Origin of the sequence: Coprococcus eutactus, assembly GCF_025149915.1 — a bacterium.
Classification (GTDB): domain Bacteria; phylum Bacillota; class Clostridia; order Lachnospirales; family Lachnospiraceae; genus Coprococcus; species Coprococcus eutactus.
Genome location: NZ_CP102278.1, coordinates 2,080,172 through 2,137,842 on the forward strand (window position 1 = coordinate 2,080,172; position 57,671 = coordinate 2,137,842).

A 57,671-nucleotide genomic window follows, 5' to 3' on the forward strand; every position below is an offset into this window, starting at 1 on the left:
CTGCCCGTCATACTCTTGAAGTGATGAATTGTATGACATGTTCTCTTCCTGTATCTGATTGTCGATCTCCTTGACAGCCGCTGTTCCGCCACCACTGTCTATCACAAACAGTAGATCTCCCTTCTTGACCTTCTGTCCCTTCTTGACATTTATAGATGCAAATCTTCCATCACATGGAGCTGCATAACTTACGCTGTTTAGATCCTCTGCCGTAAATGACTGAGCCTTCGCTGTCTTGGTGTATGAGTCAAGTGCAACTGTATACTCAATGTAGCTTGACGGCATGATCGTATCCGATGCATAGTACACAAGATCTCCTTCCTTGAGGCCGCTTACTATCTCTGTGTAATTTGCATCGCTTGCACCTACCTCCACGTCACGACGTTCCTTGTCGCTTGTGTCAGTCTTGATATACACGAAGCTCTGCCCATTCTCTTCATATATTGAGTCGTTTCCAACTGTAAGTACATTCTTCGCCTCCGATGTACTGAAATAAAGGGAAACTGAATTTCCAACTTTCAGTATCTTTTCAGGGTTCTTTACTCCCTTCAGCTGGAATCTTGTATATGGAAGACTAGACATACTCTGTGCAACCGCTATCTCCTGGTTGGTGAACTTGTATGGCTCTATGTCATACTTCTTTCCATCTACAACAGTGTACATATTCTTGTAAATACTGTATGTATCTTTCTTATATGACTCGCCTGTTATCTCAATATATGGCTGATTGTAATCGGACACGACAACAACATTCTCTCCGCCGTTCACAGTCTTATCTTCACCCTTTGCAGACTTGGCGTAGGTGACATATCCGGCGTGATCTGCCTTTAAGGTTCCATTCTTCTTCAGCTTATCCTGTTCTTCCTGCGCCTGTATTTTCTTCTTCTGTTCATAATCATACACAAGGTTATCATATCTGTGGTTCTCCTCGTTGACCGCCTTCTCAACTCTGGCTGCATCAGCGCCCTCCTTGTCATTGATCTCCTCGCAGGCTTTTATCTTCCAGTCAATCTCCGCTTGCTTCTCCTGATAGATCTTCTCCTTTATATCGTGGCTGTACTTCTGTACATCATCCGACTCGCTGGCATCAGCTGATGTATCGTCAATTCCATCGCCAGTAAGTCCACTGTCTCCCCCCGATGTATCTGTGGTGTTGTCTCCCCCTGATGCATCTGAACTGTCCCCTGTTTCAGCAAGAACAGTACCTTTTTTCACCTCATCCCCCACATTCACATATACCTTTGAAAGTGTGGCTGAAGTCTCATAATAGTAGCTGTAATCTGTTGGAACTATCGTTCCTGTCTTTATGACCTTGCGGCCTATATCTCCGTATGTTACCGGACGGTATGCTTCATTTGTACTCACAGGCTCCATCAGTTCCGGCACCTTTTCACTTTTCTCCTTGCCGCATCCCGTCATAGTCATCGCAAACACAGCAGCCATGCACATACACATAACTCTCTTATGAAACACCGTTCTCATATTCTTCACATGTATACCACTCTTAAGATTCTGCTTTCTCAATTTACCACCACCTGCTCTCCGGCTTTAAGCCCTGACTTTACGATCGTCTTATCATCAACAGTATCACCCACTGTGACTTCCACGGCACTTCTGTTGCCGTCCTCATCCACCACGTATGCGTACTTCTTTTCATCTGAGCCGTCAAATACAGCCTTTTTATTTACATATATGACGTTCTTTACCACTGGCTTCTCTATGACCATCTTCAGTGTATCTGCCTCCGTGATGCCTGCCATATCGCTGACAGGCTGGAATGTCACCTTCTGCATCTCCTCGCCGGTTGCCTTGCTCTTGTACTTTTCGCACTTTATCAGTTTCAGTGAAAATGTCGCTTCCTGAAAATCAGCCTCGTAAACTTCTCCCTCTTTGAACTCGTAGTTGTCATTTGTCTCCGCAACATAATCAGATGATCCTGAATCGACAGTTATAAGTGTCTGTCCAGCAGTTACATATCCGTACTGAATATCAGAATCTATATATGTGACAGTTCCCGCCTTTGTGGCTATGACCTGATAGTCCTTCATACGCTCATTCTGCTCTTTTATGTACGTATCAGCCACGTCCATATCTTCCTTTGCCGCCGATATATCGCCCGAATAATCTACACTGCTGTCTATCTCTGCAAGCCTTGTATAGTGATCTATAAGCAGAAGATCCTGCTCCTTCTGTTCTGTGTACTGTTCAATGGTCTTCTTGATCTCAGTAGCCTGAAACTGTATCATCACATCACCCTTGGCTACTTTATCACCTTCCTTCACCTTGACTTCCTCTATCTTGTAGTCGGACTGCTGTATCGAATAATCTTTGCTGCTGTATCCGTCCGGCTTCAGATCAAGTGTCAGTGAGGACTGTATATCACCGCTCTGAACCTTCTCAGTGTTGAACTGCATCTTACTGTATGGTTCTATATTTATCTTCGCATCTCCTGCCTGACCATCGCCACTGCCGCTGCACGCTGTGAACGATACAGACAGCACACCAGCCAGAGCCACCGCAAATATCCTTTTGCCAAATGTAGCCTTTGCCACTCTTCATACCTCCTGTTTTGGAAAATTATATGACATCAATCTGTTAAGTTTTATCTATATTCCAGCATTGTATCTCACTTCTAATACCTTTAATGATTTTACCCCCGGGGCGTTCATATATCAAGAAATTACGTGGGAGTTAATATTAGTTAAAATACAACACATGCACTATAAATATAAATGATAAATTTTTTTCAGGGAATATTATTCTACACGATTTCAAACAATGTTCACACAAAAGACAAAAAAATAAAGTCTCTGACCAAAATCTTCAATCAGGACTTTAAAATAAAAAGATGCGGGAGATGGGACTTGAACCCACACGCCGTTTCCAGCACTAGATCCTTAGTCTAGCCTGTCTGCCAATTCCAGCACTCCCGCATGTTATATATGATGTTGATAAACTATAACTCACTGCCATCCGAATCAAACGCCATCTCACGCTTTCAAAGAAAAGATGCGGGAGATGGGACTTGAACCCACACGCCGTTTCCAGCACTAGATCCTTAGTCTAGCCTGTCTGCCAATTCCAGCACTCCCGCATGTTTCATATGATGTTGACAATGCGTTTGTCACCAACGAATAAGATAATACCATCCCAGAACTATAAAGTCAACATCTTTTTTCAAATTATTTGTCCTTATTTTTTGAATTTTCTAGAATATCTGACTTCACGCGAAACTGAACTATGTCCATAATAAAAATAAAGCTTCACGACCTAGCTTGTCCAAGTCACGAAACTTTATTTTTGAATACGGCAAGACCGCCTCCAATATCAGATCTTGATCATGTTTGTGAGTTTCCTGTCCACATCCTTCATCAGATGTTCTTTGAATGCAGTGTAATATTCATGTGTGAACTGCGTATACAGAAACTTATTCCACAGATTGCTGCAATATGTACTGTCAAAATCATAGTATGAATCCGTGTACACCAGACCATTACTAAATCTTGTCACGTCAAGATATGGTTCCTTACCCGCATAGTTGAGCCTCATTACAAGGTTCTTCTGCTCGCTGCAGCAAGCAAATGTCTCAAGGAACATCTTCATCTGATCCTTTGTTATTCTCTCTACGAACATATGTGCCTCCTATTTAAGCATTTACTCTCTGTTGACCCACACTTTACCCTTTTCCTACGAATTATCTAATCCCCCTGTGTAATTCGTTCTGTAAAATGTGCCTAATTTTACATGTGCTATTATAGCATATCTACCATGATTATAAAACCCTAAATCATTCGTCATACATCGTCTGCACACAAAAAGGATCAGGTAAACTGCTCCTGATCCTTCTTAATTAATATACTGCATCAATAATCTATGCTAATACACCATGCATTTTACTAGCCGCATATGTTCGTCTATATTATGATAACTGTGCCTTTGCAACCTCAACAAGCTTTGCAAATCCCTCAGCATCGCTGATAGCCATCTCTGAGAGCATCTTTCTGTTGATGTCAACACCTGCCAGCTTAAGACCGTGCATAAGCTTGCTGTATGAGATATCGTTCATTCTTGCTGCTGCGTTGATACGAGCGATCCAAAGCTGTCTGAACTGTCTCTTTCTCTGCTTTCTGCCAGCGTATGAAGATGTGAGTGCTCTCATAACTGACTGCTTTGCTACTCTATACTGCTTGCTTCTTGCTCCTCTGTAGCCCTTTGCAAGCTTTAATACCTTATTATGCTTCTGCTTTGCGTTCATTCCGCCTTTAACTCTTGCCATTGGTTTTCTTCCTCCTGATCTATTAGATATAAGGTAATATCTTCTTCATTACCTTCTCGTTTGTTGCGTCTGTCATTGTAGCCTTTCTAAGATTTCTCTTTCTCTTAGTGGTCTTCTTTGTTAAGATATGACTCTTATAAGCTTTAGATCTCTTTAAACCGCCGTTAGCTGTTTTCTTGAAACGCTTAGCTGCTGCTCTTTTTGTCTTTAATTTAGCCATTTTACTCTACTTCCTCCTTGAATTATATGTCTATAATAATTTAACGCTTTTGTGTTAAAAACATTATCATGCTTCTGCCCTCAAACTTTGCAGGCTTATCAACCACAGCTATCTCTGCAAGCTTCTCTGCAAAATTGTCGAGGATAACTTTGGACTGCTCCACATGTGCAAGCTCTCTTCCTCTGAATCTCAAAGTAACCTTAACCTTGTCTCCATGCTCAAGGAACTTTCTCGCCTGATTGATCTTAGTGTTAAGATCATTCGAATCAATGTTTGGTGAAAGTCTTACCTCTTTAACTTCCATTGTCTTCTGCTTTTTCTTAGCCTCTTTTTCTTTTCTAGCCTGCTCGTAGCGGTACTTTCCGTAATCTACGATCTTACATACTGGTGGCTGAGCTTTAGGGGCTATCTTGACAAGATCAAGTCCTGCATCCTGTGCCATCTTGAATGCATCTCTGGATGACATGATTCCTATAAGCTGACCATCTTCCCCGATGAGTCGTACCTCTCTGTCTCTAATCTGTTCGTTGATCATTAAATCGCTAATGACTCTCTACCTCCACATTTTTAAAATTTCGTATTACAAGCTGCTATTGTAAGCCACTCTCATAACATAAGAAAAGTGGATAGAACAAACCATCCACTTTCTTAATAAAAAGCATATTCAAAATACAGGCTGAGCCTGGAAATTCCTCTAAGCTAATTTATTTACCCGAGACATGAAATATAATCCTGAATTATAATCCTAAATTACAACCTTTGATCCTAAAGATCTGTCATGCTGAGGTGAGAGCGGATACTCTGCTTCTATGTTCACTGTTTTACACAGCAATGGTAGAATACCATATCTGCAGTGCTATGTCAATATTTTTTTATTTACATAAAGAGCTTTACATGAAGAGTCATTCCTCACTCTGTCTGTGAGTCTTCTTCATCCTCGTGGGACTCTATCGGTATGAATACCCTTGTATTCTCAGCTTCGCCATCTATCTCCTGGCCTGCCTGGGCTTTCTTCACAAAATACATCTGAGAATCAAGTCTGGTTTTTCCCCTGAGATCCTGTTTCACATATGAACCGTCAGGCTGCATAATATGTGCTTTGAGGGTGTCTGCCAGCTGTATCTGGAGTATCTCCTTCACCTTTGTCTTGAGTCCCGGATCCTCGACCGGGAAAGTGATCTCCACTCTCTTGTCAAGGTTTCTAGGCATCCAGTCAGCACTTCCCATGTATATATCCTCAAATCCGTCATTGTAGAAATAGAATATTCTTGAGTGTTCAAGATAATTTCCCACGATCGACCTGACTGAAATATTCTCAGAAAGGCCCGGGACTCCTGCCTTGATACAACATATTCCTCTGACTATCAGATCTATCTTCACACCTGCCTTTGACGCATCATAGAGCGCGTTCATGATAACCGGATCACACAGACTGTTCATCTTGGCAACTATCCTTGCCTTCTTGCCCTGTCTTGCATTCTCCGCCTCACGTCCTATCAGCATGAGGAATTTGTCCTTCAGCCATATCGGTGCAACCGCAAGCTTATTCCACTTCTTCGGCTCTGAGTATCCTGACAGCATGTTAAACACCGCAGTGGCATCCTCTCCTATGGCATCACTGCATGTTAGAAGGCCCATATCAGTGTAGAGCTTTGCCGTCTGGTCATTGTAGTTTCCTGTTCCAAGGTGAACATATCTCCTGATTCCATCCTCCTCACGTCTCACAACGAGGGCAATCTTGGAATGCGTCTTCAGGCCGACCAGACCATATATTACGTGACAGCCAGCCTGCTCAAGTTTCTTTGCCCATGCAATATTGTTTTCCTCATCAAACCTGGCCTTAAGTTCTACAAGAACCGTTACCTGCTTGCCGTTTTCTGCCGCCTGGGCAAGTGCTGCTATTATAGGTGAATTGCCGCTGACACGGTAGAGTGTCTGTTTTATCGCCAGAACATCTGGGTCATTTGCCGCTTGTCTGATAAATTCTATGACAGGTGTAAACTCATAATATGGATGGAACAGCAGTATGTCCCCCTTCCTTATCCTGTCAAATATATGGCTGTAATCACCCATCCCCGGCACCGGCTGAGGCTTGTACTTTGGATACTTGAGATGTTCAAATCCTTCTATGCCATTTACCTTCATGAGGAACGTGAGATCAAGAGGTCCATTTATCTTATACACAACTTCATCATCTACTCCGAGATGATTCTTGAGTTCCTTCAGGAGCTTCTTGTCCATAGCCTCATCCACCTCGAGACGGATGACCTCGCCCCACTGTCTCTGCTTAAGCTGCTTTTCAATCTCCTTTAAAAGATCTGCTGTCTCCTCCTCGTCTATGGAGAAGTCTGCATTTCTCATGATCCTGTACGGATATGCGCACACTATATCATAGCTCAAGAACAATTTGTCAAGGTTCTTCTCGATAACCTCCTCGAGAAGTATGATCTCGGTGACATCCTTCTCCTCCGATGGCAGTTTCACTATCCTAGGCAGCACTGACGGCACCTGAACCGTGGCTATATCGGTTACATCTTTCTTCTTATCATATATAAGCGCACCGATGTTCAGCGATTTGTTTCGCACAAGCGGAAATGGTCTGGATGAGTCGACCGCCATAGGTGTGAGGACCGGATACACATCCTTCTCAAAATATTTGTCCACATACTTCGCCTGCTTCGGCGTGAGATCCTCGTAATGTCTTACAAGCTTCAATCCATTCTGTGCGAGCTGAGGGATGAGTGATCTGTTAAGCGTCTGATACTGGTTCTTCATGAATTCCTTTGTGCTCACATGAAGCGCATCCAGCTGCTCCTGAGGAGTCATACCCGCAATATCCTTCTTGGTGTATCCCGCATGTACCATATCTGTCAGAGATGCAATCCTGACCATAAAGAATTCATCCAGATTGGATGCTGTAATGCTGAGAAACTTTATCCTCTCAAACAACGGTATAGTCTTGTCTTTCGCTTCGGAAAGACATCTCTTGTCAAATTCCAGCCAGCTGAGCTCTCTGTTATAAAAAATCGGATTCTTATCTGCCATATATTACAGCCCCCTTTTCTGCTTAAGCACAGGTTTCACGCCAAATACCTTTCTGAAAAGCTCTGTCTTTGTCCTGAATACCCCGGCCTCAAGTGTTATGTCATTCAGCGTATCGACCGTCATGGTGAGTACGCTGTCCTTACAATTAAACTTCATATTCTCTATCTTCTGTCTGTGGCTCTTGTCCAGCACATCCGCGATCCTCAGTATGGATGTGAGCTTCGCCACCTTCATATAATCCGCAGTCATCAGCGATACCTGTGCCTTGGTCTGAGATGGAAGATAATACTCATTGAACTTTACGATATTTGCTATCTCCTCCCTCTCCTTATGTGACAGTCCAAGTATCTCAGTGGACATGATTATATGATATGACATCATTGTTCCCTCGTTCATATTCACAAACTTACCGCAACTGTGGAGCATGGCAGCTATCTGGAGCTGCAACCTCTCCCGCTTTCCAAGTCCGTGTATGACCTTGAACGAGTCAAATATATCAAGGGCATTCTGCATTACGTTCTGTGTATGTCTTCTGTTGACCTTGTACTTCTTTGCTATACTGTTAGCGGACGCAATGATATCCTCGTCAAAGTCCTTATCTATAAGCAGTGTTCCATGCTTATCCATGTAATCAGCAACTATACCGTCACAGAAGGTTACATCAGGGGTTATTATATCCTCCGCCCTTGAATTGTCCAGAAATGACTGGTATATGATCGCCATAGGCAGCATGAGCGTTGCCCTCTCATACGGAACCCCATACTTTTCAGAGAGGATCTCCGGAGTAGTCTCAACAACCTTATGGTAGAGAACTCTGAACTGATCTCTTGTGATCTTGTCCACAATCTTCAGCTCAGGCCCGACCTTCTTCAGGTTCGCAATTCCATCACCGATCGCTATGATGCTCTTTATATCCTTGTCGTTTATAAAGAGATTCCTGAACTCCTCTATGAAATTCGACACGAACTCTTCCATGATATTCTCAAGGGCAACCGTATCGGCACCATATTTTGCAAGATAATCCCTGATTCTCACTGCTCCTATCGGAAGATTCTGTGTCTGTATGAGATTCTGCTTGTCAAATATGGATATCTGGAGACTTCCCGCACCGATATCGAGCAGGGCTCTGTTCTTGGTCTCCTCCTGTCCAAATCTGTACTTTGCAGCGCAGGCCTTGTAATTCATAAACCTCTGTTCCGAATTGCTGAGCACCGTAACGTCGATGCCTGTGTGCTGTTTTATCCTCTCAAGAACCATGACTGAGTTCTCCGCCTCACGCACGGCAGAAGATGCATACGCCTTATAATCACGCACATCATACTCTTTCATCTTTCTGCGGAACTTGTTCAGTATCTCGCACACCTTCACTGTTGATTTCTCTGTGATCTTGCCACTGTTGTATGTATCGCTTCCGAGTTCAACTGTACTGTTGACATAATCGATCTCCTTCGCCCCTTTTTTCGGAGTTATCTCATATATCTTCATTGACAACTCGTTGGATCCCACATCAATGGCAGCAAATATTTTATTTGCCATTTTCCCCACCTCCTGTTAAATAATATATCAATACGTTCCTATGATCTTAAAATCCATTGAATCCTTTGCTATTCTTTCAAGTGCATCTATCGCAGCCGCATCCATCAGACTTCCCTCAAGAGTTATAAAGAATGAATATTCCCATTTTCTGCCCCTGAGAGGTCTCGACTCTATGCTTGTCATGTTGAGTCCGTCATGCTTTATATGTCCAAGTATGCTGTATAGTGTTCCACTCTCATGCGGCAACGAAAAGCATATGGATATATTCTTCGACGTCTTCACATATTCTTTTCTCTTCGAGAGTATGATGAATCTGGTCGTATTGTTCTCATTGTTGACTATGTCATCCCTGAGTATCTTAAGTCCATATATATCCGCTGCCAGCGCGCTGGCTATCGCCGCCTGTGATCTGTCCCCGTCATCCCTCACCTTCACTGCACCGACCGCAGTGTTGGCAACGGGGCACTGGGTGTACCCGCAAGCCTCTAGGAACTCACTACACTGCATAAGTCCCTGTGGATGGGAGTACACAGTCTTTATATCTGATATCTCTGCATCCGGAAGTCCCATCAGCATATGGGCAACCTTGACCTCATCGCCTCCGACTATGGTAAGACCGCTGCTGCCGACCATATCATATATTCCATTTACAAATCCGGCTGAAGAATTCTCTATAGGCAGAACTCCGTAGTCTGCATCCCCATCCTTCACAGCTTTCACAACACCATCAAACTTTGCCACATTTATATTTTTGATATCCTTGCCAAAATAATCATGCATCGCCTGATGACTGTACGCTCCGGGAACCCCCTGATACACGACAACCGTATCACCATCCACCTTCAACTTGTCAACGAGGTGAAATTCTCGTACTATATCCGAGCTGCTGTGATCCGCCAGCATTTGCCTATCCTCATCGCCTATCTCTTTTATCAACTGATTCTTTCTGTCTATCAGTTTCTGTATCTGATCCTCAAGATCATTTATCTCTTCCAAAGTGCCCATGTATATACCTTTCCATCAACTCCAGTCTGCTTTTCAACTGTTTTTGTCAAGTTTACTTGCCAGTTCATCAACAGTGCTGCCGAGCAGCGGATGCCTCTTGTAGCCCGCTATCGCCGACAGGGGTTGCAACACAAATGCCCTTTTGTGCATCTCTGCATGAGGTATGTGCAGATCTTCGCTGTCATACACTAGATCATCAAAAAGCAGTATATCTATATCCAGGGTTCTAGGTCCCCAGTGTATTATCCGCTTTCTTCCCGCATCCTTCTCTATTGCATTGACAAGATTAAGCAGCTCCTCCGGCTCCCTGAGAGTCTCTATCTCAAGACATCCATTCAGGAAATCGTCCTGTTCAACCCCGCCATATGGCTCTGTCTCTATAAAATCCGACACCTTAGTTACCTTAGTGTATCTGTCCTTGTTGAGTTCATCTATCGCCATATCGAGGTATGATTCTCTATCTCCCATATTGGAACCAAGTCCCAGATATGCGACATGCTTTTTCCTGCTTATAGACACCGATACATTGTCGACATGTACCAAAACAGGTGCCCACGGCTTTTTGACAGTCACGTCAACGCCTCGCACATCATCGTATTTCAAGAGTATCGTATCCGCAATCTCCTCCGCCACAGTCTCGATCAGCTTATAATTCTTATTCTTCATGATATCCTGGATATCATTACACACCAATCCATAATTCACCGACTTATCAAGGTCGTCCGATCTTCCCGCGGCTCTTGTAGACACATGCATCGACACGTCAACTATGAACTTCTGTCCAAGTACAGTCTCCTCGCGGTACACTCCATGATGGGCGAATATCTCAAGTCCCTTTATATTTATTTTGTCCATATCTGTCACCTTCTATCTGACTGACGTCTTCTTTCTAGCAGATTCTATCTGTCGCCTTACATCTGGCATCTTTTATCTGGCATCTTCTATCTGGCATCTTTTATCTGGCATTCAGCATTGCATATGTCATCTTGAGTGCCCTGTAGTTGCTCTTTACATTATGTACTCTGAAGAAATCACAGCCCTTTACAAGTCCTAGAACAGATGTCGCCACCGTTCCCTCCTCACGCTCTGTGACGGGAAGATCAAGTGTGAGACCTATCATGGACTTTCTCGAAGTTCCAAGTAATATAGGAAGCTGCCACTTGTGGAGCAGCTCCAGATTGTTCATCAGGAGAAGATTCTGGTTCAAGTCCTTTGCAAATCCAATTCCGGGATCTACCATGATCTTGTTTCTATCTATTCCTGCCGCAAGTGCCATATTCACAGACTCATCCAAGTCTGCCACAACATCGGCAAGATAATCAGTGTAATCAGTGTTATCTCTGTTGTGCATGAGACAGCAGGACTTGTCGTACTTTGCGATGACTTCTGCCATCTTGTCGTCGTATTTGAGTCCCCATATGTCATTTATCAGGTCTGCACCTGCATGTATACCCGCCTCTGCAACGGCTGACTTGTATGTGTCAAGTGACACTGCAACGTCAAATCTGCTCTTTATCGCCTCTATGATCGGGGCTGTTCTCCAGGTCTCCTCCTCATCTGAGATCTTTGTATATCCAGGTCTTGTGGATTCTCCGCCTACATCGATGATGACCGCCCCCTCGGCTATCATCTTCTCGGTCGTCTCAAGTGCTGTATCCATGGTATTGTGCTGACCGCCATCCGAAAACGAATCCGGCGTGACATTCAATATTCCCATAACATACGGCTCTTCCCCTGTCTCAAAACTTTTGTTGCCTATTATCATCCTTTTATCCTCCAATCGCTGTGTTTATTCACAGACGTATTTTCCCTTGTTATAGAACATCTGCCATTTTAATTCTAATATATTATTCCCTTATTCCTCTCAGAATCCGGCCAGTAACACTCATCTATGGCTGCACAATCGAAACAATTTCTAGATAACTTGTCCGCCTTGTACAGAAAATATGCCAGTCCGTGTCTGTCTGCTCCGTCCGTGTTATGTGAGCCTATCGCGTCACAGATAATTTCCGTCTCATCTTCTTCAAACCCGCACTGTCTGAGTATATCACCGGCATAACGCACACTCAGGATATGATGCTCCATTCCCGTATTATCCGGGTCCGCCCGCCCCACATCGTGAAGCAATGCCGCAGCATATATAAGCTCTCTGTCTATACCTGCGCCTTCATCCATATCTAACATATAGGCGATCCTGGCAACATCCAGGCAGTGATCCAGCCCATGACAGCAGAATATCCTGGCAAGCTCCCGTTCTCTTATCATACCCATAAGGAAACGGTAGGTCTCATTTTTCAGTATATTGTCAATTCTCTGCATAGGTGCCTTAGTCATTTTCCCGTCCAGCCTCCATATCACTTCCATGATGATAGTCTTTTTTATAGCATCCGTGTTCCGCCCTGTCGATGATCGGTCCGATAAATGACAATGAGCCAAATATAATCACGACCGGATCTTCAACTTCTGATGATATCCGAAGTGCCTGTTCCACTGCATCATCCACATCATCCTGCACATAAACCGAATCAATATACATTTTTGCAAGTTCTCCGAGTTCACGGTTGCTGAGTGCTCTCGGATTATCTGGCTGAACAGCTATAAAGCTTCCAGCCCCAGGCATCATGATCTCAAGCATCTGTCTGTAGTCCTTATCCCTGAACACACCGCATATATATATAAGATCCCTGCCAGGAAAGTATGTGTCTATATTCTTTCTGAGCGCTCTCCATCCCCCCGGATTGTGCGCTCCATCCACATATACCGGTGGCACATCCATCAGCTTCTGAAATCTGCCCTTCCACCTTGTCGCGGCAAGTCCGTCTGATATATTCACATTTTTCAAGTCATATCCTTCTTTTTGAAGCATATAAGCAGTCTCCACAGCAACTACGCTGTTGTATATCTGATAGATTCCCGGAACAGCCAGATCGTAGGTATTCCCCTTATATATATAGCTACTTCCGTCAAGCCCACTGTGCAATATACCTATATCAGATGGATTCACCATGACCGAAAAGCCTGTTGTTGCATTTTCGTCACATTTCTCGATCCATTGTGGCATAAGATCTTCGTTTACGGGATATGCCACACAAGGCACATCCTTCTTCATTATCCCCAGCTTCTGACTGTATATCTTCTGCAGAGTATCACCAAGAAACTGTGTATGATCCATACTTATACTTGCAATTATAGTACAAAGTGGACTTTTGCAGACATTCGTTGCATCCAGAAGTCCACCCATACCGGTCTCCAGCAGAAGTATATCCACATTCTTATCCATAAAATAGCAGAATGCGATGGCCGTCTCCGTTTCAAACGATGTCGGTCTGTTAAGGCCATCGGCAGCCATAGCATCTGCCACATTCTTAACACGCTCAAGATACACAGCAAATGTATCCTCATCCATGTATGTTCCGTTTATCTGAAATCTCTCAAGATAAGTGAATATCGTCGGTGATATGTATCGTCCGACCACATACCCTGCATTCTCAAGTATTCCATCGAGAAAAGCGCATATAGATCCCTTGCCGTTCGTGCCGGCTATGTGGACTACCTTCACTTTATTCTGCGGATCTCCAAGACGTCTCAGCAGCTCTTTAATACTGTCAAGTCCCAGCACACTGCCAAGCGTATCTGTATATTCTATATATTTTCTTGCCTCTTCATATGTCATATATGGGTATATCCCCTTCCTGTCCCTATCGGTGTCTGACAAGCGGAGCATTCTCATCTATAGGCAAAAGTGTGAACCCTTCCGCCCGCAGTTCATCTATGAGCATCTGCAGCGACTCCACTGTACAATGTCTGGCATCCAGATCATGCATAAGTATCACGACATCATCATGACAGACTGCATCCTTCATGATATTGTCCACCAGCTGTTCCGGCGTGTAACTACCGCACACCGCGTCATTGTTAAGCGCATTCCAGTCATAATATATCAGCCCCTGAGACTCCACATAGTCTATGAGTGTATCCATATCCACCTTCGACACAGTGTTGGAACTGCCTCCTGGAAATCTATAATAAACGCAATTGACACCTGTTACATCATACAATAAATTTCGCAATTCCTCAATATCTTCAGCGAAATCATCCAGGCTTGCGTATATTTTGTCATAATCATGGGTGTATGAGTGAAGGGCCAGCGTGTGGCCTCTTCCAACTATATCCCTGTATGTATCATAATACTCATCGCCCCTGCCAACGACAAAGAAAGTCGCTTTCACGTCATTTGCATCAAGAATGTCCAGTATCTCTCCGGTATTTCCGGACGGGCCATCGTCAAATGTAAGGTACGCTCTCTTAGTCTCCGCCTCCTTATCGCCATCTGTGGCCACCTCTTTCAGCGGGCTGAATACCGGATTTTCAACATCGTGGATACCTCCGGATGTATAGAAGCCCCATCTCGACTGACTGACGATATAATAACAACAAAAAATGATTGCTATAAAAATCGCAACAGCCAGCATGACGTACTGCCATGAATCAAACAATCTGTGCAGCGAGTCTCTATTCTTCAATTTTTTCCCCGTCTAACTTCCTTTTTTCTATTATATTATGCTTATTCTTTCTTTATGAACATATTTATATTCACTGCATAATCCTGTTTCCATCGGGAACAATAATAGCAAAATCTAAATACAAGGAGAATGTAAACCATGAAAAAATTCACGAAGAAATATCCAGATCCAAAGCGAATCCTGCTCACAGCCGGTATGGCTCTCACAATGATCGCCTTCTGCGGATGCGGCAATTCATCTGATGCAGGAACCACCGGAAGCTCTTCCTCCTCTTCAACTACTCAGACATCAAACGCCAACTCAGAGACATCATCAGAAGCTGAGAAGGACAATACAGGCTCAGGCGATGACAAAGGAATTATCGGCGGAGCTGCCGACGCTGTGAAGGATGTAACCGACGGCGTGGCTGACGGTGTGAAGGATGTCGCTGACGGTGTGGAAAACACTGTATCAGGAGCATTCGGTTCATTCGATGATGCCCAGGACTGGTTCATGAACCAGCTTCCAAATGAAAATGGAAGATTTGAGGTAGCCAACAGTGACAAAGATCTCACAAGCTTCTCAGGCGACCGCACAGGCTACCACATCGAACTCCACGACAACAACAGGGACGGCGATACTAAAGTCGGCGATTTCTATATCGACTCCAACAACGGCAAAGTCTACAAGTCAGACGAGCACGGAAAGACATTTGCCGAGTACGATTTCTCTGATTTCAAGTAATCAAAAACTCACAGACAGAAAATGCTGCCGCGGAAATACATCCGAAGCAGCATTACATACCTTATTCCTGTGTTTCATTGTCCATTATCTGTTGCTGTGGCTGATCCTTGGCATCCTTAATGACCTCTCCTGTCACAGGATTGATCTTTACCCCCATCTGCTCAGCTATCATGGTGTACATATCAAACTCACGGTCCCGGGCTTCTTTCTTTCGCTTTTTCATGCCCCTTGATCTTACCATCTCTACGATCCCGAAGCCTATCATAAGCACGCCGAAGAATATATATCCCGCCATCCGGTTAGTAAAAAAGGCTCTGGTAACACTCAGAACACCGATGCCGACCATGACTATTCCCATAACAAAGTTAAACAATCTTCTCACACCACCTATCTGTTTACGAATACATCTTCCCCGGATTTTTCAAGCATCCTGTCATACTGTTCATACATATACTGGACGCTGTTCTCCAGGAGGTGATAATGCTTGATGTATGGTACGAGAAGAACCATGAATGCCAGCGCCAGGATGAGGAGTGAAATATTTGCTGTCACAACAAATGCTATGCATGTGATGACCGTCAGCACCGCAAACAGAGCCAGCACTATCAAGTGTATAAGCCTCTCATGCATAAAGAAACCTATCTGCACAAGATGTCTGTCCATCTCTTTTTTCACATCTATATCATCCCTCTCTAAAAGGGCGTCAACATATGCTATGTATCTCTTTATTCTCTTCGCCATATCTATTCCTCACAAGAAACCTGTCAATTCATCACCTTGTTCATAAAATGTTCCCACTGGGCTATGACCTTGTCATAATAAAAACTGAGAACATATGACTCTTCTTCGACATCTATTATCATCTGGAAACACTTTCTTTCACTGGACTTTTCCCTAGGTGTTGCGGCAAAAAATATAACTTTGCCCTCAAAACTCTTCATGACCTCGTCATAGCGGGACTCATCCACCGGTCTGTCCGGAACGGTCTCCACGAGAACATCATTTGCATCATAATACTTGTGTCCCTCAAGGAGTATAGCCTCCACCTCCGGGTTTACAAATCTCACCTGCATATCTCTGACATATCTGTCACTGAACAGTTCATTTGCCGAATTGTTCTCCCTTACCATCGCTCCATCCAGCTCAAATTCCAGTATTCCCTGCTTGGCGGAAAATACGCATCTCACTATGGCAGCATCACGAAATGATATCGTATCTATTTCATCAACGCTATTGTACTTCATATCTACATCCTCTTACACAAATTAGTCCATAGCCTTCTTTATCGCTGCAAGAAGTTCATCATATGTCTCAAATGCCTCGAGATCAGGATTGTCAGCCTTTATCTGATCTGTGCTCTTGAACAGAAAACCTGCCTTACTTGCATATATCATGCCAAGGTCGTTATGGCTGTCGCCGCTCGCTATCGTATCGTATCCGATCGACTGGAGAGCCTTGACCGTTGTCAGCTTGGACTGTGGACATCTCATCTTGAATCCTGTTATCTCACCGTCATCTGCCACGATAAGCTCATTGCAGAATATTGTAGGATACCCCAGCTTCTTCATGAGAGGTCCTGCAAACTGTGAAAATGTATCACTGATGATTATTACCTGTCCTATCTCTCTGAGCTCGTCCAGAAACTCTTTTGCTCCAGGTATCGGATCTATCTTGGCGATGGTCTCCTGGATCTCCTTGAGACCGAGGCCATGCTCTTTGAGTATTCCAAGTCTCCAGTTCATGAGCTTATCGTAGTCAGGCTCATCTCTTGTCGTCCTCTTGAGCTCAGGTATTCCGCTTGCCTCAGCAAAAGCTATCCATATCTCTGGCACCAGTACTCCCTCTAAATCAAGACATGTTATATACATACTTCTTCCTCCATCTTCTTGTCTGTATTTTTTTATGATCATGTTCTGCATATCAGGTCACCCATATCATACGGGAAACCACTCACAGTTTTTTCATTATAACACGAACCATGTGCTCTAACAATCACGAATGTCCTTGTATCGTGTATAACAGTATCTGTAGTCCGCAACGACCTGTCCAAGCTGTTCCTCCGTGGATATCCGCATATGTCCTGGTTTCAGATACACGCCTCCCATAACTCCATTTCTGATCAGCATGCCCCTGCTTCCCACAGTATTTACTAGTTGCTTTCCTGAGTTTTTTCTGATATCCATATACGCATTCCAGTTGTCCTGCAAAGCTTCTATATATCCCGGAATATCCCTGCCGGATATCATCAGCCTGCTGCCTCCATAGCGCCGATCCGGTCCTGGGAAAAAATACTCTATCCTCACATCGCCTCCACATATCACCAGTTCACCGCCAGATTTCAGTTTTTCCCTGACAGCCGTTTCATTTCCCATATTGCATCAAACTCCGTTATCATTTGTATTTTTACTCTATATCCTACACATTTCTGAGACTTTCAAATGTGTTATATATATTCAGCAGGCCATATCCCCACTCCGGATTTGGATAGCTCCTTATATCGAGCAGTCCGCCGGAAGCTCCAGGTCTTACCGCGCCCCTTATGAGATAATGTCTTATCTGATTTCCATTTATGGTCCTCACATCCATTCTGTCATAGGACCATTCCAGAAGCAATATACTGCATCCGGCTGCATATGCCGCCGCTATGGAAGTCCCGCTCCTTATGACAGTCTCATTTCCAGGTCCATCCCCGCTTATGTTGACACCAGGAGCAAGAAAATCTGGTTTGACGCGTCTGTCCGCAGTGTAGCCTCTGCTGTTGTCTATATACAGATTACCATTTGTATAGTCATATGCGCAAGCACATATCGCTGTCTCCGCACTGGCGGGACTTGTTATCGTGGTTCGCGGATCGCTTTTCACAAATTTTGTCTGGGGACTTACAAATGCACTGATCGGAAGCCACGCGTTGAAGCTCAGCTCCGTTTCTCCAACACCGTACACCCTTATTCCCCATATACCATTTGCAGGTCTGATAAAGCGGAGCATTATGAGTTCCTGCCCCGCCGCATCCTCTATGAGAAAATAATCCACATACACGGTTCCACCGCCAAATATAGGTTTGATGACGGTGCTTTTGTCATATCTAGGAGATACCCGTTCTACATACTCTCCCCCTGGAACTTCGAGCGCAACTGAGTACGTGTTTGCAGCGCTCCCCCATATCTCAAGCGTGAGACTGTCGTTGTTTGCGATATCTATCTCTACTCTATCATATCCTGTACCGACGCCGGTGTCATCATCCGCAGTGAGACTCCCCGGAATGATACTGTCTGTCTTCAGCCCGATCACCCCCCGGTAGTGATGTCCCGCTCTCCCCTCATTTCCGCCAGGAACAGCAACAGCAAGTCCCTTCAGATCTCCTATATTGTTGATATACTTCTCCAAAGCGCCAGCTCCAGTATGACTTCCACTGTTTGACCCCCATGCCACCAGCACACACATTGGCCGTTTGAGCATATGCTGAATTCTCAGCAAATACGCTATAGCCGTCATTATGTCAACTTCACTGCAGGCAACCGGCTCTTGGGGTATACCGTACAATTCGCGCAGATTTTGTTTTGCCTGTTTTAATTTCACCATTATAATGTCCGCATCCACCGCAACACTCATCGCCGTTTCGCCGCAGAAAGTGCCATGTCCCGTCACATCGGTAATAATCCTTCGTTCCTCATCTATGGCAGCCTGTATCTCCTCCGCACTATACTCCAAGCCATAGCCGTATGTAGCGGCGTCAGTACCCTCTATCGTCTGATCCCATGCCGCAAGTATCCTGCTTTTTCTGCCCTCACGCAAAAATGCGCCGTTATAGATATCCAGGCCGCAGTCAACTATACCGAGAAGCATGCCCTCTCCGGTAAGTCCAAGTATACTCTGCTGCTGAATGTTTACTGCCCCTATAGCTTCCAGCGCACCTACATCATCCATAGGTCCATATACTTTTGGAAACAAAGTATACTCCAGTCTTGAAAAACTCTCCATGTGATCAGCAGGTTTTCTCTGAAACACAACAGCGTACCTGCTGTCTATAAGTCTTATCTGATCCGGGGTGTAAAATGCCATCAGTGCACTGCTATCCCCATTGTACTCCACTATATATTCTACATAATCCTCTGAATAGGCAGCATCCGATATCATCACGCACCTCGCCCATAAGACAGTTATTATAATATATGATAAAATTTTAAAAAAATTCCCACGAAATGTACCTGAAAAATATTTCCATGTCAAGCACACATCGCGGGAATTTACACTGCATCGTCATACCTAATACAGCTTCATATTTTTATTTCTTTGTACTTATATACTTGTCAACCTGCTCTTTGAGTATATTAAACTGACATGGTCCGGTCTCCAGTATAACAGTATTGAACTCCTTGAGATCAAACTTTGATCCCAGCTCCTTCTCTGCATAATTCCTGATGGACTGCATCTCATAGTAACCTGTTGAATAACTCTGATATACCGCAGGATCTCCAACCATTGTCGTGTACAGTTCCTCTGCGGCGTCTCCGTTCAGTCCCTTGCCATTCAGATAATCCTTTGCATCCTGAACACTCCAGCCCTCATAATTGATCCCTATATCAATTCGTCCACACACAAGGTAGTTCAGCTCGTCATTTATCTGGTACAGTCTCGCAACATCCTCTGAATTGTCCACACCATCAAATGTATAATAGCTTATCGCATCGTAACACGCGTACATAGCCCATCCCTCTTTGTATCCAAGGAAACTGAGCACAGTCCTTATCGGCTCCGGATCAGTTGACATATAATATGCATTTTGTAGCATGTGTCCCGGATAGCCTTCGTGGGCAAGTGTCGTCCACATTCCATCTGTATGCTTGCCATTTACCCTTATGAGATTGTTGTCCTGATCATCTATGGCAGGGGACATATAATACGCAAGTGTGTTCTCCTGTATGTCCTCAAGGCTCTTGTCAAGCTTCTTTGCCGTGTAGCTTATCTTCCCCATATCGGGATAATGATCTGTGGCGGTTCCCATGAGTTTATTGATTATCTCCGTAGGATCCGCATCATTGTACTCTGAGAACAGATTGTCATAATTGCTGTACAGATATTCATATGCCGAATAGTCCGTCATGGCTATGGATGTCATCTCGGTTATAAGCTGTGAAAGGTTCTCATCCAGCATCTCTGCCACTTCGTCAGGAGTCTTATCTGTTCCCGCGGCATCCTGCAAAAGGTAAGTATAGTATTCCTTTCCGCCCTCATAATTGCACAGACCACCATCGTTCTTTCCAGTTCCCTTGAGAGATGTCAACACGTCTATGACATCCTGGAATGCCGGAAGCAGGCTCTCTGCAACTGCCTTCTTGTTCTGCTCCTCAAAGTCCTGGATCTCATCCTCAGTCAGGAAACTCAGGGACTCGATATTATCGTTGAAAGTCTGTATCATAAAGTGATCGTCCTTATTTTTCAAGAAATCTTCGCACTGCTTTATGACCTCATCACACACATCATCACTCATAAAGTACCCCTTTTCCGACTTGACCTTTTCAAATTCAAGATAGTCGTCAAAGTAATCTCTTATCATACCAAGCACTTCTATATATCGCTCCACGTCTCCTTTGTCGTCAAATCTATAATCTGTGAAATATGTAGAAATGTTCGACTGCAATCCCTTCATCGGAGAAAATGGCTCACTGAGATATATATTGAGAAATCCCTGTTCCTCATTCTCCATATACTGTTTGAGAATATCATAAGTCAGCTGCTGGTTCTCTGTGAGATCATCCCGATCAAATGATTTCAATTTCTCATATGTATCATCAAATTCGGACTTCTGTTTGCGGATTCCCTCCTCCGTCATATCGTTATCTCCAAGGGAAACCTCTGGCTCCAGGATTCCAAGTGCCTCTCCGTCCTTTATCTCATAGTTGTATGTGAGTGTATCCGATGTCACGCTGTCAACATACTCATCATGAAGAAACTCCTCAAACCTGTTCTGCTCATCAGTATAGTCATCCGCATTGTCCTTTGTCACCCCAAATATATCTTTCACATCAAACATGTGTGAACTGCACGCAGTTGACGATGCAAGCAGCGCTGCCGCCGCAAGTATGACTGCCACTCTCTTTATTTTCTTTGCTATTTTGATCTTAAACATATTATCTCCTTACTATGTATTCCCCCACTTATGCTATCTGAATATTGTATGACATATCTCCCCCAATTGTCCATTAATTTGGATTAAATTTTATAACTGTTAAGAGCCGGTCTCCAAAATGACTTGCATTTCAGATACCGGCTTCCTCGCTCTTTAAGTTTATCTTTATGCTTATTATAGATTTTTCAGATATTACAGAATTCCAAGTCCATCCAGAACAACCTTTATTCCTATGAGTATCAGTATGATACCTCCAGCAAGCTCCGCTTTCGACTTATATTTCGTTCCAAATATACTTCCTATCTTCACTCCAGCAGCCGAGAATATGAATGTGATACATCCTATGAATATGACCGCAAGCACAATATATAATGTAGAGAGTTTTAGGAATGCAAATGACACTCCAACTGCAAGTGCATCTATACTTGTCGCAACTGCAAGTAGGAACATCACCTTTGCACTCATATCGGCATTTACTTCTTCCTCTCCGCCAAATGATTCCTTTATCATACTGCCGCCTATAAAAAGCAGGAGCACAAATGCTATCCAGTGTGACCATTTGCTTACAAGGTCGGCAAAGAAACTTCCAAGTACGTATCCAAGTGTTGGCATAAGCGCCTGAAATCCTCCAAACCACACACCGGCAATCACCATATGTTTCACCTTGATGTCTCTTAGTGAAAGTCCCTTACATATGGACACCGCAAACGCGTCCATTGATAAACCTACGGCCAGCATAAACAGTTCGACAATGCTCATAAATTTTCCTCCAACTCATTTCAACGTCTCTTTAGATACAAAAAGAGACTTCCGGGACAGCGCTATGCTGTCCAGAAAGTCTCATCATCTACAGTAATACCAGATTCACGCCGCCATTTGACCGGCTTGCTGTCAATCATTATGTTGATATCACAACGCATATATACACCTTGCGCTGACTACTCCCTTAATGAACGCTGGTATTCTATCATACTGATAATTTTTTATCAAGTATTATTTACCCCCATATTATTTTTCTTCCAAGGCCGGAGTTCCCCTGAGTTCTATGATTGGGCTACCTTTTCCGCGAATGTAATCACCAGTTATGGTGACCCTTCCTATGGTGTCATCCCTCGGTATCTGATACATGATATCAAGCATAAACTTCTCAATGATGGCTCTAAGCGCTCTGGCTCCAGTCTTTCGCTTCACCGCCTCGCTCGCTATCGCCTCATATGCGCTGTCATCAAATCTGAGGTCAACCTCATCAAGAGCAAGCAGCTTCTTGTACTGCTTGAGGATCGCGTTCTTTGGCTCCTTCAGTATCTTGATATACATATCTTTGTCAAGCGCATCCAGCGTGAACACTACCGGAAGACGTCCCAGGAACTCAGGTATCATTCCAAAGTCTCTGAGATCTTCAGTCGTCACCTGTCTGAGGAGGTTTGGCTCATCATCGTACTTATCCTTGAGCTCGGCCTTAAATCCCATCGATGCCTGCTTGCTTATCCTTCTCTTTATTATATCCTCAAGATCCGGGAAAGCACCTCCGCAGATAAATAGGATGTTTCTCGTGTTGATGGTCGTCATGGGCACCATGGCATTCTTGCTGCCCGATCCAACCGGAACCTCAACATCCGCTCCTTCGAGGAGCTTCAGAAGTCCCTGCTGAACCGACTCACCGCTCACATCTCTGCTGTTGCTGTTCTGCTTCTTTGCGATCTTGTCTATCTCGTCTATGAACACGATTCCACGCTCAGCCTTCTCCACATCATTGTCCGCAGCCGCAAGAAGCTTTGAGAGAACACTCTCCACGTCATCGCCGATGTAGCCCGCCTCAGTGAGTGTAGTTGCATCTGTTATGGCAAGCGGAACCTGAAGAAGCTTTGCTATGGTCTTTACTATATAAGTCTTACCGCATCCTGTAGGTCCAACCATGAGCATATTTGACTTCTCGATCTCTATATCATCCATGGTATCCGTAAGGACCCTCTTATAATGGTTGTACACGGCTACGGATATTACCTTTTTCGCATACTCCTGTCCAACGACATACTCATCAAGCATGGCTTTTATTTTGTGCGGTGCAGGTATGGTCTTAAGTGACAGCTCCTCCTGCTTTTTCTTCTCCTTTGGCGCTTTCTTTTTGACCTTCTGTGACTTCGGAATATCATTCTGCGCCTTGAACTTTGACATATCGATGTTGCCAAATGGCATATTAGTAAGATCTATGAACTGCATGTTGCCAAGCCCAGGCATATTGCCAAAACCTGAACTTGTGAAGCTGTCAAATGATCTCTGCATACAGTCAGGACATATATTTATATCTCCCGGCATATGTATGAGTTTGCCTGCAACGCTCTCAGGTCTGCGGCAGAGATAACAATATTTTTCATAGTCGTCATCACTATTGTCAGATGTCTCACCACCCGTTTTTTTTGTTTTATCATCCTTGGTTGCATCATCCTCGTTGTTTGCATCATCCTCGGACTCATCTGCCGAATCAACAATATCATATGCTGAATCAGTATCATCATATTTATTGTCAGCAGACTCGTCGTATTCATCTGTATATTTATCCGTCATTATCTTCTTTATCCTCCACAATTAAAAATCTATACTTTTTTGATATAATACCATATACTCGATGTATTTACCAACCCATTGAAATATGAAATTCCTGTAAACTCCGCGCCCGCAGCGCGGAAATATTCCCCAAATACTTTTCGTATACTTAATAAAATAAAGCGCTGCAGCATGGAAGTCTGTTATTTTATCCATTACCTCTTTAAAATTCTTTTAATATTTTTGCATTTGCCCAACAGTATAGAATTGATTTTTTTGCTATGCTATAATTTGACTAAGCAAATGCAATAGACCGACGTAAATAAAAGGAGGACTGTAAAATGAAAAAACTTGAAATTGTAGTTCGTTCAGAAAAGCTTGACGATGTGAAAGCCATCCTCGACGAGTGCGAGTCAACAGGTGCTATGGTTTCCAATATCATGGGTTATGGTAATCAGAAGGGATATAAGACAACCTACAGGGGTAGCGAATATGTTGTAAATCTTATTCCCAAAGTAAAGATCGAGACGATCGCCGCTGATGATGTGGCCGACAAAATAATCTTTAAGGTATGCGAGAGGATCTCCACTGGCAAAATCGGTGATGGTAAGATTTTTGTATACGATGTTGCAGATGTTGTCCGTATCCGTACCGGTGAGCGCGGAGAGACAGCACTCTAAAATTCGATATCCAGTATCATTCCTTTTCTAACTTTTGCAGCCGGCCGACTATGATCAGCCGGCTGTCTTTATTTACGCGAAGCAACGAGCCAAAGCCTGTGCTTACATGATGCTTTGGAGGCTGCCGTGATGACTTGAGAACCACGCAGAGCGTGTTTCTCATAGTTTTCGCAGACTTTTATATTGGATTTTTACATTGAACTTTTAACGCTCCTATTCAGTCTTATAAAATTTCCAGGCGTATACCCTGTATACCACTTGAATTCACGCTGGAAATGTGCCTGGTCTGAATACGCCATTTCTTCCATATAGTTTGTTATGCTCTCATACGGATCCTCAAATATCCTTTCTGTCGTCTTTCTTATCCTTACTATCTTTGAAAATTTCTTCGGTCCCTTTCCAATATTTTCCGAAAATATCCGATGAACATGGCGCACTGTGCAGCCTGCGGCATCCGAGAGTTCAGGCAGTGACATCCTGCCATTGCTGCCATACACTAGATCTGCCAGTTCCGCCACTCTATGTGCTGTCTTTTTCTCCTGCGACCACAGCAATTCATCAGCTTCTATCACCCCGGCAGCTTCACATATAAGATTTTCAACACCAGAGACATCTATCCCTTTTCTCCCACATCGGGTAAATAGCCGCTCCAGTTTTCGGCGCAGACTTCCACCTACTGCCATTTTTCCAAAACTTATGTCAGGCTGAACTACCACAAATGCACAGCCCCCCTCTATGATATCTGCATGCTCGATATCCTGAAGCTTCACCTCGCGCACATTCCCCGCTATATATAGAAGACATACACCGGCAAGTTCCTGAGGTACGAGCCTGATCCCCGCAAGGCTATACCCTGCCGCTATAGCCACTTTCCTTCCATCTTTCCGCACTTCGCAGTGTCTGATCTCGTCACAAAAATTAACATTCAATAAAATCTGCTGCACAATTTTGATCCTCCGGATTATTCTTTTATCTTTGTCGCCTGTTTACCTTTATTAAATTAAGCATGTGGTAAATAAAATAAGGTATATCAATTAGTGTCCGATTTTTTCAATATTTTACCATATCTCAATACTATACTCAACCCAAGTTAGTAATTGAGGTGTGGCACTGAGATACAGATATCAGTCAGATATCAGTCATATCTCAGTGACGTACGATCAGATATTGTGTACACAAAGATGTGTTTTACTGGGAATATCCCGGTGGGACGCATCTTTTTTTATTATCTGATCACTTCCACAACAATGCAATGTATTAAAAGGAGGAATGATTATGGAAGACGTAAGCACAATTGTTTTTGGAGTATGGTTCCTTGTCGGAGCCGCATTGGTATTCTGGATGCAGGCCGGATTTGCAATGGTTGAGGCCGGTTTCACAAGAGCAAAGAATGCCGGAAATATCATTATGAAAAACCTCATGGATTTCTGTCTAGGTACAGTTTCATTCATGATCCTCGGTTCATCGCTTCTCATCGGAAGCAGTGACTGGGCTCTCGGAGGTTTCATCGGAAAACCTTCACTCGCCCTCTTCCTTGACTACAAAAATTATGACTGGTCAAGCTTCGTATTCAACCTTGTGTTCTGTGCAACAGCAGCAACCATCGTATCCGGAGCCATGGCTGAAAGAACTAAGTTCTCAGCATATTGTATATACTCAGCTATCATCTCACTGCTGATATATCCTATTGAAGCTCATTGGATCTGGAATCCCGGCGGCTGGCTTGTAAAGCTTGGCTTCCACGACTTCGCCGGTTCATGTGCCATTCACATGGTAGGTGGTATATCAGCTCTGATAGGAGCAGCATTACTTGGATCTCGTATTGGAAAGTTCAAGAAGGATGAGACAGGTAAGGTAGTAAAGGTTCACACCTTTCCTGGTCATAACCTTCCACTCGGTGCACTCGGTGTATTCATCCTGTGGTTTGGCTGGTATGGATTCAACGGCGCAGCAGCTACATCTGTTGAGCAGTTAGGTTCTATCTTCCTCACTACTACTATCGCGCCTGCACTTGCAACAGTTTCATGTATGATATTTACATGGCTCAAATATGGCAAGCCTGATGTATCAATGTGTCTCAATGCTTCACTTGCAGGTCTTGTAGCCATCACAGCTCCTTGTGATACAGTCGATGCTTTCGGCGCAGCTATCATCGGTATCATTGCCGGACTTCTCGTAGTATTCGGAGTATGGCTCTGTGACCACGCATTACATGTTGATGATCCTGTTGGTGCCGTAGCTGTACATGGTATAAATGGTATTTGGGGAACAATCGCTGTAGGTCTCTTCTCCACAACATCTGTTCCTGGAAATGATACATTAAACGGTCTGTTCTACGGCGGTGGTGTTCATCCACTTCTCATCCAGTTACTTGGATTTGTAGCAGTTGCAGCATGGACAGCCGTTACTATCACTATCGTATTCCTTATCATCAAGAAGACCATCGGTCTCAGAGTTTCTGAGGAAGAGGAGATCAAGGGTCTTGATCCTACAGAGCACGGTCTTCCAACAGCATACGCTGACTTTGTAACAACAAAGTAATAAGGAAATATAACGGAATATCAAATATATGAATAAAAACAGTCGCCAAAGTCCTGTGCAAGTACAGACTTTGGCGGCTGTTTTTTTCAACACGTTTTGACATATAACCCTATTTCTTTCATATAACCTCTATTTGCTTTCATATATGCACAAAAGGGCACTACGATACCATAATTACAGTATCATAACGCCCTTTGAAATATTTTATATAAATGTCCGATCTGCTCTCTCCATGTAATTTCTCAATATATCACTGTATTCTTCCTGATGCTTGAACATATACACACAATGTCCGTATCCTTTGCGGACCGTTATAACAGATTTCGGATAGAATTTCTGGATGAGTCTTCTGCATACAATATGAGAATCAGAACACACAAAAGGGCACCCGGTCATATATTGACCGGGTGCCCCGTCTCAAAACAAACATCTATAGATTAAAGACTGTAAGAACCTGATTCTCCATCAGCTGTATAATATACCATGCCTGTTTCTGGCTGATAATATACGTTCAATTCCTTAACTGTCTTATTGCCAAGAGCTTCCTTTGCCTTGTCAACGATTACTGACATCTCTATCTGTCCACCAGCGAACTCTACGAATACCTTCTCAGTTGTCTTAACTGGAGCTGCCTTCTTTGCAGGTGCTTTCTTAGTTGCTGCTGCCTTTGGCTCCTCTTTCTTAACTGGAGCTGCCTTCTTTGCAGGTGCTGTCTTAACCTCAGCTGCCTTTGGCTCTTCCTTCTTTACTTCTTCTTTCTTTACTGAAGCCTTAGCAGGTGCTGCTTTTGCTGCTGTAGCTGCTGTCTTCTTTGCGGCTTCCTCTTTCTTAGCTGCCTCAACCTTAGCAAGTGCTGCTGCAGGTGTTGCCTTTGTTACCTTCTTTGTCTCATCTGCCTTCTTTGCTGTAGCCATGATCTTTTCCTCCCAAATAAAAAGTATCTATATAATCTTATGTACTTATTTTCAAGCTAGGTTGATATTACTCCATTTTTTTGTGTTTTTCAATATAACCAAATTCTTTTCTCCCTTTTGTAGTGTTTTGAGAATTAATTTTCCGCAAATCGCAACACATTACACAAAAAAGCGATCACTGATTGTTATAAATCCGTGATCGCTTTTGTCATTTTGCACAAATGCTTGCGTTAATTAGTGAGAATATTAACCACTTCACTCAAATTCATTCCGTTTGACGCCTTCAAAAGTACGATATCTTCAGGCTTCATGAGCGCCATGAGGTATATGGCAATCTCTTCGGTATCGGTAAACGATACCGTCTTGGCATACTTTGTATCACACTCATCGAGAGCCTCTTTTATCTTCTGAGCATGCTCTCCTATGACTATAACCTCATCGATCTTCTTGTCCCTGAGATACTCTCCGACTTCACGGTGATATTCATCGCTCCTGTCGCCAAGCTCAAGCATATCGCCGAGTACGATGTATTTTCTGCCCTCACACTTCATGTCACAGAGCACATCGGTACTTGCCTTCATAGAATCAGGGCTTGCATTGTATGTATCGTCTATGATCGTGTATTTGCCAGGCAGCTTTATAACCTTCTGTCTGAGTCCTCTGAAGTTCTCAAACGCCTTTGAAGACTTCTCATAAGGCACGCCCAGCTGATGTGACACAGCCATGGCAACCAGCGAGTTGCGGACATTGTGAAGTCCCATGACTCCGACCTTTACAGTTACCACATCATCTCCGTGAACCATGTCATATATGGAGTAACCGTCCTCCATACGGATATTTGTCGCTCTGAAATCCATTCCCTCGCCGCAGCCGTATGTGTATACCTTGCAAGGTATCTCATCCTTCACCGCATAGAGCATAGGATCATCGCCATTAATATATAATGTTCCGTTCTTACCCATACCCTTGATGATGCTGAGCTTTTCCTTGCGTGTATTCTCAAGTGATCCCATATATTCGATATGGGCAACACCTATAGTCGTGACAACACATATGTCTGGCTGCGCGATATCCGTCAGAATATCCATCTCTCCCGGCTCACCGATGCCAAGCTCAAGCACTGCTGCATCGTATTCATCAGTCATTCTCGACACCGTGATAGGCTCGCCGTATACTGAATTATAATTGCCCTCAGTGTGGAAACACTTCATTCCGGCGCTCACCGCCGCCGTGATCATCTCTCTGGTAGTTGTCTTGCCGACACTTCCTGTGACTGCCACAACAGGCATATCGTATCTGTTTCTTATATACTTTCCGATAGCCTGAAGAGCTTTAACAGTGTCATCAACACGTATATAAGCCTTGTCTGACACAACAACATTGTCATGCTCCGATGTGAGCGTAGCCGCTGCCACCTGAAGTGCAGACTCTATAAACCTGTGTCCGTCTGTTCTTGAACCGATGATTGGAACAAACAAGTCTCCTTCCTTAGCTTCTTTTGAATTGATACAGATATCTGTGAGTACGGTATTCTCATCTCCACACAGCAAAACACCGCCAGTGGCTTCCAGTATATTCTTTACAGTTATATCTACCATCATTATCCCCTTTTTATTCTCAGCAGGCTTCCCCGCGATAGTTGGAACGGACTCAATCGCCGACATTTCCACGGCATCCGCAGCATCACCAAGACATAGTCGTCTCATGATATTGCCCATTATAGCACTGTATATTATTTTTGTACATTAATTCTCTTTACTTTTATCTTTCCAGAAATCCTCCAACAGACCGGCAACATTTTTCCTGTTGCATATCTCATAATCGTTCCATTCCACAGGAAACAGTTCACTGTATCTTCTGGAATTGAATCTCTCGTCCAGCAAAAGTATGACTCCCCGGTCCGTCTCGGTCCTTATGACCCTGCCTGCTGCCTGAAATACCTTATTTATACCTGGATACTGATATGCATACCTGAAGCCATCACTGTCGCCCCTGACTCCCGCACTCCCGCCTCTGGCGTCAAAATAGTCCATCATGAGCTTTCTCTCCGTACACACCTGGGGAAGTCCCGGTCCCACCACTATGGCTCCGACCAGCTTATCACCCGTCAGATCTATCCCCTCAGAAAATATTCCGCCCATAATACAGAATGCGAGCACACCATTTTCCGTCTCAAATGTGTTCAAGAACTCTTCACGGTCCGCCTCATTCATATACGGTGTCTGGACGATCACCTTTACGTGATGCAGTCTTTCCATCTCCCCCGCAAATGCCTGTACATGCTCCAGCATAGCATACGACGGGAAGAACACCATATAATTGCCCTTCTTTGCGCTTACCACGCTCTCAATATAGCTGTATATATTCCCGTACTGCTCATCATTTCTCCTCGTGTATCTGGTAGTCACGTCATTTGCTATGAGTATCCTGCGGTTTTCCTGTGCAAACGGCGACCTGATATATATAGCCTGGTCATCCGGGCAGTCAGACAGCATCTCCATGTAATACCTGATGGGCAGTATCGTAGCAGAGAAAAATACCGTTGTAAGCCCCTTGTCAAGGCAGGCACTTATATTTGCCGCAGGCTTCACACAGTAGAGCTTCACCATAAATCTTCCATCGGGAAGTATCTCATCATACATGATATAATTCTCATCCACAATCTCCGCAATGTTAAGAAATGACGTCAGATTGAAATAGAAATTCAACACCTCTTTGCGCTCCGGTATCTGCCCATGTTCCTCCAGAAAGAGATCCAGAGCGTCGTGCAGCCCAAGCAATTTCAAATGCAGCCCCGCAATACTCGGCAACACCTCATAACCTTCAGCCGGCACATTTTTCTTCAGGGCAAGCAGTTCCCTGTTACAGCTACTTAGATATCTGGTAAGTCTGCCTCCATACTGAGCTGTAAGCTTTCTGAGTTCCAGAAAGTCCTCCTTTATGATATGGGCACTGTACATCGATGAGGCCCTATCCACCAGATTGTGAGCCTCATCTACCAAAAACACATAATTTCCCGGTGTATTACCATCACCTGCAAAGAACCTCTTGAGGCTCGCCCTCGGATCAAATACATAATTGTAATCGCCTATCACCGCATCGGCAAACAGACTGGCATCAAGGCTGAGCTCAAACGGGCACACCTGATATCTTTCAGCATAGCGCCTCACAATCTCACGGTCTATTATGCTTTCATTTGACACAAGATCATACAGAGCCTCATTTACCCTGTCAAAATGTCCATTTGCGTAAGGACAGAGCGCCGGATTGCAGTCCATCTCGTCCTGCAAACATATCTTCTCCTTCGCTGTCAGGATAACCGTCTTAAACTCCAGTCCCCTGTCCATGAGCTTTTGTATGGCCCCCCTGGCAACCGTGTGGGCAATTGTCTTGGCCGTCAGATAGAACAGCTTGCTCACATCTCCCTGGACAAATGATTTTATCGTCGGATAGACAGCCGCCATGGTCTTTCCTATGCCAGTAGGTGCCTGAACGTACAGATTCCCCTTCTTCTCTATCGCCTTGTACACATAGAGTGCCATCTCTTTCTGGCCTTTTCTATACTCAAACGGAAACTCCATATCCACAATGGACTCATCCCTGAGACATATGTGCTTCTCTACCATATCAAGCCATATGGCAAGTTTCCCAGTCATTGACGCGAACCACTCCTCAAGGTACCCGAATCTATAGTTTCTCCTGAAGAACTTCTCCTTTTCGCTATCAAGGTTGACATAACTTATTCTCACATCTATATCATCATATTGCTTTTCCCTGGCATATATATATGCATAACACATGGCCTGTGCAACATGAACTCTGAGCGGCTCCTCCACATCATCGAGATTTCTGTAGACACCTTTGATCTCATCTATCATCACATCGCTCTCGCCAAAGTTGACCTCGTATCCACGCACCATATCCATGACATGTCCTTCATCCTCATTCTCCGCCAGCACATCCGGCTCATGCACAGCAGGTGCGATCTGTATTTTATTTTCATCAGGCTGCTCTCCGCCTTTGTCGGCGGCTATCCCATCAGCCTCCCGGGCAGTCCCGCGCCTGTCTATTATCCCATCAGCCCTGCCTTCCACAGTTATGACATGTCCGCCACACTCCGAGGTGATCTTCAATGGTACCTCAGAAGCATAATAAGACCCTGCCCGTTTCTGAAGCTTTCTGTGAATCCTGCTTCCCGCATTCATCGCTTCTACAGGCAGAGCCCCGCTGCTGCTATCACTTATATCACCGCTGCGAAATATAAATTCCACAAGGCTTCTAACTGATATTCTTATATTCATTGTTTGTTCCTGTATATACCATTTATCTTATACTATCTATGTATAATCTATCTTTTATATACGATCTTTTCAGCAAGATCATCGGCAATCGTCTTGTCAATCATGACCTCAACTATCTTAAGGCCAAAATCTATGGCTGTTCCCACTCCTCTGCTGGTTATTACATTGCCGTCCACAACCACAGGATCTGTGCTGTGTGTCTTTGCCATGAGCTGTCCCTCGCATCCAGGATAGCATGTAGCTTTCTTATCGGCAAGCACACCAAATGCTCCGAGAGCTGTAGGTCCTGCACATATAGCTGCAACATACGCACCTCTGTCATTCTGTTTCTTCACAAGAGCCTCTACCTTTGGATTCGCCTTAAGGTTTGGAACTCCAGGTATTCCTCCCGGAAGTATGACTATATCACACTCACCACTTATCTCTGACAGCTTCTCATCCATGCTGACACAAATTCCATGTGCCCCTGTGACAGCTTCAGAATCGTCTGCTGCCACCATTGCACACTCTATTCCCGCTCTCCTGAGTATATCCACAACAGTGAGCGCCTCGACCTCCTCATATCCGGTTGCAAATAACATTCTCGCCTTCATGATACTTTCCTCCTTTTGATCTTCCTATAATCTATACGCATCTTCTATAAACCTTTCTATATCGCTCTCATCCATGCTGCTGAGCGCACTGTTCTGATACATGCCCTCACCTGTGACATCCCTCAGAAACCATTTTGGAGCTGTAAATGCCTCAGCTGCCTCCTCTGACGGGAATTCTACCTCAGCATACACCAGTCCCTGAAATATGCCGTGGAACACATCAAGCTCTATGCAAAGCTTCTCGTCCACCGACCAATCCCCGCAGGTACCCTCTGTGTCTGTGACAGGTATTATATATCTGTCCTTCTCTATCACATTGCCCTCAGCCTTTAATCTGAGATTCTGATACTCATTCTCATCTATCTCCATCTCAAATTCCTGTCTAGACAGCAGTCCCTTCGACTTCACCGTGAGTACCCTCTTGTCATCGCTTCTCCGTATCCTTATGACCGGTCTCGTTGAAACATATAGCTGCTCCATGTGCTTTACCTGATATCTGTCCAGTTCAAGCGGAATATCCGCCACAAGAAATTTTCTCTCTATCTCCATGCATTTACACCTCTTTAACTAAGATCTTCAACTAAGATCTTCAATCAATATCTGTTTTCCAGCTTGTACGCATACTCCTGTCAGAATATATCTCCGGGTGGTATGTCACCGCTCACATGTGCCATGATTGCTCTGTTCATAAATACCATTGATATCATCATCGCCGCCATCCACAGGATAAATGAAGATATCATGTAATCTACAGCAGTATTCACCGACAGCAGCAGCATTGCCAGAGTCTGTGCATACACGCATATCGTAAACACTTTTCCATACGTCAACCGTGTATTCAAATGCTTCGCAAATGAGTTGCCAACGATACTAAACAACAGTGCCAAAAGCAACTGTCTTCCAGCACATCCTATCATCACAAACATGAACATAACAAACATATACACATAAAATATCGGTGCACAGGCAGCCAGAGAAGCATTATTAAAACCATTAGGCAGCATAAAATACTTTATAGGAGTCACCATGTACTCATAGCCTTTTCCGCCACTCACAACTCCTACAGTGACATTTTCACTGCCTATGGCGACATATGCTCCATCTGTCGTCATTTCGTTCAAATCTACCTCTGCATTCTCCGTATTGATATACAGATTTCCATTTCCAACCGCAACCTGTATATCCCTCTCTATGCTCATCTTCCCATCTTCATAGGAAAACGCCGGTATCACATTCTCCGCAAGATTTCTGAATCCTCCAACCTTGGCTGTCCAGAATATTGCGTCAATTCCAAATTCAATGAACGCAAGCAGAAACGAAAGTATCACAACGAACCAGACCAGTCTGCCGGCCTTCAGCTTTGTGAGATGTTTGTAATTCTTAGGGCTGCTTACCGCGATCGCCAACTGGTCTATCAGCGTGACCTTCTTGTACTCTTCCTGTTCTTCCATCAATCTCTAATCTCCTAAATCTCTTAAACTATATTATCCCCAGTTTAACCATGGCATTGTATATTCCATCGTTCTCCGCATCGTCCGTCACCATCATGACCTGCTTTTTGAGTTCCTCCGGACCTTTCATCATGATTATACTGTTTGGACAATATAATAACATAGGTGCATCATTGTTGCCATCACCAAATGCATAAGCATTCTCCAGCGGGATGTCAAAATAATCGAGCAGATACTTTATTCCGGTAGCCTTGCTGAATCCCTTCGGCACGATCTCACAGAAATCGCGTCCCCTGTCTATATAGTCAAAGTTTCCCGAAACATACTCGCGAAATTCAGGAACTTTCTTGTTGTCCTCGGGGATCCAGCAGCAGAACTTGTCAAATTCAAAATCATCCGAATCTACATCCTCCCCTACAAATATTCCATTTGAACGGAAATATCTTACCATCTCGGCAAGGAGCTCATTGTCCATCTTCTGTCCGTCAACATACACCTTATCCCGGTGTTCATACATTCCATACATATCGTATCTACGGCATACATATGCTATATCCCGGCACACATCCTTGCTCACATCATTGTGAAACAATTCCTTTCCATCATAATATATGGACGTTCCACATCCACACACGAATCCGTCAAATCCCGCAGACTTTATCTCCTCAGTGATATTGCAGTACACTCTTCCTGTGTTTATAAACACCAGATGTCCATTTACTCTGGCCTGGGCTAGGGCGCGCTTTGCACTATCCGGAAAGTATCTGCGTCCATCTTCGGTTATAAGTGTTCCATCTACATCAAAGAATAATATCTTCCTGTCTGTGTTCTTCATATATTATATCCATCCTGTCATATATTTACAGGCACATGTATTATAACTACACGTGCCTGTATATTCTGTACGCATTAAGTTTTCGCGCGTTGACTTGCGCGTAAGCGCAATAACCTATACACGCATCAGCATGCTGCATTGTACCGCATTTTTAACCGTCCGCATTACAACTGCTTTATAAGGTCAATCATCTCAAGTGCTCCCATAGCGCAGTCGTAGCCCTTGTTGCCTGCCTTTGTTCCTGCACGCTCGATAGCCTGCTCTATGTTCTCTGTTGTCACAACGCCGAACATTACAGGTACGCCTGTCTCAAGTGATACAGATGCAACCCCCTTTGAAACCTCGTTGCACACATAATCATAGTGACTTGTCGCACCGCGGATAACAGCGCCAAGACATATAACCGCATCATACTTTCCGCTTGCCGCCATCTTCTTTGCAACTACAGGTATCTCAAATGCACCCGGTACCCAGGCTACTGTGATATCGTCTGCATTTACGTCGTGACGGAGAAGTGCATCCTCTGCACCGCTGACAAGCTTTGAAACTATGAACTCATTAAATCTAGCTGCTACTATGCCTATCTTTGCTCCATTTGCTACTAATTTTCCTTCTACCTTATTCATCTAATTCATCCTCCTTATTATATGGAGCAGACGCATGAAAAGGCGCTTGCGCGCAGCGTCTGCGTGATATGTCGTCAAGCACCGCTTGATGACCTGCGCGCACATCAGTGCGCTTCCATTCTTCACAAGGAAACCTCCCGCTTACGCGGGCCCCTCCTTGTTCTATGGAGCAGACGCATGAAAAGGCGCTTGCGCGCAGCGTCTGCGTGCTTCACAAGGAAACCTCCCGCTTACGCGGGCCCCTCCTTGTGAAATATTATACATCATTTAACATATGACCCATCTTCTCTTTCTTGGTCTTGAGATAAAATGCGTCGAACTTGGTTGGCTCTATCTCTATCGGAACTCTCTCGACAATCTCAAGATTGTAGCCCGCAAGACCATATACCTTGAGAGGGTTGTTGGTGAGCAGCCTGATCTGTCTGATTCCGAGATCCACGAGTATCTGTGTTCCTATGGTATAATCTCTGGCATCATCAGGGAAACCGAGCTTGAGATTTGCCTCAACGGTGTCAAGTCCCTGATCCTGAAGCGCATATGCCTTTATCTTGTTGATAAGGCCTATTCCTCTGCCCTCCTGTCTCATATACAGAAGCACACCTCTGCCTTCCTTGGCGATAGCCTTCATGGCTGCATCAAGCTGCTGACCGCAATCACACTTCTGTGAACCGAAACAGTCACCTGTGAGACACTCGCTGTGCACACGGCAGAGAACAGGCTCGCCATCCGCAATATCCCCCATTGTGAGTGCCACGTGATGTTCACCGTTCAGCTTGTTGATATATCCGCAGATCGTAAACTCACCATACTTTGTAGGAAGCTTTGCCTTAGCCACACACTCAACAAATACTTCATGCTCTTTTCTGTACTGGACAAGTTTCTCTATGGTCGATATCTTAAGGCCGTGAACCTTTGCAAACTCCACAAGGTCATCCTTTCTCGCCATGGTTCCGTCGTCCTTCATGATCTCGCAGCAAAGTCCGCAAGGCTTGAGTCCTGCAACCTTCATGAGGTCCACTGTCGCCTCTGTGTGTCCATTTCTCTCTATGACTCCGCCTGCAACAGCCTGGAGTGGGAACATGTGTCCCGGTCTTCTGAAGTCATCCGGTTTTGCATTCTCATCCACAAATTTTCTGGCTGTGTAGCCTCTCTCCTCTGCTGAGATTCCTGTGGTTGTGTCCACATGATCCACCGACACCGAAAATGCTGTACAGTGGTTATCTGTATTTGTTATGCACATCTGTGGGAGATTCAGCTTATCCGCATACGAGGCATCCATAGGCATGCATATGAGACCTCTCGCCCACTTTGCCATGAAGTTGACATTCTCTGTTGTAGCAAATTCTGACGCACAGATGACATCGCCCTCATTCTCTCTGTCCTCGTTGTCAAGCATGACAACCGGCTTGCCTGCCGCAAGATCAGCGGCTATCTCCTCTATCGAGTTGAATTCAAAACTCATCACTCTACCTCCTTAAAATATCTGTCTACATAAATCCATTTTCTACCAGGAACTTCATATCAAGTCCTGATCTATTTGAAGCCTTTCCATTTGAAAGCTTTCCATCCACATCGTCACCTTTGTATGGCGCAAGCAATTTCTCAACATACTTTCCAACCACATCATTTTCAAGGTTAACCACCTTTCCAGGCTTGCCGTCGAGCAGTGTCGTCTCCCCCGCCGTGTGCGGAATGATCGACACCTTAAAGCAAGTATCGTCGACGTATGCAACCGTAAGACTTATTCCATCTATCGCTATCGAGCCCTTTTCAATGATGTATCTGAGTATCTTCGGAGAACAGTCTATAGTCACCCACACTGCATTGTCCTCCCTCTTGAGTTCCCTAATCGTTCCGGTTCCATCTATATGCCCCGACACGATATGTCCACCAAATCTTCCTCCGGCCGCCATAGCGCGCTCAAGATTCACTCTGCTGCCACCAGTAAGCTGTCCGAGTCCGCTTCGCCTCAGCGTCTCCGGCATAACGTCCGCAGTAAAGATATTGCCAGATATGCTGGTTGCAGTGAGGCATACACCATTTACCGCTATACTGTCTCCAACCTGACTTCCCTGGAGCACCTTGCCCGCCTGCACCGTGATACTGCAGGAGCTTACACCTTTATCTATCTTTCTTATAGTACCTATTTCTTCAACTATTCCTGTGAACATGTATGACCTCTTTTCTATATCATGTAACGGACCTCAGAATTCTTTTTCTAATCCGGTCCGTAACAGATTCATTCACTTGATCCATTTTCGGGAGTTCCTAAACCTTTTTGTATCTGAGCATCACATCTTCATCAAATCTTCTGACCTCTTCAAGTCTGAACATATGCGCATCAGCAGGCACATCAACACCCGTTCCTGATACAGGACTGTATTTGCCCTCACCGCCAAATATCTTTGGAGCAATGAACACACATGCCTCATCCACAAGTCCTTCTGATACCATGCTGTAGTTGAGCTCTCCGCCGCCCTCAAGCAGTATTCCGTCTATGCCCTTTCCGCCAAGTATATCCATGAGCTGTCCGAGATCCACATTCCCGTCTGTGCTGTCCGTCTCTATGATGCTTACACTTTTTTCTCTCAGCCTGTCACATTTTGCTGTATCCGCTGCACCATCAGGCGTTGTCGCCACTATTGTTTCGATCTCTACGGCAGTCTGTACGATATTGGAATCCTCCGGGATCCTGAGTTTACTGTCACATATTATCCTGATCGGATTTCTGACATTATCAGTATCCCTGTCTATGCCATTCTCTATTCTGCATGTAAGCATCGGATCATCCGCAAGCACTGTTCCTATGCCCGCCATTATGCCCTTATGCCTGTTCCTGAGCTCCATCACATATGCCCTTGAAGCTTCGCCTGTTATCCATTTGCTTGCCCCAATATGTGTAGCTATCCTGCCATCCATCGTCATGGCATACTTCATTGTCACATACGGCTTCTTAGCTATGATATACTTGAAAAATATATCATTTAACGCATCGCACTCATCCTTCAAGCAATGCGTATACACCTCTATTCCGGCATCACGTAGTCTCCTAAATCCCTTTCCTGCTACCATCGCATTTGGATCATCAGAGCCACAATACACTTTTCTGATCTTATGTTCTATGATCGCATCTACACAAGGCGGCTGTTTGCCGAAGTGGCAGCACGGCTCAAGCGTCACATACATGACAGCTCCCTCTGCCTCCGCAGGATCAGCCAAGCTGGCAAATGCAGCGCGCTCTGCATGAAGCTCACCGTATCTCACATGATAGCCTTCGCCTATGATTCTCCCAGCCTTCACGATAACCGCGCCCACAAGCGGATTCGGATTCACCGCGCCGGTTCCCTTTTTCGCAAGTTCAATTGCGCGTCTCATGTATGCCAGATTAAACTCATCATCTATATGATTGTCTATCATTCGCTCACCTTCCCAACAAAAAAACCTCGAAGAATATCTCCGAGGTTTTTTCGCACCATGTCACATAAAAATCACATCACAGATGCTGTTTAACAAAATATATAATACTTCTCTCATCCAGACTATACTGTCGGTTCCGGAATCACACCGGATCATGCCTTACGGCTCACGGACTTATGGGCTACCCCAAACACCGTCGGTGGAGAATTGCACTCACCCCCGAAGATCATCATCGTATTAAGTTGTCATAAATTCCAGCAGTTTTAAAACAATTACCTGAAAGTCCGTTTTAAAACGTCTATATTGTAGTCCATCTATATCAGGAATGCAACTATTTTTTAAAGCTGTGAATTAAATAAACTCTTTATCTTGTAAATAATATCATCGCTGTCGGCGTTGATTGACGCAGCCTCATTTATACCTGACAGCCTTGCAAGCTCACCTGTATCCGCGTCATCTCCATAACCTATGGTGTAAACCGGTATTCCAGATGTCCTGAGTGCTGAGGTTATCTCGTCCATTGAATATCCGTTGTTTGCATATCCATCACTAAGAAGAAACAGCATGCACTTGGCATCCGGATGCTGAGCCTTTGCCTCTGTTATCATCTTCACGGCAACCACCACCGCATCATATGAGGCAGTTCCGCCAGAAGCAATCAGATTGTTCACTGCGCCCTGGAAATACGATCTCTGGTTGAGATCGAACTGTGCTATTGGAACCTCGATCGTAACTGAATTTGAATAGCTAACCAAACCGACATAATTATTATCATTGATATACTGCGCTCCATTTGTCAGACTGTTCTTGAGCTGGTTCATAGGATCTCCGTCCATGGAACCACTGCAGTCAGCCACAAACACAGCAATTATATCCTTTCCATTATCCTTTGTCTTCTTGTAAGTCTTAAGACCCTGTGTGACCTGCGCACCCGAAAACTCCTCTGCTGATGTGTAATCGTCATTGGCATTAAATCCCTTCTGGGCTGCTATCTTCTGCATCTCATCGCTCTTGCAATAATCTACCACAAGCTTAACACCCTCAAGCTCTGCAGCAGTCTTTCCCGACTTATTGCATATATACACCGGATTGTCATGTCGCACTCCAAATGCGATAAAGTCATACATCGATGTGAGATTGTTATCATTGATATATGCCTGGTATTCTGACAGCATGGCGTCGAGAGTTCCGTTTGATGCACTGTCTCTCATCTGCTGTGTCGTATATGCAACGTATGGTATATTTGCATTGAACTTAGTAAAATTGTCATCTCCGCCCCGAAGCAGTGTGAGGAGCAGGTTGAGTCCTGTAGCACTGGTCTGAGGGTTTGTGTATCCCATAGTTATCTTGTTGTCCTGTACAGCCTTTATAACTTCGTCGGCTGTGGTGTAGCCACTGTCCTTCTTAACAAGGATCCCGGCAGTATTTCCTACCAGCCTGTCAGCATAGAGTTCAAGGCTACCGTTGTTTGATATTGCATACTCGCCGAACAGCGTATTGCTCGGTGTATAGAGATCCGGCAGATATTTGCCTGATATGATATAGTCTGCAGCCGTTCCGGACGGCACCGAACGTACGCTCATGGACACCGTCTTTCCATCTGATGTCTTCACATCTGATGAGTTGAACGATGAAGCCACATCTATAAGCCACGAATCATTGTCCTTTCCGGCCTTCTCTCCCGATGTGAATATCTCTATATCGACATCTCCACTTCCCTCAACTGACAATGGATACTTGTCAATCTCTGGAAGCTCATCATAGAGATCCGGCGTATCCAGGGTAACTGTGCCCTTTACAGGAGTTGCCTGCTCCACATCCAGCTCATTATACATCTCATCAAGTGTCATGTCCTGTTTTGTACCGGATATACCGCCACCTCCAGACGATATGTTACCCGCACGTTTTACAACAACACCGATGATCACCGCCACCATGACTATGATCATCAGCACTCCAACTGTCACTATCCCTTTTGTCCTCTTATCCATTTCTTCCTCCTTTTTATGTGTGTCAACTCATGCCCTGACTGCCTGTATTCTGTCTCATATTGTTCATGCACTCTATTACATCGTCAACATACTTCATATCCAGCGTACTGAGATTGGTGTCTATATCCACCATCTTTTCAACTAGAATATTAAACTTTCTCACCAACTCATCCCCCTGTCTGCACAGGTTATCCAGATACACAGGCTGAGGTCTTGTATAATAATCATACGTCTGTATAAATCCTATCGCACTGTCCATATTACTCTGCGCCTGCTCCTTTATATCCTCATACAGATTGCGGACTCCGCTACCCTCCTCAACATTCTTATGGAAGTATTCTTCTCTAGACATTATACTCTCATACTGTCTGTTGAGCCTCTCTATCTGGGCATCAAACATGTGCCCCCTGGCACTGTCCTTAAGCTTCTCCGTTGACCGTCTTCCCTTGAGTATATGTATATTTGCCGCAATGGTAAACACCAGCCATATCAGACTGAGTCCGATACCTATCGCTATGCCTCCTATGCTGTCTGCCAAAACGAACATCACGATGACCAGGCCAAACATGATCAGGCTTACTATATTGACCATAACCAATCCCATTTTCGTTATTCCTCCTTTTTAGCGCCACACTACACCGCATCCGCCGGTGTGTCATCCGCCATTAACTTTCCCATAGTCTGAAGCTTATTCCGTGCAGCTTCCGTCACTGTAAGTCCAGCAAAATCCGCGAACTCCCTCTTCGCATTTCTTATGAGCATGACTGCAAATTCCCTGTTCACAGCCTCTGCACTTGACAGGAGCTCATGATAATCCACCGGATCGTCGTCGCAGATCTGCCGCGCGGCATCAGGCGGAACCACCACAAAAGTCATCGATGCGTGCGTCCTGTCTGCGATATACACCTCGGCCTTGTCTGCAAATTTGGAGAACTCTTCAGCCTGCGTATCAAAACCCGCATCCGAAAGTCCGCGGTATATATCCTCCCTATCGTCCACAAGGCTTCCAAGATACAGATATCCACGCAAGAGCAAAAGTCCCATGAGACTGTCTGGTATATTGAAATCCAATATGCATCCATGCCCCTCCTCACTGTCAGTCAGAACATGGTACACACACTCTGCCACATCCTCATCGCTCAGGCCACTGTACTTATATGCCTGCTCCACGCCATCCTGCGATATGAGCACGGTCTCTATATTTCCCCTCTGAGTTCTTTTCTTTCTGATGCTCTCCACTGGCTTTGCCGATATCTTGAACTCTCTCAGAGCCTTTATGGTCTCATCTATATTCTTCTTTCCCGCAAATATGGCTTCAAATCTGTCACCGCCCGGTTCAGCCGCAGGAACATTCCTATACACCCTTTTCACAGAAATGTTGTTTCTCTTCATCACAGCAGTTATATAATCTATATCTGTGTTCTGCCCCGAAAGATATCTGAGTATCTCAGTCTGAAGCTTCCCCTTGTAATCCAGCTCATTCTCTGTGTTCGTAATGTCATTTCCAGAGTACCATCTCTTCTCCAGATATATGTAGTTATCCGGATCCCTAAGCCTTCCCAGAGCGCTGTCCTTAAGCCTATCAACCTCATCGGTATCGCACTCAAGTTCTGCCGCTATATCTGATATACTTCGCCTCTCACGGCCGTAACCGTACAGTTCGCTTATAACCGTACGCTCTCTGTAGTTGAGCTTTTGGATAAGCTCATCAAACATACGCCTGCACATGCCATCCTGAGAATACGACAGAGTGTCAGCCTGTACCCCAAACACAGAGCAGTATAAAGCCTCATACGGGCTGATAACGTCCAGCAAATATTTATTTTTCTCTTTTCTTATTACATATGCCCCGTGTATTGTAATCCCCCTCCAATCCATGTCTACGACACAGTTATCCATTGTCATATGTTTTCGATATGATCATAATAATATTTTCTTATACCAGAAACTTATTATTTCTATTATACATGTTTTGCAGGAAATTAAAAACATGAAAGTGCGCGGATAAGGCATTTTATAATTTTATTAAGTGCTTATACACGCGCCACTCCACTTATGGTATAATGTTTCACGATTGATTCCAACGCTTAAACTGGAGGATTGTATATGATAAGATTTCTGCCGGATGAATATTACTCATCCACCTACAAAATAGATTTCAAAAAATACTACGATATGGGCTACAGGGGTATTCTGTTTGACATTGACAACACACTCGTGCGGCACAATGAACCGGCAACCTCACGAGCCATACAGCTCATGGAACAGCTGAAAGCCATCGGTTTCAAGGTCTGCCTAGTCTCAAACAACAAGGAACCAAGAGTTGCCACATTTAACAAAAAGATGAAGGTAAATTACATATACAAGGCAGGAAAGCCTTCCAAGAAGGGTTACATACGCGCTATGGACGAGATTGGCTGCACCGTAGAAAACACCCTAGCTGTAGGCGACCAGATATATACAGATATAATCGGAAGCGCTAGTCTTGGCATACACACAATACTTGTAAAACCTATAGACACCAGCCATGAAGAGATTCAGATAACTCTGAAAAGGATCATTGAAAAACCGTTTATAGCCTACTTCAAAAAGAAACACGGCATTGTAAGATAAAAGACAAAATAAAAATGGGCTGTGACTAAACGATCAACCGGTCATTTAAGTGTCAGCCCATTTTTATATTATCACCCGACTGCTCTCAGAATCAGTCGTTATACACCTTCTTGAACTCAGTGTATCCCTCTGCCTCAAGCATGTTTATCTGTTGCTTCATGTTCTTTCTCATCATCTGTATTGTGACTGTCCTGCCAGCCTGGCGAAGCTCCTTCGCCTCCTTGAATATCTCAAGCTTCTTGTCAAGAGTTACATCCTTGTGGATGAGGATTGCAACATTGTCAGCATCTATCTTATATCCGTTGTCCAGCTTGTCCTTAAGAATAGTGATGATTCGCTCAAATCCAATTGAGAATCCCGTTGCGGGAACATCCTGTCCACAGAAATTTCCCACCATCTTGTCATATCTTCCGCCACCTGCGATGGAGAAATTGTAATCATCAATAGTAACCTCAAATATAGGACCTGTGTAATATCCCATTCCTCTTACAAGAGTAGGATCAAATACGATCTTAACGCCATCTGCAACCATTGTTCTGGCACTTGAGATGATCTCATCCATGTTTGAAACCACCTTTGGATCAAGACAGTTCTCATTGATGTCCTTACAGAAAGCTGCACAGCTGACATCTCCAAGATTCTGATATATCTCGAGATACTTGTCTACCATGGCAGCATCGTATCCATTTTCTGTAAGCTCTGCTCTTATTCCGTCGAGGCCAATCTTGTCATACTTATCAAGACTTATAAGTATCGATGCTATGTCGTCTTCAGCAAAGCCTGCGTTTTTTGCTGCTCCGCGGAGTATCTGCCTGTCGTTGATGTGGATCGTGAAATCTGTTATACCAACCTCTGAGAATATCCCTGAGAGCATATCTGATGTGGCTGCCACAAGCTCTATCTCTGCAAGGTTTGTGTTGTCTCCAAGAATATCTATGTCACACTGTGTAAACATTCTGAATCTGCCCTTCTGAGGCTGATCCGCACGAAATACCGGTCCGATCTGGAGTGCCTTAAAAGGACTTGGAAGCTGTTCCTTGTTGTTTGCATAGTATCTCGAAAGAGGGAGTGTCAGATCATATCTGAGTCCGCTGTCCGCCAGTTCTCCTTTACCTGCATCTATAGCTCTGGCAAGATCCGCTCCTCTCTTCATAACCTTGAAGATAAGCTTCTCGTTGTCGCCGCCCTGCTTGCTCGTCAGGTTCTCTATATGTTCCATAACAGGAGTCTCTATCTGTGTAAATCCAAATCTGGAATAACTTGTCTTTATCATTGAAAGCACATGCTCTCTCAGCCTCATATCAGCCGGAAGCTGATCACACATACCTTTTACTGGTGTCTTAATGAATTTTGCCATTTCTAATCCTCCTGATCTTATCTTTTTTCAAATCCAATCTATTCTAGCATATAGTGTTGACTTTTTCCAGTACTAACAGACATTCACTGAACAAACCCGTGGTATTATATATTTTTTTCGCTGCCTGCAAAACAAAAACCACCAGAACGGCTGATCTGATCAGACAATGCCATTCCGGTGGTTTTATTGTATGCTATATATTATTATCTGAGAAGATCATAGTTGAGCTTCTTGATAACTGTGAACGCCTTGTTTCTGAGTTCCTCACCTGAGAACTCGTCAAGCTGTACATTCATATCCCAATTATACTTCATAAGAGTATTCAGAAGATCCTCAATGTAATCTTTGACATACTTCACATTGCTCTCGCTCTTGTCCTTAAGCTGAACAACTATGTTCTCTATAGCCTCGATGATTCCTGACTCCTGCTTATCTGGTGCCTGTCCTGACTCATCATTGAGCTCTATAACCTTACCTGTCTTTGTGATTATGACCTTCTTGTTAGGTGCAGCTGCTGCCTTGCTCTTCTTATTTATCATGTGGTTTATACACTTGATAAGACATGCAACGGAATATGTCATCTCCTCTGCGGTTGGCTTGTCAAGCCCCTTGAGTGTATGCTGATGATACAGGAACTCTGATTTACAAAGCATCTCCTCAACCACAGCTGCTTTGCACAATGATACAAGATCCGCTGGCATAGCCTGCTGCTTCTTGCCGAACAATCCGCCGCCACCCTGCTCATTCTCCTCCTTGTACTTCTCTGGAAGAGTTGTTCTAACATATGTATCGTGAAGGTACTTCTTTGCTGTGTTGATATCATAGCTTGATGCAAGTACCATCTTCTTTGTGCTGTTGAGTCCGTTGACAACCATATCCTCTGCTGCCATGAAGAGCAGTATCTTCTGTCTGTTGTCAAGCATTGAGTAAACTTCTTTGTTCTTGTTGTTCTTCTCTACAATTGACTTCTTTCTTACATCGAATACCTTGATCTTCTCTTTTACGCTAAAGAATGCCTTGAGCATTGCAGGGTTGGCATTCAGGAAGTTGCAACACCATGTAAGCTCTATGTACTGATCCTCTATCTTGTTGGATACCTCATAAAGGCTGTATCCCTCGAACAGAACATTGAGTGCCTTTGAGAGAATCTCCAGGCTCTCATACTTCTCCTCATATGACTTCTGTGTTATATCAGAGTTGACATATGCCTTTATTCCACACTCAATGAAGAGCTTGTTGTACTCGTATGCTCCCTCTGGTATGTTCTGGCGTCCACTGAGCTGCGCTCCTGAACCAAGTGTCTGAAGTACCTTCTTGACCTCTGGCTCATTCTCGATAGCCTGATATACCTTCTTTGTAAATGCGCAGGTCTCATTGAGTAATGAATCTATTCTCTTATTGTATACTTCCTGCTTGGATATCTCTGAAGCCACCTTGCTGCTAAGTATCTTGGCAGCCTCTGTGCTTGTAACATTCTTAATGAGCTCCTTGAAATTAGAGTATACCGACAGGTTATCTATAGGTATGTACTCTGCATTCAATCCATAGAACTGGAATGCCTTCTCATACTGCTTGTTTGCAATATATATTGAGAACAGATTGATAGACAGCTGTATCTTATAATCGTTAGGTGCATGTGCATCCTCTATAACATAATCATAAAGGACTTCAAGGTTGTTGATATATGAATCTGAACCGATATCGTCAGCGGATATATCCATCTCCATAACTACATTGATGAGATCAAGGTAGCCAAGAAGTGCCTTGTCGAAGTTCTTTGGTCTGTCATCATCCTCAAGTATCTGATATGAAATGTTGATGAGAAGTGGTGCGATCTTGTCTCCTATGAGCTTCATACACTCCGGGATCTTCTCTAGCTGCAACAAATAGAGCAGCCACACACTGTATCTGTACACACCAGTAGCTGATACAGGTGTATCGATATCAGTTGGGTCTATATCGCCATATACAAATCTGAACAGTGGCTCTATCCACTCCTCAATCGCATAGTGACCAGTCGCCTTTATATTGAAGTCCACGAACTCAGCAAGCTCATACAGCTTTGTACACTGGGCACGTACCTCATCGTCAACTGTCATAGTTGACAGATCAAAATTGGAATCCTTTAAGCTGTCTATAACCAGTGTATAAAATCCGTCTTCTACCTGATCATTCAGATAACGAATAAGAGTTCCCTTATTGCTGGATGCAGCAATAGATAATGCATTATCCCCCGCCTGTCCTATATTTGCTGGTAACATAATATGTCAACCTCCTTTGTTTGTTGCGTTTGTTGTTGTGTAAGTTGTTTAACGCATCTTTTCACGTCTGTTATTATTTTTTTTTATATCTAACGAAATATTCCTATGGCATTCCCCATAAAATCACTACTCCAAATATATCATATTTGGTAAAATCATTCAACAAAGTTTTTGGTTATTACTGATAATTGTCATTGTGCATAATTACTCAAAAATATAGTCACTAATATTTTTCGCATTTTTGTGCATTTTTACCGTGCTTTTCGTCAGGCAAGTCCAGCCATATGAAGTATCGCCATGGCATTTGTCGTGGTACACCTTCCATCCTTCTTCTTGTAGTCGAACTTTAACTGGTCACCCTCGTAATACTCCTCAAAGTGATAGTTCACCGCAGGTGTTCCATCCTCCGCCTTGAGATCGCACAGTTCAAAATCATGGGTGGACACCAGTGTCATTGAATTTGCCGCAGCAAGCTTCCTGATGACCTGTGTTGCTCCAACTATCCTGTCCGCCGAGTTAGTACCCTTGAATATCTCATCTATCAGGCACAGCATCGGCTTATTCTCTTTGCGGTACTCCACCATAGTCTTTATTCTAAGAATCTCCGCATAAAATGTAGAGATACCATTGCTTACATCATCCGTCACTCTCATCGAAGTAAATATCTTCATGACATCAGTCTCCATGTATTCAGCGCACACCGGCGCCCCTGCATATGCGAGCACAAGGTTGATTCCCAGTGTTCTGAGGAATGTAGTCTTTCCAGACATATTGCTTCCCGTTATTATCGCCGCGCCACCCTTAAAGCTTGCATCATTTTCAACAACCACCTCAGGCGCTATGAGTGGGTGTCTCATCCCCTTCGCCTCAACATGCACATTTGCACTGTCTCCAACCTGTGGATACACCACATCCCTTGTTCTGGTGAGGACTGTAAATGACATAAGTTCCTCCATGTCAGAAACAGCCTTTATCCATCCTGCGACATCCTGGCCATTGTCCTTCTTCCATCTGTCCATCATACTGCCGATATGGAAGTCCCACATCGTAAGTCCGCAGAGGAGCTGATGAACTATAGGATTGTATCTGATATTGAACGCTGCACTTATGGATCTGAGTTTCTTTATCGCTGCCAGCGCTCCTGAATCCTGAGAAAGATTTTCTCTGATATCGCAGAGAAGCTCACTTTCAAACTGCTCTCTGGATATAAGTTCAAACATGTTGATATAGTCATCAAGGACATATCCAAATGATATCATCGGCATTACCGCCTGTCCCGCAACGCCTGAAAACAGCCACGAAAACAGCAGTACGGCAAAGAATGACACAAGCGTCCATCCGATATTTATCCTGTTCATGATGCCGAGCACAAAAAGTACCACAGTTATAAGTGGGAACACAAATCTAAGCATATTGAATATCCCCGGTATATGGTCATCACTGCTGCAGTATGCGACAAACTCGTCTGCTGTATATTTCTTCTTTTTTCCCATTCCGGCCTTCACACCAAGAGTCTCAAAGGCAAGTGAAAAATCATCCTTTTCGCCAAGCTCCTTTATCGCCTCCTGACGTTTTCCTATCATCGCAATATCATATCCAGGATCTTTGATACTCTTTGCAAGGCTGCGTCGTCCTTCCTCTGTTCCGGCCGTACATATGAACTGAAACAGTGAGTTTTGTCCGAGAAGATCCATATCCTTAGCAGAAAGATCATCCTTACCCAAATATTCGCTTCCGTTCTCACAAAACTTCTTCCAGTCATCACCGAACCTGGCAACATACCTTCTCAGCACCTCAGCCTCAGCCTTCTTATATTCAAGCTTTTCACTGAGTTTACCATGTACAAACACCATGGCTATGAACGCCACTGCAAGCACTATACCTATGGCAATAAACACGCTCCTGCTGTCGTATATTCCTATGATAAGTCCTGCCACAGCTACAATGAAGCTCACAAATCTCACGCCTGAATATGTCGTGGATCTTCCTTCAAGTTCTTTTATTTCTTTTTTCAGATCATCCAACTGTTCTCTGTATTTCTCCATACGATCAAACACCCTTTCGTTTTTAGTTTTAAGCACTATGTTTGAATATAGCATATACTATATATAATGCGCAAATATTAAATGTCTATGAACTTCCTGAAAAACATCTATAAACTCTGAAATTTTATACAATCTTCACGTTATTTACACACTATATTAATATCTGAATTATTGCATTTGAGGCGAATACATATTAAAATAAATGGATAAGTTATATACATTAGTAGAAAGGGGATATATACTATGAAGAATTTAACTAAATTAGCTCTTACCCTCGCAGCCGCAGGCGGCGTGTGCTACCTTTTTAAGGACAAGCTCAAGGCCACAAAAGCATACCAGACTGTTGAATCAAACGACACCATAAAGAAAGCAAAAGCAGCAGCTTCAGATTCTTATCACAAGGTTAAGGATTCTGAAGCCGTCAGAAAGATAAAAGAAAATGAGAATGTCCAAAAGGCAACATCAGCAGCCTCAGAAACATATCATAAAGTAAAGGATTCTGAGTCTGTCCAGAAGGCAAAGGAAGCACTGAAGGATACTTACCATAAGGTAAAGGATTCAGACACAGTAAAAAAAGCAAAGGATACCGTATCTGACAAATACGACAAGCTCAAGGATACTATAAAGGACAAGATGGATCATCCGGAGGATGCAGACCGTGAGTATTTCACACTTCACGGTGAGAGTGAAGACGAATCTTCCGCATCGGACGTCACCATCTCAGGCAATGATGCTTCAATCAGTGCCGCTTCAGAGGCAACTGACGAGGAGACAGCCAAGGCTGTGACCGAGGCCGTTGCAGAGACTGAGGACGTCATCGCAGAGGCAACCGGTGCTGTTGCCCAGGCGGCAGACTCAAAGAGTGCCGATGTAATCGGTGATGAGTATATGGGACTTTCCGATACATCAGAGGATCCTGCAGTTCTTGAGGAACAGGACAAGCTAGACGTATAAATCCGTATTATCAGAAAATGTGCTTTATGCACAAAAGGTGCCGCATGCAATTCAGATCTTAATCAATCTATATATCGCATGCGACGCCTTTTGTTCTATAGGTTAGGTATTGTTCTATAGGTATTGTTCTATGCCCAATTTAAAATTGACTTTTATACTGGCTTTTATATTATCTTGCAAGTTACATTTTGACTGCTATCTCTTAACTCTCTTATCGTCCGACAGATATGAAAGAGCTTCATTGATGTCTTTTTCCGAGCGAAAATCCTGCTCATATGTAACTCCATCCACATCGACCATGAGAAGCTTATATATCTTCTTTTTGCCTGATCCTATGTTTGAGGATGTCCTGAGCTTCTTGAATGTCTCTATGTTGTCCAACGCAACCACATCCGTGTGCCACATCCCATGGCAAACAAAGTATTTGTCCGTTATAGCTATTCCATACTGATCGTAATACATCTCATACCTGAGCTGGGAGTCTATATCTCTGATAGTCTGCCTGTCAGCCCGCTTTCCAAGAACATCTCTGACACTGCGTACCTTCCACGGGCAACTCACCTCGTATATGCATCTGACGATCACATATACAGACCAAAGCACTGTCACTATCAGCACCAGGAGCATCATGTTGTAATATATCCTTGGGAAATCCACCTCGCTTATTATGAGGGGATACATTCTCGTCTCAAGCTGTGCTACGGCAATCCCCATATCTGATGTTATCCCATCTATGATCGATGAGTACTCACTTCCTCCGGATATCATTCTTCCCTTTATAGTATAATTGAGTACTACGTCATCATTGCTCTTTAACAGAAGTATCGCATACCGCCCATCCTGCTGACAAATGTAATAGCTTCCCTGTCTCTCCGAGTCAACAAAATAATCATATCCGAGGTAGTCCGCCCTATCAACTGTGATCTTAACATCACTGCCATATGGATTTGATATGCTCTCTATCTCATTGAGTGTCCTGTATGTCTTGCTGTCAAGTCTGTTAAACAGTTCAAATCGCCCTGCCATCATCAACATGAACACTGTCATAAGGACAGCCAGCACTACTCCAGGTATTCTGTTTTTTAAAAGATAACATTCAAACTTTTTGTTCTTAAACATATTGTCTCCAGATTATTTAGAAATGTCCACTGGCACCGCCGTGTCCACCGCCTCCGCCTCCAGAACCGCCAGAGCTGTCAGATGACGACTGAATCTTGACACTGTGAACTTCCTTTCTTATAAATATATCTCTTCTGTCAATGATCTGTGCATTTCCGTCACTGTATGTGGACGCTGTCGTCGTGTCCTTTCCAGCCTTCTTTGAATAGTTGATGCAGAAGAAGATTATAGAAAGCACAAGAGAAACAACAAAGCATATAAATGGTGACAGGAAGTTGATTCCATGACCACTTCCAGCCATAGCCTTCTGTGTCTTGCTTATCATTCTCTCAAATCCTCCCACAGGATCATCGCGAAGAATCTTGCATCCATAATCAACTATCTTCTGTGCCTTTGAGTTGCTGATTCTGTCCCTTGCCTTTCCGCCTGTGGAATATCCAAGATCTCCAGTATCCCAATTTGCAACTATCACGACACTTGTGCTCGTATCATATCCATCAAGATAAGATCCCTGAGGCCATGCCTCCCAGCCAAATCTGTAATAGTCACACAGATCACTTGCCAGCTGCCAGCTGTCACCTATGTACATACCAATATCTGACAGATCTGTGCTGCTGTCTACTATAAATATAACGAAATCCATACCTACTTTTTCCTGTATGGCTTCTATATCCGCCCTGATGGTGGATTCCTGTGAATCCGTGAGTTTGTCTGCATAATCAAACAGACGTTCATTTGTCTTGCAAGCCTCGTTGTTTCTAGCATCATGCTTCAGATTTGCACTGGACTTCACAAAATACATAATAATAAACACGATACCGATGCCCATTATTATAAACATAGTTATCAGGAATTTCTTTAATGTTTTATTCATTTACAGCACCCCCAATAACAATGATAATCCGTCAAGTCCGATAAATACTGATGCCATAACAAGGGCTGTCAGTCCGACCGCCTTACCTATGCTTCTAGGCGGTGTCCCGATACATTTACCCGTCTGGCCGTTCACGTAGAACTTATAGTTCTGATTCTGAAATCTGTACTCATACACCCATACCGGCATGAGTGCAAACTTTGTTCCGGTCTGCCTGTTGTTGCTTGTGAATCTCTCGCTTGTGAGCGTGTCATAACCGCTGGTATACTCACGTATCCAGCCCCTGTTCGCCTTGTCAGCTTTTTCCTGTGCCCTGAATGCAAGCTGATCTGGCGGCATATTGTATGTCTCAGCCTCAAATCCCGAAAGAAACTTATTGTCATGCTTTATAAGCTCCGCATAATCATATGGTTCCATGAGATCCATGATGCCATCCTCCATGGCTATGGAAGCATCAACCGGGATTCCCTGGTAGTTGACATGTATCTTTCTTGCTACATCAAAATATGAAGTCTCTGTGTACCTCTTGTCTCCGGATGTCCAGGTTCTCACCTTCGTTCCAACCGCCTGATAGTCCACATTTGAGTCGTAATCATACATCCAAAATGGAACATATACTCCCTTGAGATGTTCCAGTGTCTTCTGGGAAAGGAACGATCCCGGCAGGAACAACTTCTTTCCAAATTCTTCTTTGAGTTTTTCCTCTGCCTCGTGCTTTGATATCTTAAATGGAAGCACCGCATCCGCGCCATACTGATAACTGACCTTATCATCCCTGAGCTGATATGTACCACATGCCGGACATCGTCCCGCAGACTGAAACTCTGTGTATGGAATCTGTGAACCACAATTCACACAGACCATAGGTTCCTTTGACGGAACTACTTCCTGACACTCACTGCCACCACAGCTCATGCAGATCATCATCTTCTTCGATGGCTCATACACAACATTGCCGCCACAATTTACACAGCGATATAACAACTTATTATTCCCCCTGTCCTTTTTCTGATATATTTTCTTGTTACCTGTCATCAACTGCCCCTTAAAATACACTTGATGATATTCGTGCACATTCAGCGCACGGCTCCGTTTTTTCACCGGGATTCGCCTGATTCCCCCTTATTGCGAGTTCTCTATATCATGATTCGCACCTACGGTGCTTTCCGTTGCTGTCGCAACTATCATGATCCAATTCGCCGCTCACCAATCATGCAAGCATGTTGGCTCACTTGCGCTCATTATACCATACCGTCCCATTTTTTAGAACATTGAATTGACTGCATTAAGATTGATTTATATCTCAGTTTTAAAACGATATTTTTTCGTAATTTTTTGTAACACATTTCATGCCTCAGAATATGGTATACCATGAACAAAATCATTGGAGGCTTACCATGAGTGACTTATCAGCAACACAGTGTGCTTGTGGAAGAAACGGACTTTCTTGCGGAGGTTCCTGCGGATGCAACAGTTGCACACTTATCATCATTCTTCTTCTCTTCTGCGGTGGCTGCGGCGACAACGGATTCGGAGGCGGCTGCGGTAACGACAACAGCTGTATATGGATAATTCTTCTCCTGTTATGCTGCGGAGGTTGCGGTAACAGCAACAACGGCTGTGGCTGCGGTGGCTGCGGAAATGACTGCGGCTGCTGCTAACAGCCCGGAGTCAGTCACAGCTAAAGACGAAGCATAAACTTGTGTTTTGTGCTCTTAATCTATGCCAGCAGGAGCAATTCTGCTGGTATTTTTTTATTACTCCACACATAGATTATAGTATAACTGCAAAGGTCTGCCGACATCTGAGTATGCATAATGGAGAGGCACATGTTTAGTGGTAATTTTCGTCATCCCCTCGACAACTTAATACGTGATGACAGTCTTTTCATGCTCGAGGCAATTCTTCCATTTGTGTCTGACAACATGAAAGCACCACTTGCCATGTACATAAAGATCATGGAGCTCCAGTCTATCCTCTCCTGTCTTCAGGACAGAAACTACATGGAAAGCTGCGGTCTCCACAAGGACATCAATAACCAGGATGACATCCTGTCCTCTCTTGCTGCATGCGGTTTTCCTGATGTCCAGGGACAATTTGCAAATATCAAAAAAATGATGGATATGATGAAGGTGATGGAGGCATCGAAGGAAATGTCTGGCAAAGGATCCAGGGGCAGCGGCCTGTTCTCCAATCTGTTTGGCACCTCTTCATCATCAGAAAATGATACTGAACCCCTGTACGAACACTACAGACCGAACGGTTGTGAAAACCAGAATAGCTCTTATGCAGATGAGGCTCAAGATAACCCGTATTCAAATGATTCCCAGGCTGCACAAGACATTCATACATCAGACGACCTGTACGGTTCCATCCAGGATCTGTTCGATGAATATGATCGGAATAATCTATAGATCTGACTGAATTATTTCCAGAAAGGACTTTTTATATGAATCTTCAAAACGACCCAAGACTTAGAAATATGCACCCGCTTAAAAGGGAGATCCTATTTCGTCTTTCCCACACCGCAACGGCCATGTCTCCAGAACAGATTCTCCCGCAGCTCATGGAGATCAACAACGAGCTGAAGAAACGTGATCTGTCATTTAGCAAAGCAGAATCCGAGATTGTGATCGATATCCTGTCCGAGGGAATGTCTCCCCAAGAAAAGCAGAAGATCAATATGCTCCGAAGTTTTCTGTAGCCAGCAGCCACGTATACCCTATCCCGTAGATATATTTCATTTTTATATATCTACAGGATATACTTATACGTGTTTTGTCGCTTATAGCCAGTGCCGTTATGTCTGACCTATTTTTATATTTGTTTTATGGGAACTCTTCCACATAAGGGTTCTCGTATACTTCTTACATCGAAAGGGTTTTATAATGGATATATTTGAAGCAGGCAAGCGCATAAAGAAAATAAGGAAATCACTCAAACTTACTCAGGAGCAACTTGCAGAGAAGGCTGGCATATCTGCCCACTTTGTCTACGAGATAGAACACGGTCAGAAAACCATGAGTCTGTACACTCTGACTGATATCGCTCTAGCTCTCGGCACCTCCACCGACTATATTCTGTTTGGCAGAACTCCGGATATCTCTTCCGGCGCCCGTGATGTCATGATAAATGACGACCTCAGCCACATCATTGAGACTGTTCCTCTGTCAAAGAGAGACGCTATCAAGAATATTGTGAAGAGTGTGCTGCCGTATATTAAGTAGTCACAATAATGATAAAATAATTTGCTACCTGCACCATAATATCGCAGTAACCATCTCCGGACTCCTTATTGGATACAACCACCTGCTCACCATAGTGTTTATGTAACATTCTGCTCAATGTAAGAATGCTGAACCTTATGGCCTCGTTTGCGATGATCCTGCTAAACATTTCACATGCAGTATTGTAATCCTCCCTTCTTAACCACTTTAGCTAAGCATCTACTATATTCTACCTTGTAAGGCAAAAAAACAAAGAGAAAAAGGTTGTGCAGGAATATATTTCTCCGCACAACCTTTTTCTATCTCTTTATTATCTACTCATTTCTGAATAAACATATAGCTTTATTTCATAACTATATTCACAATACGTCCAGGAACATAAATCTCTTTGATAACGTTACCTGTAAGCTTGTCGGCAATTACTTCCTTAGCCTTTGCGATAACCTCATCCTTAGGATCTTCCTTGCCGATTGCAAGTGTTGCCTTTGTCTTACCGTTGATCTGTACTGCAATCTCAACTGTTGACTCAACTGTCTTTGTCTCATCGAACTCTGGCCATGTCTGCTGATATACATATCCGCCGTAGTTCTTTACTGACCACAGCTCCTCTGTGATATGAGGTGCAACAGGGTTTAACAGAATGAGCAGTGTCTTGAACTCATCTGCTGTTACGCTTCCCTTCTTGTAGAAGTCGTTGAGAAGTGCCATCATGGCTGCGATAGCTGTGTTGTACTTCAGGTTCTCGAAGTCATTTGAAACCTTCTTGATGACCTGATGCATCTTGGTCTCCATATCCTTGGAGTAGCCCTTCTCATCTGTAACGCTGTCCTGAAGCTTCCATACTCTGTCGAGGAATCTTCTACAGCCCTTGACACCGTCCTCTGACCATGAAGCTGCAAGGTCAAATGCTCCGATGAACATCTCGTAGGTACGAAGTGTATCTGCACCGTATACATCTACGATGTCGTCAGGATTTACAACGTTGCCTCTTGACTTACTCATCTTCTCGCCGTTCTCACCGAGGATCATACCATGTGATGTTCTCTTCTGGTATGGCTCTGGTGTAGGAACTACGCCCTGATCGTACAGGAACTTGTGCCAGAATCTTGAATACAGAAGGTGAAGTGTTGTATGCTCCATTCCTCCATTGTACCAGTCAACAGGAAGCCAGTACTTGAGTGCCTCCTTGCTTGCAAGAGCCTCTGTGTTGTGAGGATCTGTATATCTGAGGAAATACCATGATGATCCAGCCCACTGTGGCATGGTATCCGTCTCTCTCTTTGCAGGGCCACCACAGCATGGACATGTGGTGTTTACCCAGTCTGTCATAGCTGCAAGTGGTGACTCGCCATTGTCTGTCGGCATGTAGCTGTCTACCTCTGGAAGAAGCAGCGGAAGCTGGCTCTCGTCGATAGGTACATAACCACACTTATCGCAGTGAACGATAGGAATTGGCTCGCCCCAGTATCTCTGACGTGAGAATACCCAGTCACGGAGCTTGTAGTTGGTCTTTGCCTGACCGATACCCTTCTCCTCAAGGAACTTGATCATCTTCTCCTTTGCATCCTTTACCTCAAGTCCATTGAGGAAATCTGAGTTGATAAGCACTCCTGTTGCCACGTCTGTAAATGCAGCCTCATTTATATCCACTTCCTCGCCATCCTTTGCAACAACCTGGATGAGTGGAAGTCCGAACTTCTTTGCAAATTCCCAGTCTCTGTCATCATGTGCTGGAACCGCCATGATAGCACCTGTTCCGTAGCTCATAAGTACATAGTCTGAAACATAGATTGGGATCTCCTTGCCATTTACAGGGTTGATGGCTGTGAGCCCATCTATGCATACACCAGTCTTATCCTTTGCAAGCTCT

At 44.1% G+C, this 57,671-nt stretch carries 54 protein-coding genes, 2 tRNA genes, 1 pseudogene and 1 riboswitch (2 of these 58 running past the window's edge); of the genes and pseudogenes, 9 read left to right on the plus strand and 48 right to left on the minus strand.

Annotated elements, in window-relative coordinates; translation table 11 throughout:
• From NQ536_RS09015 to NQ536_RS09090, 16 genes are all read right to left on the minus strand, one after another.
• Positions 1 to 1,524 carry the 5' portion of a biotin/lipoyl-binding protein gene (locus NQ536_RS09015; protein WP_004849130.1) on the minus strand. The gene continues 972 nt to the left of window position 1, outside the view, so the window shows 1,524 of its 2,496 coding nt (coding positions 1–1,524); the start codon lies at positions 1,522 to 1,524; the stop codon falls past the left edge of the window.
• Entirely contained in the window at positions 1,521 to 2,552 is a 1,032-nt protein-coding gene (locus NQ536_RS09020; RefSeq protein ID WP_004849132.1) for an efflux RND transporter periplasmic adaptor subunit, read from the minus strand. Before NQ536_RS09020 ends, NQ536_RS09015 begins: the two co-directional genes overlap by 4 nt.
• 297 nt (positions 2,553 to 2,849) lie before the next feature.
• Positions 2,850 to 2,933: transfer RNA gene (locus tag NQ536_RS09025), tRNA-Leu, on the minus strand.
• A gap of 77 nt (positions 2,934 to 3,010) precedes the next feature.
• Positions 3,011 to 3,094, minus strand: a tRNA-Leu gene (locus NQ536_RS09030).
• A 233-nt stretch (positions 3,095 to 3,327) separates the two neighbouring features.
• Complete coding sequence (locus NQ536_RS09035; protein WP_004849133.1) at positions 3,328 to 3,633, minus strand: hypothetical protein; 306 nt, start codon at positions 3,631 to 3,633, stop codon at positions 3,328 to 3,330.
• Between the two features lie 286 nt (positions 3,634 to 3,919).
• Positions 3,920 to 4,276 (minus strand): 50S ribosomal protein L20, encoded by a 357-nt coding sequence (gene rplT / locus NQ536_RS09040; RefSeq protein ID WP_004849136.1) that lies wholly within the window; start codon positions 4,274 to 4,276, stop codon positions 3,920 to 3,922.
• Between the two features lie 22 nt (positions 4,277 to 4,298).
• Entirely contained in the window at positions 4,299 to 4,496 is a 198-nt protein-coding gene (gene rpmI, locus NQ536_RS09045) for a 50S ribosomal protein L35 (protein WP_004849138.1), read from the minus strand.
• Between the two features lie 40 nt (positions 4,497 to 4,536).
• Positions 4,537 to 5,031 carry a translation initiation factor IF-3 gene (gene infC / locus NQ536_RS09050; RefSeq protein WP_004849140.1) on the minus strand — a complete coding sequence of 165 codons (495 nt, stop codon included), beginning with the start codon at positions 5,029 to 5,031 and terminating at the stop codon, positions 4,537 to 4,539.
• A 374-nt stretch (positions 5,032 to 5,405) separates the two neighbouring features.
• Positions 5,406 to 7,541, minus strand: a complete 2,136-nt coding sequence (locus NQ536_RS09055) for an RNA degradosome polyphosphate kinase (RefSeq protein ID WP_004849144.1) — start codon at positions 7,539 to 7,541, stop codon at positions 5,406 to 5,408.
• Between the two features lie 3 nt (positions 7,542 to 7,544).
• Entirely contained in the window at positions 7,545 to 9,077 is a 1,533-nt protein-coding gene (locus NQ536_RS09060) for a Ppx/GppA phosphatase family protein (protein WP_004849146.1), read from the minus strand.
• Positions 9,078 to 9,104: 27 nt separating this feature from the next.
• Positions 9,105 to 10,082 (minus strand): prephenate dehydratase, encoded by a 978-nt coding sequence (locus NQ536_RS09065; RefSeq protein ID WP_004849147.1) that lies wholly within the window; start codon positions 10,080 to 10,082, stop codon positions 9,105 to 9,107.
• Between the two features lie 33 nt (positions 10,083 to 10,115).
• Positions 10,116 to 10,937, minus strand: coding sequence for a 2-amino-4-hydroxy-6-hydroxymethyldihydropteridine diphosphokinase (folK, locus tag NQ536_RS09070; RefSeq protein WP_004849149.1), 822 nt, complete (start codon positions 10,935 to 10,937; stop codon positions 10,116 to 10,118).
• Positions 10,938 to 11,037: 100 nt separating this feature from the next.
• The gene (folP, locus tag NQ536_RS09075) at positions 11,038 to 11,847 is read right to left on the minus strand and encodes a dihydropteroate synthase (protein ID WP_004849151.1); all 810 of its coding nucleotides are present in this window, start codon (positions 11,845 to 11,847) and stop codon (positions 11,038 to 11,040) included.
• 74 nt (positions 11,848 to 11,921) lie between these two features.
• Positions 11,922 to 12,416 carry an HD domain-containing protein gene (locus NQ536_RS09080; protein WP_004849153.1) on the minus strand — a complete coding sequence of 165 codons (495 nt, stop codon included), beginning with the start codon at positions 12,414 to 12,416 and terminating at the stop codon, positions 11,922 to 11,924.
• A complete protein-coding gene (locus NQ536_RS09085; RefSeq protein WP_004849155.1) occupies positions 12,409 to 13,755 on the minus strand; it encodes a bifunctional folylpolyglutamate synthase/dihydrofolate synthase in 1,347 nt (448 codons plus the stop codon). Before NQ536_RS09085 ends, NQ536_RS09080 begins: the two co-directional genes overlap by 8 nt.
• A 25-nt stretch (positions 13,756 to 13,780) precedes the next feature.
• A complete protein-coding gene (locus NQ536_RS09090; protein WP_022058750.1) occupies positions 13,781 to 14,605 on the minus strand; it encodes a polysaccharide deacetylase family protein in 825 nt (274 codons plus the stop codon).
• Positions 14,606 to 14,743: 138 nt separating this feature from the next.
• Here NQ536_RS09090 and NQ536_RS09095 point away from each other — a divergent pair, with 138 nt between their 5' ends.
• The gene (locus NQ536_RS09095; RefSeq protein ID WP_004849161.1) at positions 14,744 to 15,328 is read left to right on the plus strand and encodes a hypothetical protein; all 585 of its coding nucleotides are present in this window, start codon (positions 14,744 to 14,746) and stop codon (positions 15,326 to 15,328) included.
• A 61-nt stretch (positions 15,329 to 15,389) separates the two neighbouring features.
• Here the strand turns inward: NQ536_RS09095 and NQ536_RS09100 are convergent, their stop codons facing one another.
• The 9 genes from NQ536_RS09100 to clpX all read right to left on the minus strand — a co-directional run bounded on the left by NQ536_RS09100 (position 15,390) and on the right by clpX (position 24,023).
• Complete coding sequence (locus tag NQ536_RS09100) at positions 15,390 to 15,710, minus strand: DUF308 domain-containing protein (protein ID WP_227135484.1); 321 nt, start codon at positions 15,708 to 15,710, stop codon at positions 15,390 to 15,392.
• Positions 15,711 to 15,715: 5 nt separating this feature from the next.
• Complete coding sequence (locus tag NQ536_RS09105; protein WP_004849165.1) at positions 15,716 to 16,069, minus strand: hypothetical protein; 354 nt, start codon at positions 16,067 to 16,069, stop codon at positions 15,716 to 15,718.
• 23 nt (positions 16,070 to 16,092) lie between these two features.
• Entirely contained in the window at positions 16,093 to 16,572 is a 480-nt protein-coding gene (locus NQ536_RS09110; protein WP_004849167.1) for a hypothetical protein, read from the minus strand.
• A gap of 21 nt (positions 16,573 to 16,593) precedes the next feature.
• Complete coding sequence (gene thrH / locus NQ536_RS09115) at positions 16,594 to 17,196, minus strand: bifunctional phosphoserine phosphatase/homoserine phosphotransferase ThrH (RefSeq protein WP_044997777.1); 603 nt, start codon at positions 17,194 to 17,196, stop codon at positions 16,594 to 16,596.
• 117 nt (positions 17,197 to 17,313) lie between these two features.
• Positions 17,314 to 17,700, minus strand: coding sequence for a hypothetical protein (locus NQ536_RS09120; RefSeq protein WP_004849170.1), 387 nt, complete (start codon positions 17,698 to 17,700; stop codon positions 17,314 to 17,316).
• Positions 17,701 to 17,743: 43 nt separating this feature from the next.
• Positions 17,744 to 19,465 carry a S8 family peptidase gene (locus tag NQ536_RS09125; RefSeq protein WP_004849171.1) on the minus strand — a complete coding sequence of 574 codons (1,722 nt, stop codon included), beginning with the start codon at positions 19,463 to 19,465 and terminating at the stop codon, positions 17,744 to 17,746.
• 148 nt (positions 19,466 to 19,613) lie between these two features.
• Complete coding sequence (locus tag NQ536_RS09130; RefSeq protein WP_004849172.1) at positions 19,614 to 21,458, minus strand: DUF885 domain-containing protein; 1,845 nt, start codon at positions 21,456 to 21,458, stop codon at positions 19,614 to 19,616.
• A gap of 192 nt (positions 21,459 to 21,650) precedes the next feature.
• Positions 21,651 to 22,217 carry a manganese efflux pump MntP gene (locus tag NQ536_RS09135; RefSeq protein WP_004849173.1) on the minus strand — a complete coding sequence of 189 codons (567 nt, stop codon included), beginning with the start codon at positions 22,215 to 22,217 and terminating at the stop codon, positions 21,651 to 21,653.
• 249 nt (positions 22,218 to 22,466) lie between these two features.
• On the minus strand, positions 22,467 to 24,023 hold the full coding sequence (gene clpX / locus NQ536_RS09140; protein ID WP_022058756.1) for an ATP-dependent Clp protease ATP-binding subunit ClpX: 1,557 nt from the start codon (positions 24,021 to 24,023) through the stop codon (positions 22,467 to 22,469).
• Positions 24,024 to 24,343: 320 nt separating this feature from the next.
• Here clpX and NQ536_RS09145 point away from each other — a divergent pair, with 320 nt between their 5' ends.
• Entirely contained in the window at positions 24,344 to 24,682 is a 339-nt protein-coding gene (locus NQ536_RS09145; RefSeq protein ID WP_004849179.1) for a P-II family nitrogen regulator, read from the plus strand.
• A gap of 191 nt (positions 24,683 to 24,873) precedes the next feature.
• On the opposite strand, the gene NQ536_RS09150 is transcribed toward NQ536_RS09145, so the two are convergent.
• Positions 24,874 to 25,626, minus strand: a complete 753-nt coding sequence (locus NQ536_RS09150) for a helix-turn-helix domain-containing protein (protein ID WP_004849182.1) — start codon at positions 25,624 to 25,626, stop codon at positions 24,874 to 24,876.
• Between the two features lie 325 nt (positions 25,627 to 25,951).
• Between NQ536_RS09150 and NQ536_RS09155 the strand changes: the two are divergent.
• Positions 25,952 to 27,208 (plus strand): annotated as a pseudogene (locus NQ536_RS09155) (ammonium transporter); the annotation flags it as partial.
• 452 nt (positions 27,209 to 27,660) lie between these two features.
• On the opposite strand, the gene NQ536_RS09160 reads toward NQ536_RS09155, so the two are convergent.
• From NQ536_RS09160 to NQ536_RS09225, 14 genes are all read right to left on the minus strand, one after another.
• Positions 27,661 to 28,137 (minus strand): DUF6465 family protein, encoded by a 477-nt coding sequence (locus tag NQ536_RS09160; RefSeq protein WP_004849187.1) that lies wholly within the window; start codon positions 28,135 to 28,137, stop codon positions 27,661 to 27,663.
• Positions 28,138 to 28,367: 230 nt separating this feature from the next.
• Entirely contained in the window at positions 28,368 to 29,855 is a 1,488-nt protein-coding gene (locus NQ536_RS09165) for a UDP-N-acetylmuramoyl-tripeptide--D-alanyl-D-alanine ligase (RefSeq protein ID WP_004849189.1), read from the minus strand.
• A gap of 27 nt (positions 29,856 to 29,882) precedes the next feature.
• Positions 29,883 to 32,438 carry an ATP-dependent DNA helicase gene (locus tag NQ536_RS09170; protein ID WP_004849191.1) on the minus strand — a complete coding sequence of 852 codons (2,556 nt, stop codon included), beginning with the start codon at positions 32,436 to 32,438 and terminating at the stop codon, positions 29,883 to 29,885.
• A gap of 47 nt (positions 32,439 to 32,485) precedes the next feature.
• Positions 32,486 to 33,031, minus strand: a complete 546-nt coding sequence (locus NQ536_RS09175) for a DJ-1 family glyoxalase III (RefSeq protein ID WP_004849193.1) — start codon at positions 33,029 to 33,031, stop codon at positions 32,486 to 32,488.
• Positions 33,032 to 33,055: 24 nt separating this feature from the next.
• Positions 33,056 to 33,580 (minus strand): CYTH domain-containing protein, encoded by a 525-nt coding sequence (locus NQ536_RS09180; protein ID WP_004849194.1) that lies wholly within the window; start codon positions 33,578 to 33,580, stop codon positions 33,056 to 33,058.
• Between the two features lie 80 nt (positions 33,581 to 33,660).
• A complete protein-coding gene (locus NQ536_RS09185; protein WP_004849195.1) occupies positions 33,661 to 34,482 on the minus strand; it encodes a DUF1189 domain-containing protein in 822 nt (273 codons plus the stop codon).
• A gap of 28 nt (positions 34,483 to 34,510) precedes the next feature.
• Positions 34,511 to 35,317 carry a Cof-type HAD-IIB family hydrolase gene (locus tag NQ536_RS09190; protein WP_004849196.1) on the minus strand — a complete coding sequence of 269 codons (807 nt, stop codon included), beginning with the start codon at positions 35,315 to 35,317 and terminating at the stop codon, positions 34,511 to 34,513.
• A 164-nt stretch (positions 35,318 to 35,481) separates the two neighbouring features.
• Positions 35,482 to 35,943 carry a 6,7-dimethyl-8-ribityllumazine synthase gene (ribH, locus tag NQ536_RS09195; RefSeq protein WP_004849197.1) on the minus strand — a complete coding sequence of 154 codons (462 nt, stop codon included), beginning with the start codon at positions 35,941 to 35,943 and terminating at the stop codon, positions 35,482 to 35,484.
• Positions 35,944 to 36,199: 256 nt separating this feature from the next.
• Positions 36,200 to 37,405 (minus strand): bifunctional 3,4-dihydroxy-2-butanone-4-phosphate synthase/GTP cyclohydrolase II, encoded by a 1,206-nt coding sequence (locus NQ536_RS09200; protein WP_004849199.1) that lies wholly within the window; start codon positions 37,403 to 37,405, stop codon positions 36,200 to 36,202.
• A gap of 25 nt (positions 37,406 to 37,430) precedes the next feature.
• Complete coding sequence (locus NQ536_RS09205; protein WP_004849200.1) at positions 37,431 to 38,114, minus strand: riboflavin synthase; 684 nt, start codon at positions 38,112 to 38,114, stop codon at positions 37,431 to 37,433.
• A gap of 97 nt (positions 38,115 to 38,211) precedes the next feature.
• A complete protein-coding gene (gene ribD / locus NQ536_RS09210) occupies positions 38,212 to 39,360 on the minus strand; it encodes a bifunctional diaminohydroxyphosphoribosylaminopyrimidine deaminase/5-amino-6-(5-phosphoribosylamino)uracil reductase RibD (protein ID WP_004849201.1) in 1,149 nt (382 codons plus the stop codon).
• 100 nt (positions 39,361 to 39,460) lie between these two features.
• Positions 39,461 to 39,591: riboswitch (FMN riboswitch) on the minus strand.
• Positions 39,592 to 39,698: 107 nt separating this feature from the next.
• Positions 39,699 to 41,351: a vWA domain-containing protein gene (locus tag NQ536_RS09215; RefSeq protein ID WP_004849202.1), complete on the minus strand. Its 1,653-nt coding sequence runs from the start codon at positions 41,349 to 41,351 to the stop codon at positions 39,699 to 39,701.
• Positions 41,352 to 41,373: 22 nt separating this feature from the next.
• Positions 41,374 to 41,955 carry a hypothetical protein gene (locus tag NQ536_RS09220; protein WP_004849203.1) on the minus strand — a complete coding sequence of 194 codons (582 nt, stop codon included), beginning with the start codon at positions 41,953 to 41,955 and terminating at the stop codon, positions 41,374 to 41,376.
• A 29-nt stretch (positions 41,956 to 41,984) separates the two neighbouring features.
• Positions 41,985 to 43,124: a hypothetical protein gene (locus NQ536_RS09225; protein ID WP_227909639.1), complete on the minus strand. Its 1,140-nt coding sequence runs from the start codon at positions 43,122 to 43,124 to the stop codon at positions 41,985 to 41,987.
• Between the two features lie 333 nt (positions 43,125 to 43,457).
• Here NQ536_RS09225 and NQ536_RS09230 point away from each other — a divergent pair, with 333 nt between their 5' ends.
• Positions 43,458 to 43,964 (plus strand): YqeG family HAD IIIA-type phosphatase, encoded by a 507-nt coding sequence (locus NQ536_RS09230; protein ID WP_004849205.1) that lies wholly within the window; start codon positions 43,458 to 43,460, stop codon positions 43,962 to 43,964.
• 91 nt (positions 43,965 to 44,055) lie between these two features.
• Here the strand turns inward: NQ536_RS09230 and hisS are convergent, their stop codons facing one another.
• The 3 genes from hisS to NQ536_RS09245 all read right to left on the minus strand — a co-directional run bounded on the left by hisS (position 44,056) and on the right by NQ536_RS09245 (position 49,627).
• Entirely contained in the window at positions 44,056 to 45,321 is a 1,266-nt protein-coding gene (gene hisS, locus NQ536_RS09235) for a histidine--tRNA ligase (RefSeq protein ID WP_004849207.1), read from the minus strand.
• A 203-nt stretch (positions 45,322 to 45,524) separates the two neighbouring features.
• Positions 45,525 to 47,582, minus strand: coding sequence for a hypothetical protein (locus NQ536_RS09240; RefSeq protein WP_004849209.1), 2,058 nt, complete (start codon positions 47,580 to 47,582; stop codon positions 45,525 to 45,527).
• A gap of 266 nt (positions 47,583 to 47,848) precedes the next feature.
• On the minus strand, positions 47,849 to 49,627 hold the full coding sequence (locus tag NQ536_RS09245) for a MutS family DNA mismatch repair protein (protein ID WP_022058769.1): 1,779 nt from the start codon (positions 49,625 to 49,627) through the stop codon (positions 47,849 to 47,851).
• A 243-nt stretch (positions 49,628 to 49,870) separates the two neighbouring features.
• Here NQ536_RS09245 and NQ536_RS09250 point away from each other — a divergent pair, with 243 nt between their 5' ends.
• Complete coding sequence (locus NQ536_RS09250) at positions 49,871 to 50,581, plus strand: hypothetical protein (RefSeq protein WP_004849213.1); 711 nt, start codon at positions 49,871 to 49,873, stop codon at positions 50,579 to 50,581.
• 195 nt (positions 50,582 to 50,776) lie between these two features.
• On the opposite strand, the gene NQ536_RS09255 is transcribed toward NQ536_RS09250, so the two are convergent.
• From NQ536_RS09255 to NQ536_RS09265, 3 genes are read right to left on the minus strand one after another with little or no spacing between them, the layout of a single operon-like run.
• The gene (locus NQ536_RS09255) at positions 50,777 to 51,700 is read right to left on the minus strand and encodes a hypothetical protein (RefSeq protein WP_004849214.1); all 924 of its coding nucleotides are present in this window, start codon (positions 51,698 to 51,700) and stop codon (positions 50,777 to 50,779) included.
• Between the two features lie 16 nt (positions 51,701 to 51,716).
• Entirely contained in the window at positions 51,717 to 52,574 is an 858-nt protein-coding gene (locus NQ536_RS09260; protein ID WP_004849217.1) for a TPM domain-containing protein, read from the minus strand.
• On the minus strand, positions 52,575 to 53,609 hold the full coding sequence (locus tag NQ536_RS09265; RefSeq protein ID WP_227909638.1) for a hypothetical protein: 1,035 nt from the start codon (positions 53,607 to 53,609) through the stop codon (positions 52,575 to 52,577).
• Positions 53,610 to 53,971: 362 nt separating this feature from the next.
• Here NQ536_RS09265 and NQ536_RS09270 point away from each other — a divergent pair, with 362 nt between their 5' ends.
• From NQ536_RS09270 to NQ536_RS09285, 4 genes are all read left to right on the plus strand, one after another.
• Complete coding sequence (locus tag NQ536_RS09270; RefSeq protein ID WP_044997756.1) at positions 53,972 to 54,235, plus strand: hypothetical protein; 264 nt, start codon at positions 53,972 to 53,974, stop codon at positions 54,233 to 54,235.
• A gap of 168 nt (positions 54,236 to 54,403) precedes the next feature.
• Positions 54,404 to 54,988 carry a hypothetical protein gene (locus tag NQ536_RS09275; protein ID WP_022058182.1) on the plus strand — a complete coding sequence of 195 codons (585 nt, stop codon included), beginning with the start codon at positions 54,404 to 54,406 and terminating at the stop codon, positions 54,986 to 54,988.
• A 35-nt stretch (positions 54,989 to 55,023) separates the two neighbouring features.
• Positions 55,024 to 55,278, plus strand: coding sequence for a hypothetical protein (locus NQ536_RS09280; RefSeq protein ID WP_004849224.1), 255 nt, complete (start codon positions 55,024 to 55,026; stop codon positions 55,276 to 55,278).
• Between the two features lie 184 nt (positions 55,279 to 55,462).
• A complete protein-coding gene (locus NQ536_RS09285) occupies positions 55,463 to 55,801 on the plus strand; it encodes a helix-turn-helix domain-containing protein (protein ID WP_004849226.1) in 339 nt (112 codons plus the stop codon).
• On the opposite strand, the gene NQ536_RS09290 is transcribed toward NQ536_RS09285, so the two are convergent.
• Both NQ536_RS09290 and leuS read right to left on the minus strand, forming a co-directional pair.
• Positions 55,794 to 55,970: a hypothetical protein gene (locus tag NQ536_RS09290; RefSeq protein ID WP_004849229.1), complete on the minus strand. Its 177-nt coding sequence runs from the start codon at positions 55,968 to 55,970 to the stop codon at positions 55,794 to 55,796. The two genes, NQ536_RS09285 and NQ536_RS09290, sit on opposite strands and share 8 nt — an antisense overlap.
• 173 nt (positions 55,971 to 56,143) lie before the next feature.
• Positions 56,144 to 57,671: the 3' portion of a leucine--tRNA ligase gene (gene leuS / locus NQ536_RS09295; protein ID WP_044997757.1), read on the minus strand. 890 nt of this gene lie beyond the right edge of the window; only the last 1,528 of its 2,418 coding nucleotides appear in the window; the start codon falls outside the window, past its right edge; the stop codon is at positions 56,144 to 56,146.

Coding starts and splice junctions, on each gene's coding strand:
- NQ536_RS09255 (WP_004849214.1), bottom strand. CDS start 51,700: ATGTTTAAGAACAAAAAGTTTGAATGTTATCTTTTAAAAAACAGAATA.
- NQ536_RS09065 (WP_004849147.1), bottom strand. CDS start 10,082: ATGGGCACTTTGGAAGAGATAAATGATCTTGAGGATCAGATACAGAAA.
- NQ536_RS09245 (WP_022058769.1), bottom strand. CDS start 49,627: ATGGAGAAATACAGAGAACAGTTGGATGATCTGAAAAAAGAAATAAAA.
- NQ536_RS09165 (WP_004849189.1), bottom strand. CDS start 29,855: ATGGGCAATATCATGAGACGACTATGTCTTGGTGATGCTGCGGATGCC.
- thrH (WP_044997777.1), bottom strand. CDS start 17,196: ATGTATATAACATGTCTTGATTTAGAGGGAGTACTGGTGCCAGAGATA.
- NQ536_RS09180 (WP_004849194.1), bottom strand. CDS start 33,580: ATGGAGATAGAGAGAAAATTTCTTGTGGCGGATATTCCGCTTGAACTG.
- clpX (WP_022058756.1), bottom strand. CDS start 24,023: ATGACGGATAAATATACAGATGAATACGACGAGTCTGCTGACAATAAA.
- folP (WP_004849151.1), bottom strand. CDS start 11,847: ATGATAATAGGCAACAAAAGTTTTGAGACAGGGGAAGAGCCGTATGTT.
- NQ536_RS09135 (WP_004849173.1), bottom strand. CDS start 22,217: ATGAGCATTGTCGAACTGTTTATGCTGGCCGTAGGTTTATCAATGGAC.
- NQ536_RS09230 (WP_004849205.1), top strand. CDS start 43,458: ATGATAAGATTTCTGCCGGATGAATATTACTCATCCACCTACAAAATA.
- NQ536_RS09035 (WP_004849133.1), bottom strand. CDS start 3,633: ATGTTCGTAGAGAGAATAACAAAGGATCAGATGAAGATGTTCCTTGAG.
- hisS (WP_004849207.1), bottom strand. CDS start 45,321: ATGGCAAAATTCATTAAGACACCAGTAAAAGGTATGTGTGATCAGCTT.
- NQ536_RS09265 (WP_227909638.1), bottom strand. CDS start 53,609: ATGACAGGTAACAAGAAAATATATCAGAAAAAGGACAGGGGGAATAAT.
- NQ536_RS09085 (WP_004849155.1), bottom strand. CDS start 13,755: ATGACATATGAAGAGGCAAGAAAATATATAGAATATACAGATACGCTT.
- NQ536_RS09080 (WP_004849153.1), bottom strand. CDS start 12,416: ATGACTAAGGCACCTATGCAGAGAATTGACAATATACTGAAAAATGAG.
- NQ536_RS09275 (WP_022058182.1), top strand. CDS start 54,404: ATGTTTAGTGGTAATTTTCGTCATCCCCTCGACAACTTAATACGTGAT.
- NQ536_RS09130 (WP_004849172.1), bottom strand. CDS start 21,458: ATGTTTAAGATCAAAATAGCAAAGAAAATAAAGAGAGTGGCAGTCATA.
- NQ536_RS09200 (WP_004849199.1), bottom strand. CDS start 37,405: ATGAGTTTTGAATTCAACTCGATAGAGGAGATAGCCGCTGATCTTGCG.
- ribH (WP_004849197.1), bottom strand. CDS start 35,943: ATGAATAAGGTAGAAGGAAAATTAGTAGCAAATGGAGCAAAGATAGGC.
- NQ536_RS09110 (WP_004849167.1), bottom strand. CDS start 16,572: ATGAAGTACAATAGCGTTGATGAAATAGATACGATATCATTTCGTGAT.
- NQ536_RS09185 (WP_004849195.1), bottom strand. CDS start 34,482: ATGGAAGAACAGGAAGAGTACAAGAAGGTCACGCTGATAGACCAGTTG.
- NQ536_RS09055 (WP_004849144.1), bottom strand. CDS start 7,541: ATGGCAGATAAGAATCCGATTTTTTATAACAGAGAGCTCAGCTGGCTG.
- NQ536_RS09145 (WP_004849179.1), top strand. CDS start 24,344: ATGAAAAAACTTGAAATTGTAGTTCGTTCAGAAAAGCTTGACGATGTG.
- infC (WP_004849140.1), bottom strand. CDS start 5,031: ATGATCAACGAACAGATTAGAGACAGAGAGGTACGACTCATCGGGGAA.
- NQ536_RS09260 (WP_004849217.1), bottom strand. CDS start 52,574: ATGAATAAAACATTAAAGAAATTCCTGATAACTATGTTTATAATAATG.
- NQ536_RS09105 (WP_004849165.1), bottom strand. CDS start 16,069: ATGGCGAAGAGAATAAAGAGATACATAGCATATGTTGACGCCCTTTTA.
- NQ536_RS09220 (WP_004849203.1), bottom strand. CDS start 41,955: ATGGGATTGGTTATGGTCAATATAGTAAGCCTGATCATGTTTGGCCTG.
- NQ536_RS09250 (WP_004849213.1), top strand. CDS start 49,871: ATGAAGAATTTAACTAAATTAGCTCTTACCCTCGCAGCCGCAGGCGGC.
- NQ536_RS09125 (WP_004849171.1), bottom strand. CDS start 19,465: ATGATATCGGATGCTGCCTATTCAGAGGATTATGTAGAATATATAGTG.
- folK (WP_004849149.1), bottom strand. CDS start 10,937: ATGGACAAAATAAATATAAAGGGACTTGAGATATTCGCCCATCATGGA.
- NQ536_RS09060 (WP_004849146.1), bottom strand. CDS start 9,077: ATGGCAAATAAAATATTTGCTGCCATTGATGTGGGATCCAACGAGTTG.
- NQ536_RS09120 (WP_004849170.1), bottom strand. CDS start 17,700: ATGGGAAATGAAACGGCTGTCAGGGAAAAACTGAAATCTGGCGGTGAA.
- rpmI (WP_004849138.1), bottom strand. CDS start 4,496: ATGGCTAAATTAAAGACAAAAAGAGCAGCAGCTAAGCGTTTCAAGAAA.
- NQ536_RS09280 (WP_004849224.1), top strand. CDS start 55,024: ATGAATCTTCAAAACGACCCAAGACTTAGAAATATGCACCCGCTTAAA.
- NQ536_RS09095 (WP_004849161.1), top strand. CDS start 14,744: ATGAAAAAATTCACGAAGAAATATCCAGATCCAAAGCGAATCCTGCTC.
- NQ536_RS09215 (WP_004849202.1), bottom strand. CDS start 41,351: ATGGATAAGAGGACAAAAGGGATAGTGACAGTTGGAGTGCTGATGATC.
- ribD (WP_004849201.1), bottom strand. CDS start 39,360: ATGATAGACAATCATATAGATGATGAGTTTAATCTGGCATACATGAGA.
- NQ536_RS09175 (WP_004849193.1), bottom strand. CDS start 33,031: ATGAAGGCGAGAATGTTATTTGCAACCGGATATGAGGAGGTCGAGGCG.
- NQ536_RS09160 (WP_004849187.1), bottom strand. CDS start 28,137: ATGGCTACAGCAAAGAAGGCAGATGAGACAAAGAAGGTAACAAAGGCA.
- NQ536_RS09285 (WP_004849226.1), top strand. CDS start 55,463: ATGGATATATTTGAAGCAGGCAAGCGCATAAAGAAAATAAGGAAATCA.
- NQ536_RS09270 (WP_044997756.1), top strand. CDS start 53,972: ATGAGTGACTTATCAGCAACACAGTGTGCTTGTGGAAGAAACGGACTT.
- NQ536_RS09290 (WP_004849229.1), bottom strand. CDS start 55,970: ATGTTTAGCAGGATCATCGCAAACGAGGCCATAAGGTTCAGCATTCTT.
- NQ536_RS09240 (WP_004849209.1), bottom strand. CDS start 47,582: ATGTTACCAGCAAATATAGGACAGGCGGGGGATAATGCATTATCTATT.
- rplT (WP_004849136.1), bottom strand. CDS start 4,276: ATGGCAAGAGTTAAAGGCGGAATGAACGCAAAGCAGAAGCATAATAAG.
- NQ536_RS09190 (WP_004849196.1), bottom strand. CDS start 35,317: ATGAAGAACACAGACAGGAAGATATTATTCTTTGATGTAGATGGAACA.
- NQ536_RS09170 (WP_004849191.1), bottom strand. CDS start 32,438: ATGAATATAAGAATATCAGTTAGAAGCCTTGTGGAATTTATATTTCGC.
- NQ536_RS09205 (WP_004849200.1), bottom strand. CDS start 38,114: ATGTTCACAGGAATAGTTGAAGAAATAGGTACTATAAGAAAGATAGAT.